Below are 57,263 nucleotides of genomic sequence, written 5' to 3' on the forward strand. Positions count from 1 at the left end.
TTAGCTAAAATAATTTCTTTATTAAATTCCTCGCTTAAAAGCTCTTCTAAATCAGAAACTAAACTGACTAAAGCTAGAGAGTCTAAATTTCCATTTATACCATAAATTTTTGTTTTTAAATTAGGGTTTTTAAAATCATCATTTTCTAACTCGTCGGCTAAATTTTTCAACGAATAAAAAATTATATTTTGAATTTTTTCTTGCATAATTTAATCCTTAATTATTGATTTACACTACTTGGAATATTAACTATTCTTTCACTTAAAAATTTAGCATTAGTCAAGTCGCCACATTGACAATCTTTATAAATTTTTAATTCATTGCTTAAAACCCATATAGGTCTTGTCATTATACCATTTTTATTACTATATTCTAAAAATAAATCTTTATCTTTGGTATTTTCAAACATAATAGCATTAAGCCAAAAATTAGGCTTGGTTCCTGATCTTGCTTTGATAAATTTTATAGGAAAATCATTTTGTTCAAAAAAATTTTCATATGATTTTGAAAGTTCCATTTTTATAGATAAAAATTTCTCCAATTGTTCTATTTGAGCTACAGCTAAAGCTGCATTAATATTAGGTAATCTATAATTATAAGCTATAGAATCATGTTTATACTTATAGATGTGAGGAAGTTTAGCTGTCGTACTTAAATGCTTAAGCTTTTTAGCTAAATTTTCATCATTAGTTAAAATTGCGCCACCACCACCACATGTAATAGTCTTATTTCCATTAAAACTTAAAATTCCACAAACTCCAAAATTGCCTGTGTGGATAAAATCATTGTTATATAAAACATAACTTCCTAAACTCTCAGCAGCATCTTCTATCAAATGAATATTCCATTTTTGACAAAGCTCTTTTATTTCTAGTATTCTTACAGGATGTCCAAAAGTATGCATAGGAACACAGGCTTTTATAACTTTTTTAGTTTTTTTATTAATAGTATAACCATCTTTCATCTGTGCATTTGTATTAAGAAAATTTTCTAGAGCAAATGGTGACATCCCCATACTATCTATATCAACATCAATATAAACTGGTTTTGCCCCAGTATAAGCAATAGCATTGCTTGTAGCTATGAAAGATAAGGGTTGTGTAATAACTTCACAATTTTCATCAACACCTAAAGCATGCAAACTGAGATGCAAAGCACTGGTGCCATTAGTAGTCGCCACAGCATATTTGGCACCACAAAAATTTGCGATATCAAGTTCAAATCTATCTACAAATTTTCCCACACTAGACACAAAACCACTATCTATACATTCATTTAGATATTTTTTTTCATTACCTTGGAATTTTGGCTCATGCAATGGTATATAATCATTTGTTTTATATATTGTTTTTATAAAATTTAAAATACTATCATAATACATATCAAACCTTGATTATATGTTATAAATATCACTTTTGTATTTTTTTAAATTTAAAGGATTACTAAACCACTCTATAGTTTGAACTAAGCCTTTTTCTATATCATATTGTGGTGAAAAGCTAGTAAGGCTTTTAATCTTGCTATTGTCACACCATAGTCTAAATACTTCACTATTTTCAGGTCTGATACGTTCATTTTCTGTGATAAATTCTACATTTGATCTCATAAGTTTTTTAATGAGTTCTAAAGTATCTTTTATGCTTATTTCATAATTTGATCCTATATTTACCACTTCACCTATAGCCTTTTGACATTTAGCTAACTCTAAAAACCCTAAACAAGTATCTTTTACATAATTAAAATCTCTAGTAGGACTTACATCTCCAAGCTTTATCTGTTTAGCTCCATTTGCAATTTGAGTGATGATAGTTGGGATCACCGCCCTTGCACTTTGCCTTGGACCATAGGTATTAAAAGGTCTTGCTATGGTCAGTGGGAGATTGAAAGCATTATAAAAACTCATCGCCATAGCATCAGCACTTATTTTACTTGCTGAATATGGACTTTGTGCTTGTAAAGGATGTCTTTCATCAATAGGCACATACAAAGCCGTACCATAAACCTCACTTGTACTTGTGTGAATAATACGCTTTACATTATTTTCTAATGCACTTTGGCAGATATTTAAAGTACCCTTTATATTAACATCCACATAACTATCTGGAGCAACATAAGAAAAAGGTATGGCTATTAAAGCTGCCAAATGAAAAATAATTTCTACATCTTTAGTGATGTTTTTGCAAAAATGTGGATCTCTAATATCTCCACAAACTACTTCAATATCTTTTAAACACTCTATATCTTCAAGCCAACCCCAATAATTAAAAGAATTATACTGACTTAAAGCTTTAATTTTATAACCATAAAACAAAGAATCCTTGTCTTTACTTTGTGTATAAAGCATTTCAACCAAATGTGAACCTATAAAACCATCTGCACCTGTAACTAATATCTTTTTCATTATTTATTACCTTAAAATAATTTTTTTAATCTACTGTATAATTAGCTATTTTATAATAAAATTTAAGCATATCAATTTGCTCATTTAATGTACATAAATCATCTGTTAAATTATGTAAAAAATTCTTTAATTGCAAATAAAGTCCTGGTTTATATTCTGTATCTAAAGTATAATCAATATCATTATAAAAATCTATGGATATTTCGCCTTTATTTTGTATAAGAAGTTTTTCCAATGGTTTAAAAACTAATCTATAATTATCTGTTAATATTTCAACAACCCACCTTCCAGGACTCTTCCAATTAGATTGATAGGCAAACAAAGCATTATTTTCACTAACTCCGCATCCACAAAAAGAAGAAGCTGAAGGATGCCAATCTAAAGCACAATTTGTATAAGAGGTTAATTTTTTAGGCTTACCACCAAGAAAAAAAGCTAAATCAACAACATGTGTAGAATTACACAAAAACCATTTATTTTTTACCAATGAAGACTTATCTAATTTTTCGATCACATGACTCCATTCAGTAAAATCAAAATTAAAGGATCTTACACCCCCATCTTTTAAAATCAACTCTTTTGCCTTCAAAACAGACGCATAAAATCTTCTATTGTATGCCACATAAATATTAGAATTTATCTTTTTAGCCTCATCATTTAAAAGCAAAAATTCACTATACCTTAAAGATCCTGGCTTTTCTAATAAAATATTTTTTATTCCATACTTAAGAAGCAAAAGACAATTCTCAAATAATGATTCAACATTTGTCGCAACAATTACATGAGAAGGTTTTTTACCGTTTTGCATAAGAATAAACTTTTGCAATCCTCCAACAAAAACCTCTTTGTTAGTTTTTATTTTACATACATTTGCACTACTCTCTCCTCTTCCAATGCATAAAAAATCAACATTAAGAGTCTGTAAAACTTTAATATAATCTTGAGCCATTTGACCACAACCAACAAGCCATACCATTTCAATATCCTTTAAATTTTTTAAGTAATTGGACAATAATCATATTTATTTTTACCAAAACTATTAATATGTGCAATCAAAGGAAGTATAAATTTCAAATGTAATTCCATAGCATCTTTATATTCAGGAAGTTGACAAGAATCATTCAATATATCTTCAAGTAAGATTGCACTTAACTCGCTTTGAAAATAACAAATTTTTTCTTCAAAACATTCAAATCTATCCCAATTATTATTTTCTCCTTGAATATAATAAAGACCTTTATTTTCATCAACAATAATACGCATATCATCTAAGCAAATATCAATAAGAAGAGGGGAACAATTTTCCATCGAAGTTAAAGAAAATAAAGCCCTATTGGTTCTTCCTGTAATAATACCATTTATCTCTAAAAATCCTTTTCTTTTAGAAGAATATAATGCTTTATTTACATTTGATAAATCTAAAGATTCTATCTTACTCTGTGATAAAAATTCTATACAATCCAAAAAATGCAAAGCATTACAAGCCATACCCCAGCTTCCACCAGAAATAGAAAAAGAAAGATATTTGCTATCTTTTAAATTATCTTGAATTCTTCTATAAAAAGGAAACATTCTTCTAGTGTGATTTACCCAACACCGTATATTATTTTCATTAATAAGTTTCAATGCTTTATAATATTCTTCCTCTTTTTGAAATAAAACTTTTTCCAAAATAATTTTTTTAATTCGCTTTTTACTGACCAACTCCTCAAGAATTTTATATCTTACATCAGAAGAAGTTGCTATCACAGCAAAACTAATATCTTCATACACCTCATCAATAGAATCTATAAAAAAATATTTCTTACCTTTCTTATTGACGTCATCACAAAGCATATTATTTAAATTAACTCTTGAAAATTCATTAGGCTCTAATATTTGAACCATAATTTCACGATTCGAATTGAAAAAACCTTGCATATACCTAGATCCTAATTGTCCACAACCTATTAAAAGTATTTTTACCATAAATAATTCCTTAACATTTTTATCCGATTATAAGTTAATATTATAAGAAATCAAATTTTCCCTATCGCATAAAGTTGTATAATACCTACTATTTTTTCATCTTGAGTGACAACTATTTCTTTGATTTTATGTTTTAGCATAAGCTCTTCTGCTTCACTTGCCATAGCGTTTGCTTCTATAGTTTTTGGACTCTCACTCATGATTTCTTTAGCTTTAAAATCAAATCTTGGCTTATCATTTGCTCTTAATGCTCTTCTTAAATCCCCATCTGTGATGATTCCAATTAGTTTTTCATTTTCAAGTACTATACAAAGCCCTAACTTACCGCTAGTCATCACATCAACTAACTCATTAAATTCACTCTCAGGGCTTACTATAGGTAGATTATTTGACACCATCAAATCGCCTACTCTAGTTAAAAGCTTTCTACCCAAGCTTCCCCCTGGATGAAATAAAGCAAAATCATCAGGTCTAAAATTCCTTGCTCTCATCAAAGCTACTGCTATAGCATCACCCATCGCTAAAGTAGCCGTAGTAGAAGAAGTTGGAGCAAGTTGAAGCGGGCAAGCTTCTTTTTTTACTGCTATGTTTATAAAAATATCAGCTTGTTTGGCCAGGGTAGAGTTTTGATTTCCAGCCATGACAATTAAAGGAATTTTTCTTTTTTTAATTACTGGTATAAGCTTTAAAACCTCTTCAGTTTCTCCTGAATTTGAAATAGCTAAAAGCACATCCTCACTTGTGAGCATACCAAGATCTCCGTGCAATGCTTCGCCTGGATGCATAAAAAAGCTCGGGGTACCTGTGCTAGCCAAGGTTGCAGCTATCTTAGCTCCTATATGGCCTGATTTACCCATACCACTTACTACACATCTACCTTTGATAGATAAAATCAGCTCAATGGCTTTATTAAAACCTTCATCTAAATTATCGCATAAATCTAAAATCGTTTTTGATTCTATCTCAAAAACTTCTTTGGCTATTTTAATTGCATCGATTTGACTCATCTAAATTCCTATATATTTAACACTACATTAGTTGCAATAGCTATTTGATATAAAATTTGTGTTAGCATGCTAAAAATTTGTAAATTTTGGCTATCTACTTTTGGTAAAACTAAAATAGAATCTCCTGCTTTGATATCTGCTGAGCTTCTACCGCTGTATTTAGTTGCTTTACCATTAGCATTGATAACTAAAACTCTTGATATATCCGCTCTATCGCTAAAACCACCTGCTAGGTTGATATAATATCTTAATTTTTCTTTATCCATATATACAAATGCACCTGGTATAGAAACTTCACCCTGAACTAAAACAAGATTATTTTTACTAGGTACATTTACTACATCACCTTCTTCTAATACTATAGAATTATACGCTTTAACATTGTCTATAACGATTTGTCCTTTTGGTTGGGCTTGCTTTGCACGCGCAATAAATTCTAAAATCGTCTTAGCTTGAGTAGCTCTAATGCTAGCTTGCTCAGCATTGACTGAAGAACTTGTTAGAGCTAATGTTTCAAGCTCTTTAAGTTGGGCTTCTATAAGTTGTTTTTGAGTAGTCGCTACACTTTTTCTAAAAACCTGCAAGGCATTAATGTTTGATTGATCATTAACTGTAATCATTTTAGCAAGTTCAGCTAAAGTTGTGCCTTTTTTTATCACCACTGAGTGCAAACCACTATGCTCACCTTCTATACTAATGCTAATATTTTGTGCTGTATAATCAGGTCTAAACTCTATCTCATCGCCATTATATAACTTCACACCTAAAAACTGCTTTTTGCTGTAAGCATCCACATGTAATTTATGATCATCTCTATAGCTTTTTACCACAGCATTAGTTACTATAGGTTTAGCTCCTGCAACTTTGGCTATATCTTCTAAATTTAAAATATCATTACTGAGCTCAAATCTAAAAGGTTTTTGCACATCTCCTTCTACAAAAACATACTTTTGTACACTACCCACTAAAATCACATCACCCATTCTAAAAGGGAAAAGATCAAGCTGGCCTTTAAGTAAAAAGTCATATAAATCTATCTTTTTAATAACTTTATTATCTCTTAAAATTTGAATATCTCTAAAACTACCATATTCTAAATTAATTCCACTAGCTTTATCTAAATACTGTATAATAGAATCTGAACTTAGTCCTTGATAAAGACCAGGTTGATTCACATTTCCTGTAACAAATACCGATACATTTTGATAAATATCCATATCCGCATACACATAGACATTGCTTTTATAGATTTTATTAATAGCTTTTGTAATAACTTGAACCAAAGCACTATTTTTCACACCCAAAAGATTAATTGCTCCTACTTTTGGTATAAAAATATTTCCTTGAGAATCTACTGTTAAAGTTTGTATAAACTCTACTGCGCCCCAAATTTTTACATTAATCCTATCGCCTACTGCTAATTTATAATCAGGATTGTAAACATGTTGGGTAAATTTAGTAAAATTACCATTAAATAAGTGAGCACCAAAAACTTTAGTTATCGGAACTTGAGTTTGATTAAAATCACTTTGGTTGTTATCATAATTTATAATTTGTGGCTCTAAAGATGGAGTTAATGGTTGATTTTGAATTTTTGCGATTTGAGAAACATCTACCGCTGAAAATAAAAACAAAGGTAAAAGTAAAAATAAAAATATCTTTTTCATTAGTATCTATGCTCCTCTATAATCATTTTAGTAAATTTAACAATTCCATAAATCAAAGATAAAATCATAAAAGCTGTGAGTATATTATACAAAGCTTCTGGATATTTAGCACTTTGAGGTAAACTTGGACTTTGCACTATAACCACTTGTTTTATCTTTCTTAAAGCTTCTATCCTAGCACTCTCATAAGCTTTTAATGCAGCTGTGTAAGCGCTTTCTGCAAAACCTGCTTCTATGGTTAGATCTTGAAATTTAGCTGCAAGATCATTAAGTTTTTGAGAAGACTTTGGCGATGAAACTTTGGATTTTTCTTTTTGAAGTTGTTTTTTTAAAGCTGTGATTTCACTTTTTATAGTGACAATTTGTGGTGCATTATCATTTATATAACTTTGCATCATCAAAAGTTCAGCTTCTTTGGCTGCTATTTTTGATTCGAGTTCAGCAATGAGTTTTAGAGCACCTTCTGCTTGTTTGAGTGGATCAAATACTCCATATTTATTTTGAAAAGCTAATAGTTCATCTTTAGCTTTTTGATATCTTTTTTTGAACTGCAAAAGCTCTTCTTCAGCAAATTGCATTTGATCTCTTGCAGCTTTGTGTGAAATTTCATTAATAAATTTTTCACTTTCTTTAACTATAGTTGAAGCTATCAAATGTGCACTTTGTGGGTCAAAACCTTCAACTTCTACACGCAAAAGCCCATTGGCTGAATTTTCTTGAATAATCTTAACACGGTTTTGATAATACTTTAAAAACTCTTCCTGATTGGCTGATGAAGAAATACTATAAAAAAAATCAAGTTTTTGTTTTTGATATAACTCACGAATTTGAATTTTTTCTTCTAAAATATTTAGCATATCTAAAGAATGAATATAAGATTTTAAGAAAGTTATATCCTCACTTGAAAAAGAATTATTAGTTAAAAGTGCAGCAATTCCGGTGATAGCTCCGCTATCTCCTGTGGTTGATTTCACACTTAAAACACTTTCACTCACATAACGATTTGCTGCTATAAAAACATAATAAAATACAACAAATGCCGTCAAAATCAACACTATTTTGAAAGAGTTAAGTATCTTTAAATTTTTAAACTTTTTTAATAAATCATTTTGCATTTATTTTTCCTTGATACACCGCTATACCTTCATCTACATCATCATATATAGTAGCTTGTCCATCTTGCATAAATATAATTTTATCACACCATTGTTTAATTTCAGCTACATTATGTGAAACCATGATAACTTTTGACTGACTTAATTTTTCTTTATAGATTTTAGAGCTTTTTTCTCTAAATTTAGGATCTCCCACAGCACCTGCTTCATCAATCAAATAATAATCAAAGTCAAATGCCATACTTAAGCCAAAAGATATCCTAGCACTCATACCTGCTGAGTAAGTATTCATAGGCTCATCAAAAAATTTACCAAGCTCAGCAAAATCTTCAACGAATTTAATCTTTTCCTCTAAAGCCTTTCCTTTATAACCGTATACTCTAGCCACAAAGCGTGCATTATCTCTTGCTGAAAGTCTGTGTTGAAATGCACCTGCCAAGCCTAGAGGCCAAGATAGTTTTTTATTAGTGATAATCTTGCCTCTATCAGGAAGCAAGGAGCCACTTAAAAGTTTCATTAAAGTAGATTTTCCAGCACCATTGCGTCCCATTAAACCTATACTACAATTTTCAGGAAATTCAAAACTTAAGTTTTTAAAAACATAATGTCTTCCACCATTACGTAAGGGAAAAGATTTGGTTAAATTAACTAATTTTATCATCGCACCGCTATCAACTTTTCTCTAGTAAAATAATAAAAAAACAATCCCAAAAACAAAATCACACTCAAACATGCAATAGGGTAATAATAATTATAATCATCAAGCAATGGATAATTTTGAAAAAAATTATATTTTAAAAGTTCCATGATATGCAAAAGCGGATTGTAATATAAAATGTCTAAAATAGGTTTTGGAACTATCCATATAGGAAATACTACCAAAGCCGTCCAATATAAAACTATATTTAAATAATTTAATGCCATTTTTAAAGGCTCTGCAAAATGTCCTGCTATAGCAAAACACATCCCCATAGCAAAACCAAATACCACAAGCAAAAAAAGCGAAAACATCACTTCTAAAAAATGTTTAGGTATAACTTGCATATGCAAAAACCAACCTGCTAAAAACATTACGCAAATAAAAATAGTAAAATAAATACAAAACTCAAGCATAGTCCTAGCAATAAAAACATGTATAGGGCGAATAGGTTTATAAGCAAAAAGAGTTAAATTTGATCCTATACCATTTAAAAGCTGAGTAATAATGCTCCTAAACATAAAAAAAGGTATAATCCCTACTGCTAAAAATAAAAAAATAGAAATACCCTCAGGCATGATTTGATGATGAAATTCTCTAATAGCTGCCACAATAGAAGTGATTACCAAAACCACCATCATAGGCTCTCCAATCACCCAAAAATAGCCCAAATATTTATTAATACCAAATCTTGTCTTTAACTCTCTAAAAAAAAGAGCATGTATGACATTAAACATATTTTTAGCAAACCTTTTTAAATTTTCAAAATTTTTATATTATACTTTTTTATCTTATATAATATTTAACAAGGTTTAAAAATGAAAAGAAATTTCTTTGAAGAATTAGAAAAAATTTTATATCATAAAGATATTTTTAAAAAGATTGAATTATTTAATGAATTTTATGAAAATTTCAAATCTAATTTGTATGATTTTAATCATTCGCATGAAGCGATCATTTGTGAGAACTCACAAGTTAAAATCCTTCATCCTATGAAAATAAGGCGTCCAAAAGAAGCAAATAGCACTTTATCTTTAGCAAAAATATTACATTCAGTTGTGCATATAGAATATAGTGCTATAAATTTGGCTTTAGATGCTAGTTATAGGTTTAAAAACTTGCCATTGAAATTTTATCAAGATTGGCTTGAGGTAGCTGATGAGGAAATTAAGCATTTTTTACTTTTAGAAAAAACTTTAAATGAACTTGGTTTTAAATATGGAGATTTCCATGCGCATGATAATCTTGAAAAAGCCTTATTCTTAACCAAAGATAATCTTGCTCATAGAATGGGCATAGTTCATAGAGGACTTGAAGCAAAAGGACTTGATGCTAATCCTTTTGTCTTAGAAAAATTAAACACAACTAATCATCCTATAAAAAGTTTATTTAGTGAAATTTTTACCATTATATTAAATGATGAGATTAAACATGTAAATAAAGGAGATTTTTGGTGGAATTATACAAAAAAAGAAAATGATAACTATCTTGACCTTTGTGCTAAATATAAAGAATTTAATCTTTTAGGAAAAGTATATAACAAAACAGCTAGAATTCAAGCAGGATTTAATGAAAGCGAACTTCAAGAACTAGATAATTTTTATAATAAAAAATGAAATGGTGGTTAGAGGCAGAATCGAACTGCCGACACGCAGATTTTCAGTCTGCTGCTCTACCGACTGAGCTATCCAACCACTGAATTGAAGTTGTAATTATACAATAGTTTTTTTAAAAAAAGTTGAAATTTGCATAAAAATGCAAATTATTCAGAAAAAGCTCCAAATTTAAAGATTTTTTGCATTCTCAGTGCTGCTAATTCACGTTTATCGTATTGTTCTAATTCTTCTATAGCTTTTAAGACATAATCACTTAAATTTTTAATCGCATTTTCTTTATCTCTATGAGCTCCACTCATTGGCTCTTCGATGACATCATCAATCAAACCTTGAGTTTTTAAATCATCAGCAGTTACTTTCATCGCCTTAGTAGCAGCTTCGCTTTTTGATGGATCATTCCATAAAATAGCAGCACAACCCTCAGGTGAAATCACAGAAAAAACTGAATTTTTCATCATAGCAAGTTTATCAGCTACTCCTATAGCCAAAGCACCACCACTTCCACCTTCACCTATAACTACTGCTATAGTGATTGTTTTAAGGGCACTTAACTCATATAAATTTCTAGCTATAGCCTCACTTTGACCACGCTCTTCAGCACCCACTCCTGGGTAAGCACCCGGAGTATCTACTAAAAATAACACCGGTATGTCAAATTTTTCAGCCATTTTTGCCACTCTTAGAGCTTTTCTATAACCTTCAGGATGAGGCATACCAAAATTTCTATGAAGTTTATCTTTAGTACCTCTACCTTTTTGCTCACCTATAACAATAATTTTTTTACCACCTATATAGCCTGCATAACATACAATAGCAGGATCATCTCTAAAAGCACGATCACCATGAATTTCATAAGCATCGCTTAATATAGCTTGAATATAATCAAGCGCATAAGGACGATCAGGATGTCTTGCAAGCTGTAAGCGTTGATAATCACTTAAATTTTTATAAACTTTTTGAGTTTCTTTTTCAAGGTTTTTTTCTAAAATTTTTACTGCTTCATCATCGCCTTTGATTTTAGCATTTGCTAAATCCTCATCAATTTGCTGAATATTTTTTTCAAAATCTAAATAAGAAGCCATATTAATCTACTTTTTTGAAAATCACACAACCATTTGTTCCACCAAAACCAAAAGAATTGCTCATTACTACATTAACTTCGCTTTTTCTTGCAGTATTTGGTATATAGTCAAGATCACAGTTTTCATCTGCTACGATTTGATTGATAGTTGGCGGTAATACACCTTGATCAAGCGCCATTAAAGAAATAACAGCTTCAATAGCACCAGCAGCACCTAAGCAATGGCCTGTTTGACCTTTTGTAGAACTAACTAAAGGAATTTGATCTTTGAAAAGCTCTTTAATAGCTGCTGTTTCATTTTTATCATTTACCGGGGTAGAAGTTCCGTGCGCATTAATATAATCTACTTTTGGATTTCCTGCCATTTTTAAAGCTTTTTTCATAGCACGCAATGGCCCTTCTAAAGTAGGCGAAGTGATATGATGTGCGTCCGCACTTTCGCCAAAACCTACTAACTCAGCATAAATTTTAGCTCCACGCTTTTTAGCAGCCTCATACTCTTCAAACACTAAAGCACCAGCACCCTCACCCATTACAAAACCATCTCTTTCTTTATCAAATGGTCTTGAAGCCTTAGCTGGATCATCGTTTCTAGTAGAAAGAGCTTTCATAGCAGCAAAGCCACCTATACCCACAGCACAAATGGCTGCTTCAGCACCTACTACAAGCATTTTATCTGCACTACCTAAAGCTATGCTTTTATAAGCTTCGCCTATGGCATGAGTTCCCGCTGCACAAGCAGTTACACATGAGATATTTGGTCCTTGTAATCCATGTTCGATTGAAATAATCCCACCAAGCATATTAACCAAAGCTGAAGGTATAAAAAAAGGAGTAATTTTACGTGGTCCACGCTGTGCGCAAGTAACGGAATTTTTTTCTATATTTGGTAAACCACCTATACCAGCTGCTGAAACTACACCAAATTCTTCTTTGTTTAAAGTTTCATCAAATTTAGCATCTTCCATAGCTTCTCTTGCTGCTTTAATGCCAAGTTGTATAAAACGGTCTATTTTTTTAACCTCTTTAGCATCACAAACACTTAAAGGATCAAAATTTTTTACTTCAGCAGCAATTTGCACTGGAAAATCAGTGGTATCAAAAAGAGTGATTTTATCAACACCACTTTTGCCATCACAAATTGCTTTAAATGAGCTATCTTTGTCTAAGCCAAGGGCATTGATCATTCCTATACCTGTTACTACAACGCGTTTCAAACCACACTCCTTATTAAAAATTAAAATTATTTTTGAAGATTTTCTATATAATTAACAACATCTTCGATTTTTACTAGTTTTTCAGCATCGCTGTCTGGAATTTCTACATCAAATTTTTCTTCTAAAGCCATAACTAATTCAACAACATCTAAAGAATCTGCACCTAAATCTTCAATGATTTTAGATTCCATTTTAACTGCATCTTCATCAACACTAAGTTGCTCAACAACTACTTTTTTTACATCATCAAAAATTGCCATTTTTATCTCCTAGTTTAAAAAATTAAACCACATTTTACAATAAAAAAATAAATTTCTTGTTTAAAAAGTTAAAAATTAAAGATTATTACGAAAAATTTAACTATCTGTGTTTAAATAAAAGCTTAAAAATTTTAGCAAAGGTAATTGATGCTTTTAGATAAACTTATAAAAGAAAATAAAAAAACTTGGGATCGATACATCCATCATGAATTTGTAAAAAAACTTCAAAATGGCACTTTAGAAAAAGATGTGTTTTTATTTTATCTTAAACAAGATTATATCTTTTTAAATAATTATGCAAAATGCTATGCCCTGCTTGCTTTAAATGCGAACAATGCTAAAGAAATTCAATTTGCTATTAAAAATCAAAACTACACTTTAGAAGGAGAGTTAGAGCTTCATAGAAGTATTTTAAAGCTAGGTATTGATGTAGAAAAACTAGACTATAAAGATGAAAGTTTAACCAATATTGCTTATACAAGGTACTTACTAAGCGTGGGACAAAATGGAGATTATTTAGATATGCTGTGTGCTTTAAGTGCTTGTGCTATAGGCTATGCATATATAGGAGAAGAAATTTATAAAGGACTTAATAAACAAAGCTTAGAAAATCATCCTTACAAAGAGTGGATTTTAACCTATGCGGGTAAAGAATTTCAAGATGAAATCAAAGAATTTAAAGACTTTTTTAATTCTTATGCAAATAGCATTAGTGAAGAAAAATTTAAAAAATTAAATGAAATTTTTTATACTACTGTAAGACTTGAAACAGCCTTTTGGCAACACTCTTTAGAGCAAAAAATGGAAATTTAATCATCATAAAGATGATTAAATTATCAATTTAGCAATATTAATCCCCAAAAAAGCGATCAAATACGCACATAAAGATGTAAATATAAAAAGATACCACGCATATTTTTTATTTCCAGCTTCTTTAGCAAAAACTATAGTTGCTGCAAAACAAGGATTATAAATCATAACAAAAAGTATAAAAGCTACTGCTGTGCTAAAAGGGATGTTTTCTTTTATAGCTTCTTGTAAATTTAAACTTGTTTCATCAACCTCATCACCTAAAGAATAAAGCACACCCATAGTAGAAATCATCACTTCTTTAGCAGCTAAACCACTTACCAAAGATACACTAAGTTTCCAATCAAAGCCAAGTGGTGCAAAAATAAGCTCTATTGCTTTACCAAATTGTCCAAGATAACTATTTTCTATTTGAAGCTCTTGAGTTAAAGCATCTTGAGTATTATTTTCTTGTGCAGGAAAATTACTCGCAAACCAAATAAGCAAAGAAGCTATTAAAATAAATGTTCCTGCTTTTTTTAAATACATTTTGGCTTTATTAAACACCATAAACCATACCAAATTCCAATTTGGCATTCTATATTTTGGCATTTCCATTACAAAGGGTTCATCTTGTCCTTTAAAAGCACTCATTCTTAAAATTTTAGCTGCAATCAAACCCAAAAACGCACCCAAAAGATAAATCCCAAAAAGATAATTTCCCGCTACATCAGCAGGAAAAAACACTCCAACAAAAAGCACATATACAGGAAGTCTTGCGCCACAACTCATAAAATTAATAATAAAAAGAGTTAATAATCTATCTTTTTTATTTTTTAAAGTTCTTGTAGCCATAAATGCAGGTACTGAGCAACCAAAACCCGTGATTAAAGGGATGAAACTTTTACCATGTAAGCCAAATTTGTATAAAATTCCATCTAATAAAAATGCAACCCTAGCCATATATCCAGTTGTTTCAAGCAAGGCTATACCAAAAAATAAAATCATAATATTTGGTAAAAAAGTTATAACCGCACCAACCCCACCTAAAACACCATCAGCTAAGGCTGAAGCGATGAATTCATTGCTAATATTATTTTTTACCATATCACCTAAGTTAGTAAAAAACATTTCTATATAATCCATAGGGATTTGACCTAAAGTAAAGGTTAGTTGAAATAAAACCCACATAAAAAACAAAAATATAGGAATTCCTAAAAATTTATTGATTAAAATAGAGTCTATTTCTTTGGTATGATTTTTATACTTAACACCCTTACTTAAAACCTTAGCACATATACCATTTGCAAAAGCAATTAGCTCTTCTTTAAAAATACTTTCCATATCTTTGCTATGATATGCCATATAGATTTTTTCCAAAGCTTCATCAAGTATTTTTCCCAAAGCGTGTGAAATGACTATATTAGCTTCATTTTTAAGCAAAGCTATCGCTAAATCTTTTGTAGAAAAATCTAAATATGTAATTTCATTTTGATTTAAAAATTCACTTATTTTTGCGAGTTCTTCTTCTATAATATCACTATAAACACGCTCTTTAGCTTCAAATTTAGCTTCATGGGTTAAAATGATTAAATCCAAAAGTGTATTTAGATTTTCTTTAGTTTTAGCACACACGCCAAGACAAGGTGTATTTAGAAGTTGGGATAAAATTTTAAAATCTATACTAAAACCTTCATTTTTAGCTTCATCTTGCATATTTAAAGCCATAATCATTTTGGTTTTAGCTTCTATTAAAGATGCACTCAAAATCAAATTACGCTCTAAATTTGTAGAATCAAGCACATTTACTACAAGATCAAATTTACCCTTGTTTAAAAAATCTTTTGTGATTTTTTCTTCTTCGCTATAACCATCTAATGCATAAGTTCCTGGTAAATCTATAAATTTAAACTCATAATTTTTATAAACTAATCTAGCCTCAGCCTTTTCAACCGTAACACCGCTAAAATTGCCAACTTTCATATTAGCTTTGCAAAGTGCGTTAATTAATAAACTTTTACCGACATTTGGCTGACCCACTAAAGCAACGATGATTTCTTTCATTAAAACTCTTTTGAAATTTGTATTATTTTTGCTTCACTTGAGCGTAAAATCACGCAAGTTGTATCAAGTTCTACCATAATAGTAGAATTTGCTATAGAAGAGCGAATTTTTTTAACTTTTTTGTTTTTTGCAAAACCAAAACTAAAAAGTCTTGCTTGGAGTTGTTTATCTGCTTCAAAGCCTACTATAATAGCTTCTTCATTATCTTTTAATGTATCTAAAGTCATGTTTTTCCTTACAAAAACTAAGATAAAACATTATATAAAAAATTAAATTATTTCTTTTTTAAAATAATAAGCAATCTCAAAAAATGAGATTGCTAGAAATCAAAATCATTTAGATTTTCTAAATTTTGAAGCTTTTTGACTAATTCCTCAGCCTTTTCTAAAGAAAGTGCTATGCTAGCATTAGAAAGAAATTTATCTTTTAATTCATCAAAACTTAAAGGATTATCAAAATTTCCTTTATTAATCAGTACATCTTTTTTAATTACTCTTCCATCATTTAAAACAGCTTCTAAATGTCCTGGAAAGTATTTAGGGAAACCACTAGATTTTTTCTTTTCATAGCTAATTTTTTTAGCAAATTCTATTAGTTCAGCTCTATTTAAATTTTCATAAGATTTTAAAGTGATCTTACCATCAAAAAATGCCAAAGCCATTAAAAAAGGCATGGAAAATTTAGCAGCATAAGCACTTTGTGGAGTGTATTTTGCTTCTATTGGATCACAGATAAATGAAATTGGCACCTCATCTACAAAACAATGCAAACTTTTGATATCTTGTGCTTTTAAGCCATCATTTCTTAAACTCATAGCACAATCAATAAGCCCATGTGCAAAATGACAACTTGGATAAGGTTTTAGTGAAACTTGCATTACTTGCCAAATTTCATTCAAGCCCTTACAAAGTTCATTTTTATCACACTCATCTTCTAAGCCAAAAGTTCTAAAAATATTATCCCTTCCTTCAAATATACTCAAAGGACCACTCATATTAGCTTTTGCGAAATTTGCTACTAAAATTCCATTTTTCAAAGCATTAGCTATGTGTAAAACTTTAGAATTAGAACCATTAGATAAAAACTCATTTACCCCACTTGCAAAACTTCCTGCTAAACCTAGAGCATTGATGATTTGTTCTTTGTTTAAATCAAGTAAAACACAACTTGCAGCTACACTACCAAAAATTCCTGCTATAGCTGTAGTATGAAAGCCGCGTTTATGGAAACTTCCTTTGCTTGCTATACCCACTCTAGCAGCAATTTCCCAACCAACTATAAAAGCTTTTAAAACTTTTTTTCCATCTTTACTTACACTAAATCCATAAGTTAAACAAAGTGGAGTTAAAATAGCACTAGCGTGCAAAATAGCTTCAGTATGAGTATCATCAAAATCAAGGGCATGCGCTGCAATAGCATTTACCATCGCAGCATAAATTACATCAAGCTTTTTATCTTCACTCCAAATTTTTTCACTAGGATTTACGCTTAAAGCTTCAAAAGCCTTAGTCGCATTTAAAACACAAGCTTCATTTTTAGCAGCTAGGGCTGTTCCTAGTGCATCAAGCATAAGCTCTTTTGCTCTTTGCTTTACTTCACTAGGGATAGCTTCATAGTCTAAATTTACGATAAATTCGGCTAGTTTTTCACTTAAATACATTTTTTCCTACTTTAGAATTGGTGCATTAGCGATTTTTTCTAAGAACTCATCAACTAATTTTGGTGCATAACCTACATAAGTTGTAGCATCCATTAAAACATCAATATCTTTTTCACTTAAAACCTTACTCACACGCTCATCTTCAAGTAAAACTTCTTTGAAAGTTTTATGATTTTCTATACCTCTCATAGCATTTTCATAAACAATTTCATGTGCATGTTGCTTACCATAATGATCACTCAAAGCAAACATCACGCGTTCTGCTAATACAAAACCATTAAGCGTATCAAGATTTTTTAACATTTTGTCTTTTTTAACTTCTAAATCATCAAAAACAAATTTCATATTTGCCAATACCACTGAAAGCATTAAAAACGCTTCTGGTAAAAGCTTCCATTCCATTTTCCAAACTTGACCATCTCTTTCATGCTCATGTCTTTCTATATCGCTTAAAATTGCAATATTAGCTCTTAGAGCATTACTTACAGTCACTGCATTTTCACTTACTGCTGGATTTCTTTTATGAGGCATAGTAGAGCTTCCTACTTGACCTTTTCCAAAAGGCTCAGCAATTTCATCGATTTCATTATGAGCTAAGATTAAAAGTTGATGTGCGATTTTGTTAAAGGTTGCATTGATATTACCTAAAACATAACCAAGCTCAATAAAACGATCTCTTGCTGGTTGCCATGAGATATCAGGAACTTCTAAACCTAAACTTTCTAAAGTAAGTTTTTCTACTTCATTAGCTTTGTCACTTAAACTTGCTTTAGTTCCCACTGCACCTACAATTAATCCTACATATAATCTTTTTTCAAGTTCAATAATTCTTTCATAGTGGCGATTAAGCTCACTTAGCCAAATTGCAACTTTGTGTCCAAAAGTTATAGGTAAAGCTTGTAAAGCTAAGGTTCTTCCCATCATTGCAGTATTTTTATGCTCTTTTGCGATTTTTGCTAAATTTTTAGCTATATCTTTTAAATCTTGCTTGATTAAAGCCATAGCTTCTTTAAATTGTAAAACTATACCTGTATCAATGATATCTTGTGTTGTTACACCAAAATGCACATATTCACCAAGACCATTTTCGCAAGCTTTTTCTAAACCACGCACAGTAGGTACTAAAGGGTGTTTAGTCTTTTTAAACTCAGCAAAAATAAAATCCATATCCATAAATTTATAATGAGCTTTTTTAGCTATTTCTATAGCTGCTTCATTAGGAATAATGCCAAGTTTTGCTTGAGCTTTTGCTAGGGCAGCTTCTACATCAAGCCATTTTTGAATTCTATTTTCTTCGCTAAAAATAGCTCTCATTGCAGGAGTACTCCAAGAATCTTGAAGCAACCTCATATCAAATACACTCACACCCATGTTTTATCCTTTAAAATTTATTTTTTCAAATGCTTGTTTTAAATCAGCAATCAAATCCTTACTATCTTCAAGACCTATATGAAATCTCACAAAAGGTCCTCTAGCGCTCCAATCTGTTGCTGTTCTTGGCGGAGTAGTAACAGTAGCTAAACTCTCATATCCACCCCAGCTTGCACCGATTGAAAAATACTCTAAATTATCTACAAATTTAATGGCTTGTTCTTTTGAAATACCATCTGCAAATTCAATCGTTACCATACCATTAGCGCCTTTATGATCACGCATAAAAACTTCATGATTTGGATGAGTTTTTAATTTTGGATAAAAGATTGTTTTAACTTCTTTTCTACTTTGTAAAAACTCTACTACCTCATCTGCACTTTTTTCATGTGCTTTCATTCTTACATCTAAAGTTCTCATACCACGAAGCACCAAATAAGCATCATCAGGACTTGTGGTAAATCCTAAAGCTTCTGGTAATTTGTCAAAATTTTTCCATTCTTTTTCATTAATCACTACTATACCCATAGTAACATCTGAATGCCCACTTAAGTACTTAGTCGCTGCAATTACTGAAATATCTACTCCGAGCTCAAGCGGATTTAAAAAATACCCACTTGAATAGGTATTATCAATCGCTACTGGTATGTTATGTTTGTGCGCAATTTCACAAAGTTTTGGCAAGTCTATGATTTCATAAAGTATAGAACCTGGGCTTTCACAAAGGATTAATTTTGTATTTGGTTTGATCTTTTCTTCTACATCAGAGGCATCAGCTTTTAAAAAGTCAATTTCTACGCCCATTTTAGTTAAAAATAAATCACAAATTGTTCTAACAGGTCCATAAATAGCATCAGTAATTAAAAAATGAGCATCTTTACTAGCATAATTTAAAAGCACCATAGCTAATGCTGCAAGCCCTGTTGGGAAAAGTTGTGCCCTATAACCACCCTCAAGCTCACAAATAAGTTTTTCAAGTTCAAAATTTGTAGCTGTTCCTCTAGCACCATAACTTAAAACACGATCTGTTTTTCTTAACTCACGGTATTTTTGCCAAGTTGCGTGATCTTTAAAAAGTATAGTTGATGCACGCATTAGGGTTGGATTAACTGATCTTACTTCAGCGTTTTGATCGCCTCTTCCTAGGTGGATTAATTTAGTTTTATTATTCATTTTAAGTCCTTTTTACAAATAAACATAAGTCATAATCACATTAACAATAGCAGCTACAAGCATAGGAATAGCTGTTCTTTTTACAACTTGTAATGGATTTACTTTAGCCATAGCTGAAATCGCCAAAATAGCAGGCGCAATAGGCGAAACACATCTACCAAAACCTGTCATGATTTGAATAGGTGCTATCATAGCTATGGTTTCAACACCAAAAGATTTTGCTATATTTGGGATAAGTGGTGCAAAAGAGAAAAATGCTGCATTTCCTGAACCCATTAAAAATGCACACACAGCAAGCAAAATAGAAACTGCTATGATGATAGCAAGCACTCCAAAACCTGCATCTTTTGCAAAACCTATTAAAGTATCCACAAAGCCAACTGATAAAAGTCCGCTTGCAAAAACTTGACCACAAACGATCAAAGAAACTGTGATTACAAACAAATGCCCCATACCTTTGAAAAATACCATGATAGAATTTAAAGTATTAATCAAACTTCTATAACGAATGATTTCAAAAATAATTGCTATAAAGGTTGAAATCATCATAGCAACCGGCACATTCATTTTAATAGCAGTAGATGAAGCTGCTTTAACTTCTTCCATAGTAGTAAGCCCCATTAACACCATAATGCTATCTAAAACACTACTAAAACCCAAAATTAACACTAAAGGTATAATAGGTAAAATCGCATAAATTCTAGGTGGCTTTTTAAGCTCTTCACTTTTGCCATCATGCTCTGCTAATTCTTTTTCAACATCATCACGGTTAAATGTGAAATTTTCTTTTTTATCAAAATATTTTGAGCAAAAATAAATCGCAATACCTACTGCTATGATAATAGGCACAGTTGTAGGAAGCTGATAATGCACAAAATATACCGCAGGATCAATTTCAGCTGTTTTTGCAGCTAAAATTACATTACCACTACCTGGGCCATGGTCAATATATTGACAAATAGCGATAATTGAAAGTGCAGAAAGTTTAGAAACACCTGAGCGCACCAAAATAGGATACATTGTAACCATAAGCAAAAGTGCTAAACCTGCATGTGAAGGAATAAAAAGCACTAAAAACTGGATTACAAAATATGAAACTAGCAATAAAATATAAGGTGATTTTACTGCCTTTAAAGGTCTTTCAAATACTTTAAATAAAGCATAGCTTGCACCCACATGATCCATATAAGCAGAAAATCCTGCTATACACATCAAAGTAAGTCCAAGACCTGCTAGAGTACTTGACATTTTAGTATTTACTACTTGGAAAATATCAAAAAGACCTAAATGTAAAGATTGCTTTTCACTAATAATAGGAGAAAGTCCAAAAATTCCTGCTAAAGCTAACAAGAATAAACCACTTAAAAGCAACGCCATATGGGCGTTGATTTTTTTATAGAGCATAAATACAAGTAAAAATACAGAACATCCTGCAAAAAATAAACCCAACATGCTCTATCCTTTATGAGCAATAACCTCTATCTCCACTTTTGCTCCCTTAGGAAGATCTTTTACCGCAAAAGCACTTCTTGCAGGATATGGAGCTGCGAAAAATTCAGAATAAACCTCATTGAAAGCCACAAAATCATCAATATTTGCTAAAAAGCAAGTCGTTTTAACTACATTGTTAAAATAAAGATTATTTTCTTCCAATATAGCCTTAATATTTAACAATGATTGTCTTGTTTGCTCTTTCACATCTTCACTTTCTATATTTCCGCTTTCTGGATTAATAGGAAGTTGTCCTGAAATAAACAACAAACCATTAGCTTCTCTATAAGCTGAATATGGTCCTATAGCCTTTGGATAATTTGCCATGTATACTCCTTGTGTTTAAATGAAATCATAATATAATATTATCATCATAATAATAAATTGTCAATATTTTTTTATCATAATAATAATTTTTTTTATTGTTGTAAATATTAACAACTTTGATGAAAATATTTTGTAAAATAACAAAAAACAACAAAAAGGTCTAGATCATGGATGAGCAACAAAAAGAATTATTTATCAAACTTACTCAGTTTTTAGGACAGGTACTTGGAGATCAATACGAAATCGTTTTTCATGTGATTTCAGATGAGGGTTCATATATAGCAGCCATTGCAAATAACCACATTAGCGGAAGAACCATTAATTCTCCACTAACCTCTTTTGCAAGTGAGCTTGTACAAGAAAAAGAGTATTTAAATAAAGACTTTTTATGTGATTATAAGGCAAAGGTTGGAAAGTCTAAGATTGTTACTGGATCAACTTTTTTTATAAAAAATCAAAATAAAATTGTGGGAATTTTATGTATAAATCATGATACCACAGAGCTTAGAAATGCTATTAGTAAAATCATAGAACTTGAAAAAATCAATGATTTTAGTGATTTATTAGATATTCATAATCAAAACAATGTAAATTTACACAATGTGAGTAATATAGAAACACTTAGTCATTCTATAGAAGATATTTTAGCCGAAAACATAGACTTAAAATATTTAAATTCAGGATACAGCTTAAGCACTGAGCAAAAAGATGAAATTATCAAAAAGCTTCACTCAAAAGGAATTTTTAACATTAAAGGAAGCATACCTATAGTTGCTAAGTCGCTTAATATATCAGAACCTAGCGTCTATAGGTATTTACAAAAACTTAAAAATAGCCTTTTATAACTAAAAAACTATTTGTGATATAAAATAAGCACTTACAACAGCGCCGATAATTAGAGCAAAACCCGGTCTTAAGTAAGAGTGATTGATCACAAATTTACCTATTTTTGTTGTACCTGTTCTATCAAAAGCCACACATGCTATTTGATTAGCTCCTGGGACTATAAAATCTCCACTCACACAAGGATAAAGCACGATAAGAATTTGAGGAGGAATTCCCAAACTCACGCCCAAAGGCATCAAAGCTGCGACTGTTGCAGCTGGAGAAAAAATCACCATAGAAAAGGCAAATAAAGCTACACCAAATAAATACGGATAATCCTCTACAATATGCGATAAAGAATCGCTAAATAAAGGCTTATAAGCTTCAAAAAATGTTCCTGTCATCCAAGCTATACCAAAAACCCCTACAACGCCTATAAGTCCTGATTTAAATACAGAAGCTTCACCAAGTTTATTAGCAGGAACTTTAGCAAAAAGCATAATCAAACAAGCTGTTGCAAGCATAATCATTTGGATTAAATTTGGAGTAGAAAGTCTTTCTATTTTACCATTTGCAAGCTCATAATGAGGCAATAAATTTGTAAAAGTCCCAAAGAAAATAATGGTTAAAATCCCCAAAGCAAATATCAATAAAGCTCTTTTAACTTTAGGATCTGTTTCTTGTTTATCTTCTTGTTTATCTTGAGTTAAAAACTGATATTCCCCTGCTCTTACTCTTCTTTGAAATTCCTCATCTTGCTCAAGCTCTTTTCCTCTTTTAAAAACACTCAAACAAGCACATATAACACCAATTAAAAATGCTGGCATTACCACGGCTAATATTTGAACAAGCCCTACACCACTAACAGCTAAAATAGCCACCATACCTGCAGTGGCTGCACTCATAGGAGAAGCCACCACTGCAATACCTGCTGCTATAACTGAAACCGAAAGTGGTCTTTCAGGGCGAATTTTAGCTTGAGCAGCTACTTCAGCAATCACTGGATAAACAGAAAAAGCTACATAAGTAGTACCACAAAATATTGTAAAAGTGGATGTGATTAATGGACCCATAAAAACAATAGCTTGAGGTTTTTTCTTTAATGCTTTTTCAGCTATTTTTACCAGTAAATCAAGCCCACCTGCACTTTGTAAAACACTCACGCAAGTAATCACAGCAAGTATAATAAACACAACACTTACAGGAAGTGAAGCTGGTTGCATACCAAAGACTAAAACCAAAATACACATACCAAGCCCACCTGCAACCCCAAGTCCTATACCACCATATCTACCACCTATGGCTATCATAGAAAAAATAATAAAAAGTTGAAGTATAAAAATAATATCCATCTAATCTTCGCCCTCCCTTATTGTTTATTTTTTACATTTATCTAACAATTCTTTTGCATGTTCAATTTGCTCTAATACTACTTTTGTTCCTGTACCACCATAAGAAAGTCTTGCGTCTATACAAGTTTCTAAAGCAATCGCTTCATAAATATCTTCTTGGATATTTTCATTAAATTGATGGAATTCTTCCATGCTAAGCTCTTCAAGCATTTTTCCATGTTTAATACAATAATTTACAGCACCACCAACTATACTATGAGCTTCTCTAAATGGTATATTTTTTCTTACTAAATAATCAGCCATATCTGTGGCATTTGAAAATCCTTTTGCGGCTGCTGCTCTTGTATTATTAGCATTTACTTGCATTTTTTCTATCATAGGAGTTATGATTTTCAAACTTGCCATTAAAGTATCCATAGAATCATAAACTTGAGCCTTATCTTCACTCATATCAGTATTATAAGCTAGTGGAATACCTTTCATAATAGTTAGCATTGCCATAACATTGCCATACATTCTACCTGTCTTACCACGCATTTTTTCAGCTACATCAGGATTTTTCTTTTGAGGCATTATACTTGAACCTGTACAAAAATCATCACTTAATTCTATAAATTTAAAATCTTGACTTGAAAAAAGTATAAGCTCTTCACAAAAACGACTAAGGTGCATAAAGCACATTGCAGCAATAGCAGTAAATTCAACCATGTGATCTCTATCGCTAACGCTATCAATGCTATTTTCTGTTGGTTTAGTAAAACCTAGTTCTTTGGCACAAAAATGTCTGTCTATATTAAATGTGGTTCCACCAAGTGCAGCTGCTCCTAAAGGACACTCATTCATTCTTTTATATAAATCCTCAAAACGAGAATAATCCCTACTTAACATCCAAAAATACGCCATGATCCAGTGTGAAAAAAGTACCGGTTGACCGGTTTGTAAATGTGTATAACCTGGCATAATAGCTTTGATATTTTTTTGAGCTTGATGGATAATTTCTTCTTGTAAAGTAGTAATTTGAGTTAATACTTCTTTAATAACAGCTCTCATGTGAATTTTTGAATCAAGCGTAGTTTGGTCATTTCTACTTCTTGCAGTGTGAAGTTTTCCACCTACTGGGCCTACAATTTGTGTCATTCTTTTTTCTACAGCCATATGAATATCCTCATCAGCTATATTAAAAACAAAGGTTCCATTTTGAATTTCTTCTCTAACTTGTTCTAAGCCCTTGATGATAGTCTTTGCTTCATCTTCTTTTATAATACCTTGTTTTGCAAGCATGGTGCAGTGAATTATACTTCCTTGTATATCAAAAGGAGCAAGTCTTGGCTCAACTGGCAGTGAAGCTGTGTATTCTTCAACTAATTTGTTTGTAGGCAAATCAAAACGTCCACCCCATAATTTCTCTACTTTTTGTGACATATTTATCCTTCTATTTACAAATAAAAGGATAATTTTATAATTTTTATTTTTTCAAAGAGTTTAACTTTTCTTTCTTTTAAAAATTTTCAACACAGCAAAAGCTATTTTTTTAAGAAAACTTTTTTTAGAATGCTTTGTTAAAAACTCTACTATATCTCTATGCCCAAACATTAGTGCAAAAGTAAAAGGTGTCATACCAAGACCATTATTTTCATCAATATTTGCTCCATATTCTACCAAAAGCTTACACATAGGTAAATATCCTTTAAAACACACCCCTGCTAATGGAGTTTGTCCTCTATCATTTTTCTCATCTACCCTAGCATTATTTTCTAGTAAAAACTTAGCACATTCATAAGCATTATGATAACTTGCAAGCATTAAAAGACTATCGCCTTTGTGATTTTTTAAATTCACGCTCAAACCTGCTTCTATCATAATCTTTAAATTTTGCAAATCATTTTTTCTTGCGTAATCAAAAGCCATAGCACAAAGTTCTTGAATTCTTTTTTCTTCTTCATTGCTAAACATATTTTTCCTTTTATAATCTTTAGTTTGCCACTTTAAAGTGGCAAGTAAAAATTACATTTTCAAGGCTTTTTTAATACCATTTGCATATTCACTTGAAATTTTTTCAAAATGACTTAATGCTCTTTGTATGATTTTTTCATCAACTCCACTCATAGAAGCAGCGATATTTTTAAATAATTGCTCTTTTTGTTCTTGATTCATTATATTAAATAAAGCTCTTGGTTGAGTATAAAAATCATCATCAAGTGGAGCATATCTTTGCGCGCTACCTTCAAGTGCTAAGTCAGGCTCAAGATAGCTTTTATCTTCTTTTGGGCTATCATCATAACTATTTGGCTCATAATAAGCAAGGCCATTTTTATAAGTGTCAAAATTCATAGCTCCTGCTATATTATAAGTATTTACTTCACTTTTTGCACGATTAACTGGCAATAAATGATAATTTGTCCCTATGCGGTATCTGTGTGCATCAGGATAAGAAAAGATTCTAGCTTGTAACATTTTATCAGGACTAAAACCGATACCAGGAACAATATTGCTTGGGCTAAATGCAGCTTGTTCTACTTCATTAAAGTAATTTTGCACATTTTTATTAAGTACTAATTCGCCTACTTCAATTAAAGGCACAATACTATGTGGCCAAACTTTAGTTAAATCAAAAGGATTAAAACCTAATTTTTCTGCTTCACCTTCTTTTAAAACTTGAATTTGGAAAGTCCATTTTGGAAAATCTCCTTTTTCAATAGCTTCATATAAATCTCTTTGATGACTTTCTCTATCATTTGCTATTAAATTTGCCGCTTCCTCGTTAGTTAAATTTTTAATGCCTTGCTTGGTTTTAAAATGAAATTTCACCCAAAATCTTTCATTTTTATCATTAATCAAACTATAAGTGTGACTTCCAAAACCATGCATATGACGATAACTTGCAGGAATTCCTCTATCGCTCATTAAAATAGTAACTTGGTGTAAGCTTTCAGGACAAAGGCTCCAAAAATCCCATGCAGCATTATTACTTCTTAAATGAGTTCTTGGATCTCTTTTTTGAGTATGGATAAAATCAGGAAATTTATATGCATCTCTTATAAAAAATGTCGGAGTATTATTACCTACTAAATCCCAATTTCCTTCTTTAGTATAAAATTTAATAGCAAAACCCCTTACATCTCTTTCTGCATCAGCAGCACCTGCTTCGCCTGCAACGGTTGAAAATCTTATAAATAAAGGTGTGCTTTCTCCAAGCTGTAAAACTTTTGCTTTAGTGTATTGAGAAATATCTTTAGTAATTTTAAGTTCTCCATAAGCACCACTTCCTTTTGCGTGAACAGTTCTTTCTGGAATTCTTTCTCTATTTTGATGAGCAAGTTTTTCAAGTAAAATATAATCTTGCATTAAAAGCGGACCTTTAGCACCCGCGCTTAATGAATTTTGATTATCGGCTATGATATTTCCAAAATCATTTGTTAGTTTTTTCATTGTGTCTCCTTTTTAAATAATAATTTTTATTATTTGATAAATTATATCCCTATATTATTAAAATAAAATTAAACGATAAAAATTATCATTATTTAAAAAATGATTATAAAATTCTTATTTTTAAAAAAATAATCTTTTTTTAAGCATAATTATTTTTATTTTGTATTAAAATTGTTAAAAAATAAGAATAAGCATTCTTATTTTAAATATTTTTACTACAAAATTAATAAAAAAAAGGAGAGCTTATGGATAAGGAAACAAGAACTTATTATATTAAATTAGTTAAATTTCTCGCAGAAGCCTTGGGTAGAAATTATGAAATAGTCTTGCACGATGTAAGTGAAGATGGAGCTAATATAGCAGAAATTGCTAATAACCATATTAGCAAAAGAACTATAAATTCACCCCTAACTGGTTTTGCTATTGAAATGATTAAAAATAAAATCTATTTAGAGCGTGATTATATAACACATTATAAAACCTCAGCTAAAAGCTCACAAGTAATGTCAGGCTCTACTTTTTTTATCAAAAAAGATGAAAAACTTGAGGGTTTGCTTTGTATTAATCATGATACTTCAGCGTTTAAAAAAATCTCTGATGAAATTTTAAATCTTGGAAATATTTATGATAATTCTTATGAAAGTCCTGAGCAAGAAAACAAAGAATATATAAAACTTGATTTAGAAGAAATTGTTGAAGATATTACGGGTATGGATATTGAAAGTTTTAAAAGTAAAAGCTTAAAACCAAAAGAAAAGCAAAAAATGATAGCTAGTTTATACGAAAAAGGCGTATTTAATGTAAAGGGTGTTATTCCTAAGGTTGCTGAGCTTTTGAGCATTTCAGAACCTAGTGTTTATAGACATTTACAAAAGATTAAATAATCATAATTTAAAAAAATTATAATTTTTGATACAATAACACTTTAAATTTTATAAAAGGAAAAATATGGCTGATGATATGATGGATGAACAAGGCGAATCAAAGAAAAAAGGTGGCAATACTTTAGTAATTATTATCGTTGTATTTTTATTTGTATTTTTGCTTGTAATTGTAGGAGCGATTGCTTATTTAATGTTTAGCGGTGGTTCTGAAGAAAATCCTGCTCCGCAAGCTGAAGAAAGCGCACAAGTTGCACAAGCTCCTAAAAAAACAAATGCTGTAGCAGCTAGAGGGAGTGATTATGCAAATATCGGCGTGATGTATCCTTTAGCACCTTTTACACTAAATTTATTAAGTGATGGTGGATCAAGATATGTAAAATGCACCATTCAACTTGAACAAAATGTTGAAACTCTAACTCCTGAGCTTGATAAAAAAGTTGCTATTATTAGAGATATTATCATTAGAACTTTAACTTCAAAAACCTTTGAAGAAGTAAGCACCACAAAGGGTAAAGAAAGATTAAAAGATGAATTAACCGGTAAAATCAATGAGGTTTTAACCGATGGTTTTATCAAAAATATTTATTTTACTGACTTTGTAGTATCTTAATGATAGGCTGTGACATAGTCGTATGCTCTCGCATAGAAAAAATTTATGAAAGACATAAAACGCTTTTCTTGGATAAATTTTTATCCAAGCAAGAGCAAAGTTATATAAAAAATACCAACACTCTAGCAGGATTTTGGGCTATTAAAGAAGCTGCTTCTAAGGCTTTAGGGGTTGGAATTTCTAAAGAATGTTCTTTTTTTGACATCATCATCTCTAAGGATGATAAAAATGCTCCACATATTAGTTTTTCCCAAAAAGTCATACAAGAATTTAAAATCAAATCAGCAAGTGTAAGCGTAGCACATGATGGGGGTTTTGCTATAGCAGTAGTAGCTATAGAAGCTAAGCAAGGTTAAAACCTTGCTTACATATAAAGCCCACCGTTGACTTTTAAAATTTCCCCTGTGATATAAGAAGAATGATCGCTTAATAAAAACGCCACAGCTTGAGCTACCTCGCTTGCATCTGCAAAGCGTTTTAAAGGGATATTATTAATATAATTTTGTTTTATTTCATCACTTAAAACTTCAGTCATATCACTTTTTATGAAACCTGGGGTAATGCAGTTATATCTTATATTTCTTGCAGCACCTTCTTTAGCAAAAGATTTTGTTAATGCTATCATACCACCTTTGCTAGCACTATAATTAGTTTGACCTGCATTTCCCATTTCTCCAACTATAGAAGCGATATTAACAACCGCACCAAAACGCTTTTTACTCATAGTTTTTAATGCCTCTCTACAACCTAAAAAGCTTGAATTTAAATTAGCATTAATCACTGAAGAAAAATCATCCATGCTCATTCTCAGCGCTAATTTATCATTAGTAATACCCGCATTATTAACTAAATAACTAAGCTCACCATCACTTTCTACTATAGTTGCAATAGCGCTTGTAAATTCTTCTTCAATGCTTGCATCAAATTTAATCACAGCTGCAGTACCGCCACTTTTTTCTATCTCTTCTTTTAGCGCATCAGCAAGCTCAGGCTTGCTTCTATAATTAATCCAAACTTTTAAACCATAACTTGCTAATTCTTTGGCTATTGCTGCACCTATACCTTTACTTGCACCTGTTATTAAAACATTTTTTCCACTAAATTTCATTGTTCTCCTTTAAATTAAAATAAAGCCTCATCCATTTCTTTTGGAATAGGTAAGTTTAAAATTTTAAGCACGCTTGGCGCTATATTACTAAGCCCCATGCCCTCTTTGAGTTTATCTACTCTTTTAGCTTCTACAAAAACAAAAACATCAAAGGTTGTGTGGTTAGTAAGCATATTTTCATTTTCATCCCTCATCGCTTCACAGTTTCCATGATCTGAAGTAATAATAAAAGCATAATCATGCTCTCTTGCTTTAGCAATAACCCTACCTAAACACTCATCCACACATTCAACCGCACTAATTGCAGCATTAAAATCACCCGTATGTCCTACCATATCACCATTTGCAAAATTTACTACGATAAAATCTATGCCATTTTCTATACCCTTAAGCACCTCATCTGTGACTTCTTTAGCACTCATTTGAGGTTTTTCATCATATGTTTTTACCTTAGGACTTGGGATTAAAACTCTTGTTTCATTACACTCTAATTCTTCTTTTCCTCCATTAAAGAAAAAGGTTACATGAGCATATTTTTCTGTCTCAGCTGTGTGAAGTTGGCTTAAATTTGCATTAGCTATCACAGAAGCTAAGGTATTATTTAATTCTTCTTTTTCAAACATCACAGGCAGTTTAAAACTCTCATCATACAAACTCATAGTAATGGCATTTTTTACAAGTGCTTCTTTTGAAAATTCATTAAAGCTTTCTTGAGTTAAAGAAGCAACTAATTGACGCATTCTATCATTTCTAAAATTGATAAAAATCACACCATCTTCAGCCTTAATTCCATCAAAGTGTTGACTAACAACTGGGCTTAAAAACTCATCTGTGATATTTTCATCATAGCTTTTTTGTATAAATTGCACAAAATCATCACACTTTGGCGCCTTAGCAAATAAAGCATCATAATAAGACTTAACCCTATCATAGCGCTTATCTCTATCCATAGCATAAAATCTTCCCGATAAAGAAGCAAAATTAACCCTTTCTTTTTCGCAAAATTCCTGTAAAGATTTTATAAATTCTAAACCTGAATTTGGAGGACAATCCCTGCCATCGCTAATTGCATGTGCAAAAACTTCTTTATTTTCTTGCTTACAAATTTTTAAAAGTGCATTAAAATGTGTATGCATAGAATGCACCCCGCCATCACTATAAAGCCCTATAATATGTACTCTTTTGCATTTTTGTAATAAATCTTTTAAAGCCTTATTGTCTTTTAAAGTGTCATTTTCTATGGCTTTATTTATCTTGACTAAATTTTGATAGATTATGCGCCCACTACCTATACACATATGCCCTACTTCGCTATTACCCATTTGACCTTCAGGCAAACCAACTGCCAAACCGCTTGTTTTTATTAAAACATTAGGAGTATTTTCAAAAAGCTTATCATAAGTTGGCTTTTTAGCATGAAAAAAAGCATTATAGTTTGAATTTGTATTATGTCCTATACCATCTGTAATTATCAAAATACATTTTTGACTCATTTTTTACTCTTTTTTATAATTTATTTATGTGATTTTACTAAAATTATGCTTTTAAAAAACAAATATAAGGTTAAAATTTTGCTTTATCTTACAGAATATACAAATTATATGTTTTTTTCTTATATTAGCGTGCGTGCTGGTTTTGCATTTTTTATCGCTTTGTTTTTGAGTTTGTATTTAATGCCAAAATTTATCAAATGGGCTCAAAATAAAAAAGCAAATCAACCTATTTATGAATACGCTCCACAATCACACCAAGCTAAATCTCATACCCCTACTATGGGTGGGCTTGTTTTTATCTTTGCTACTATCATAGCAAGTGTTTTAAGCGCTGATTTAAATAATAGTTTTGTAATTGTTGGATTATTATGTTTGGTATTATTTTGCACTATAGGCTTAGTGGATGATTTGGGTAAAATTTTAAAAAAAGACAATCATGCAGGGCTAAGCCCAAAAATGAAGCTTCTAGGACAATTTAGCGCTGCTTTTATCTGTGTTGGATTATTATATTTATTTGATATAAATACTGAATTTTATTTACCTTTTTACAAACATGCTATATTTGATGGTGGTATGTTTATGTTGTTTTTATGGATTTTAGTCATTGTATCAAGCTCTAATGCTGTGAATTTAACTGATGGGCTTGATGGTCTTGCAACCGTGCCTTCTATATTTTCTCTTTTAAGCCTTGGTGCTTTTTTATATTTAAGTGGAAATGCTATTTATAGTTCTTATTTATTTTTACCTAAAATTCAAGGTCTAGGAGAACTTGTGGTACTAAGCTCAGCTTTAGTTGGCGCGCTTATGGGATTTTTGTGGTATAACTGCTATCCTGCACAAGTTTTTATGGGAGATAGCGGGAGTTTAAGTATAGGGGCGTTTTTAGGCTATCTTGGCATAGTAAGTAAAAATGAAATTTTACTTTTACTGATAGGTTTTGTATTTGTTTTAGAAACTATTTCAGTGATTTTACAAGTAGGAAGTTTTAAAATCTTTAACAAAAGAGTATTTAAAATGGCACCTATTCATCATCATTTTGAAAAAATAGGTTGGGTGGAAAATAAAATCATCGTGCGTTTTTGGATGATAGCCTTACTTGCAAATATCATTGCATTAATTAGTATAAAGTTAAGATAATGAAAATTTCACTTTTTGGATACGGAAAAACAACTAAAGCTTTTGCACAGCGTTTTGGAAATTGCGATATTTATGATGATCATTTTACAAATATAAGTAAGGATGAATTTAACAATACACTTTTACCGCCTTGTGAATTTGATCCTTTAAAAAGTGACTTAGAAATTCCAAGCCCTGGTTTTCCAAGTGATCATCTTCTCATACAGCAAGCAAGAAATTTAAGTAGTGAGTATGATTTTTTTTATGATGGTATGCCAAAAAGTGTTTGGATAAGCGGAACAAATGGCAAAACCACCACCACTCAAATGACACATCATCTCTTAAAACACATTAACGCACAAATGGGAGCAAATATAGGAACTCCTTTAGCACAAATGGACGCTAATGCTAAATTATGGATTTTAGAAAGCTCATCTTTTTCACTTTTTTACACCAAAGTAGCTAAACCTGAAATTTATGCGCTTTTACCTATCACACCTGATCATCTTTCTTGGCATAAAAGCTTTGAAAATTACGAGCGAGCAAAGCTTAGCGTGCTTGATAGAATGAATGAAAATGATGTGGTGATTTTGCCTAAAAAATATGAGGCTTATCTGACTCATGCTTATGTTATAAGCTATGAAGATGAGCAAGATTTAGCTAAAAAAATGCAAATTGACTTAGAAAAAATTCATTTTAAAACTCCATTTTTACTTGATGCACTTATTGCCTTAAGTATAGAAAAAATCATACTAGATCGTTGCTCTTACGAGCTTTTAAATGAGTTTAAAATAGAAAAAAATAAACTTGAAGAAATATTTGATCATAAAAATAGACTTTGGGTAAATGATACTAAAGCAACTAATTTGGATGCTAGTTTAGCTGCTCTTAAACGCTATAAGGATAAAAAAATTCATCTTATCATAGGTGGGGATGATAAGGGAGTGGATTTAAGTGCTTTATTTGCTTTTATGAAAGAGCTTGATATAGAGCTTTATGCCATAGGAAAAAGCACTAATAAAATGCTTGAATATGCTAAAAATGCTAATTTAAAAGCACATTTTTGTGAGTTTTTACCTAAAGCAGTAGAAAAAATCAATCAAAACTTAACTAATGATGAAGTAGCCCTGCTAAGCCCTGCTTGTGCGAGCTTAGATCAGTTTAAGTCTTATGAAGAAAGAGGGGAGCTTTTTAAAAAATGTATTCAAGAATTAAGCTAAATCTTTTTGAACGCAAAGTTTTAAAAACTCACATAAATTTATAAATTTCTTGCTTGGTTCTTTATTTTTATGATAAATCAAGCAAAGCTCTCTTGAAATTTTAAAATTTTTTAATCTCACTTCAAATAAGCTTTTAGTTTCAAGTTCTTCTTTAACGCTAAATTTGGGTAAAACTGCTAAAAATTTACCTTTTTTAACCAACTCTTTTATCATAGCAGTTGAGTTTAGCTCATAAGCTAAATTAAGCTTTATATCTTTAGGCAAAGCATTTAAAAACACTTCTTTTGCACCTGAACCTTGCTCACGACTTAACCATTTAAAATCCTTTAACTCATCTATGAAAAATTCTTTTTTGAAGTCATTTTTACTCACCACAATAAGCTCATCATCACAAATTTTAATCTTTTTTATATCCTTATCTTTGCAAATTCCTTCAATCAAACCTATATCTATTTCTTTATCTAAAATATCTTTGATAATATTTTGACTATTATCCAAAGACAAATTTAACTTGATATTTTCTGCCTTTTGATCTAAAAAAGATCCTAGTAAATAAGTGCCTACATTTTGGCTAACTTTCATACTTATTTCATAGCTTTGATCATCTTGCATTGCTTTTTCTATGCGCTCAAATTCTAAAATCAAAGGAGTGATTTGTTTTAAAAAAACCTTTCCTTTTTCATTTAAGCTTAAAAATTTAGCATTTCTATCAAAAAGCTTGGTGTTTAAACTTTTTTCAAGTTCAAATATAGCTAAAGACAAAGCAGATTGAGTTATACTTAATTCTTTAGCACAAGCTCTTAAATTTAAATTTCTACACAAAGCTTGAAAATATTTTATTTGTTTAAAAGTCATAAGTACTCTTTTGATAAATATTTTTAATCATTATATCAAATAAAATTAATTTTACTTATCATAAAAAAATCATTAAGATTACAAAAAAACAAAAAAAAGGAAAAATTCATGCATAAAAATATATATAAAAATAGAAAATTTGAAGCTTTTTTACTGCTTTTTACTCTTGCTTTTTGTGCTTTTGCTATTTCTGAGCTTAATTTTTTTAAAAATCTTGGAATTTCAGCTTTAATCATAGCTGTAATTTTGGGAGCTTTAATAGGAAATTTAGCTCATCAAAATGCAAATTTACTCAAAAAATCAGGAGTTTTAAACATAGCAACAAAAGAAATTTTAAGACTTGGGATTATACTTTATGGCTTTAGAATTACTTTTAATGATTTAGAAAAAGTTGGATTAAATGGAATTTTACTAGCATTTTTAGTAGTGTTTTCTACCTTTTTTATAGGGCTTTTATTAGGAAAATTATTTAAACTTGATCTTAAAGAAAGCATACTTATAAGTAGCGGCTCAAGCATTTGTGGAGCAGCTGCTGTGATGGCAAGTGAGAGCGTTGTTAAAGGTGGCTCTGCTAAAGTTGGCGTGGCAGTTTGCACTGTGGTTGTGTTTGGAACTTTGGGGATGTTTTTATATCCTTTGGCTTGGAATTTAGGCTGGTTTGATTTTTTTAGTTTAAAGCAAATGGGGTATTTCATGGGAGCAAGCTTGCATGAAGTTGCACATGCCGTTGCAGCAGGTGAAGCTGTGCAAGCAGGAGATGGTGCTGTCATAGAAAAAATGATGCGTGTTTTAATGCTAGTGCCTTTTTTAATTTTTCTAAGTCTTTTTTCATTGAAATTTCTAAACAAAAATAATGAAAAAATTTCCATTAAATCAAATATTCCTTATTTTGCCTTATGGTTTTTATTTGCATGTGGTATTAGCTCACTTGAAATATTAAATACCAATTTTGCACTTAACTATATAAAATCAAGCATACAAACCATAGACACACTTTTACTTTCTATGGCTATGGTAGCTTTGGGAGTTAATATCCATAAAAATGTTTTAAAAAATGCAGGTTTTAAACCATTTTTGATGGCATTTTTGCTTTTTATATGGTTAATCTTTATATCAATTAACTTAATTTTCCTATTAAATTTATAATATGTTTCATTATGAAACATATTATAGTATTTTATATTTTTTATTAATTTAATATTTATTTTTTACTACTTTATATTTAAATAGTATTATAATTGAGATGAAATAAATACCAAAAAAAGGAGCTAACATGTTTACGCCTAAAACAAAATGTGAATTAGTTGCTCTTGTTAGAGAAGAGCTTATTGCCTTAGATGAAATCGATGTAAGCTTAATCACGGATATGTCTTATTTATTCTACTATTCTACTAGGACTAATTTTAATGGTATAGAAAAATGGGATGTATCAAATGTTAAAGATATGTCTTATATGTTTTATTGCTGCAAAAGCTTTAATCATGATATTTCTAAATGGAATGTTAGAAATGTTGAAAACATGGAAGGAATGTTTTTTGATTGTGAATCTTTTGATCAAGACTTATCTTCTTGGAATATGTCAAATGTTAAAGATACCAAGTATATGTTTTGTAATTGTCTTAAATTTAATCATAAAGTAGAAAATTGGGATGTGCATAATGCCATTACAATGGCACATATGTTTGAAAACTGCAAACAATTTGATCAAGATTTATCAAGATGGGATGTACACAATGCTAAAACAATGGCGTTTTTATTGCACAATTGTACTAATTTTCATCATGATGTTAAAAAATTAGATATTGACAAAAACTGCAATGTTCAAAAAATACTAGGACATGAAGAAATACAAAATAAATATGCTATAAAACATTAATCACAAGGTAAGCTATTGCTTACCTGCTTGGTTAATCCAAAGCCCCATAGCAATCACAACAATAACCTGCCCTAAAAATCCTTGAAATACACTAAATAATCTTAACAAAGAACTAACAGGTGTTACATCGCCAAAGCCTATCGTTAGCATAGTAACTCCACTAAAATAATAACAATCAACCAAACCTTTTATTCTATTTTGAATTTGAGGTTTTAAGTCATCATCTAAAGACCAAAAATTATGAATTCCTCTTATAGGGGTTTGAAACTGCACCTCTATAACTTTTTCTTGCAAATCCACAATATCTAAATTTTCATTTTTTTGAGTAGCTATTAACATTCTATTATAATTATCTACATCACAAGAAAAATAATACAAATTCCCATACGCAAACCATATCAAAACATAAGCATATAAAATAATAAAAAATTTTTCTTTAATATTAATCTTACTACTAAAAGCAGCCCAAATACTAATAAGCAAAAACATCATCAATGCTATAGCCACCATAATAGGAATAATATTTAAAATTAAAAATAAAATTTCAGAAGTAATTTTACCTGTTGCATAAATAGCAAGCTCATCAAATAAAAAACTACAAAACAAAGGCACCACAGCAAGCAAAGTCCAAACAAAAAGAAATTGTTTGGTGCTTTTATGATAAATGCTAATATAGTGATTTAAAAGTCTATGGTGCAACATTAGCGAATCAGCAACAAAGGTTTTTTAGCCTTAGTTAAAATATCATTTGTCAAACTACCAAATAAAATACTTTTTAACCAATGATGTGAATAAGCCCCCATAATCAATAAATCTATATCATTTTGCTCACCAAAATCAAATAAAGCTTGAATAATCTCTCCACTTAAATGCTGAGTTTGTACATTTAAATTTGCTTCTTTAAAAATTTGACTTACTTGAGCTAATAACTCACAAGAAGCTTTTTCATCTTTAGATACATTTACCACATAACGCTTTGCTTCTTTAAAAATAGGTCTTTTAATGGCTTGCTCTATAGCCTTTTTAGCTAAATTACTCCCATCATAAGCCATCATCACACTTTTAATCTCTTTAAAAGCAGAATTTACAAGCAAAATAGGCACATTTAAAGCTCTTACTAATTCTTCTGTGTGAATGCCTATTTTATTTTTCTTACCTCCGCCTTTTAAACCTGCTATGGCTAATCTTATTTGATCATTGTATTCTTTTAAAACCTCTTCTAAATCTCCATCTCTTTGCACACTAAAGCATTCTTTTACGCCTTGTTCTTTTGCGTAAGCACAAAATTCTTCTAAAATTCTTTGCCCTTTTTTGCAAAGATTTTCATTTTTTTGACTTTGCTCTTCTACCAAATCTTCAATCACACACCCACTAGCACCTATGCCAAAACTACAAGCTAATTCAGCATTAGTAAAATTTGGTTCTATAGTGTATAAAAACATTAAAGGTAAATCTAGCTTTTTAGCTAAATACACCCCATAATGTAAACTTTCCCTACAAGGCTCTAAAACATCCACACAAACTAGAATTTTTTCCATTTAATATCCTTTTGTAGTATTAATCTTGTGCTTTTTGTGCTATTAAAACACCTTCTATGATTTTTTTAATATCCCCATCTAAGATATTATCAACCTGCGAAAAAGCTTCATTTGAGCGTGTATCTTTAACTTGTTGATAAGGAAAAAGCACATAAGAGCGGATTTGATGCCCCCAACCTATCTCACTTTTTTCACTTAAATTTGCTTCATCTTGTTGTTTCATAAGCTCAAGCTCATAAAGGCGTGATTTTAGCATTTTAAAAGCTGTGGCTTTGTTTTTATGTTGGCTTCTATCATTTTGACATTGCACTACTATACCACTTGGCATATGAGTTATACGCACTGCTGATTCAGTTTTATTAACATGTTGTCCACCTGCCCCGCTTGCTCTATAATAATCAATCCTTATATCTTTTTCTTCAATTTCTATTTCTATATCATCATCAAGTTCAGGAGAAACCATCACACTAGAAAAACTCGTATGGCGGCGTCCTGCACTATCAAATGGAGAAGTTCTTACTAAACGATGAATGCCATTTTCAGCTTTTAAATACCCATAAGCATTTTCACCTTTTACTAAAAAGCTAACATCTTTAAGTCCTGCTTCTTCGCCTTCTTGAAAGTCGAGTGTTTCTACTTTAAAACCTTCTCTTTCACAAAATCTCAAATACATCCTATAAAGCATACTAGCCCAGTCATTACTCTCCGTTCCGCCCGCTCCTGGATGAATGGAAACTATAGCGTTTTTACCATCATTTTCCCCACTTAAAAGCATAGAAATTTCAAGATTTACAATAAGATCTTCTAGCTTGTTTGCATCTTCAAATAAAGCTTCTATAGTATCTAAGTCATTTTCACTATTAGCAAGATCAAAAAGCTCACTTGCATCATTTAAAGCATTATTTGCATTTTCATAATTTTTAAGTAAATTTGAAATTTTAGTTTTTTCTTTACCTATCACTCCTGCTTGTTTTACATCACTCCAAAAAGAAGGAGAATTTTCTAAATTTTCTATTTCTTTTAATCTTGCTTTTATCTCTTCAGGCTTGATGATAGAAGCGATATTTCCAACTTTATTTTTTAATTTTTTTAAAAGTTCGCCGTATTCGTAATTATCCATAAAAATTTTCTTTCTAATTTTGATATAATTTAATCTTATAATTTTAGCAAAAAAATAAAACATTTAAAGTGAGAAATATGCCAAAACTTTTTTTAATGTCTTTAGGTTGTAATAAAAATTTAGTTGATAGTGAAATCATGCTTGGAAGATTGAATGATTATGAAATTTGTGATGAGCCAAGCATAGCTGATGTTTTGATTGTAAATACCTGTGGCTTTATAGATAGTGCTAAAAAAGAAAGCATAAATGCGATTTTAGACTTACACGAGCAAAGAAAAAAGGACTCGTTGCTGGTTGTAACAGGTTGTTTAATGCAACGCTACCGCGAGGAATTAATGAAAGAACTACCTGAAGTTGATCTTTTTACCGGTGTGGGAGATTATGAAAAAATTGATGAAATGATACTTAAAAAAACTAATCTATTTTCAAATTCTACTTACTTGCAAGATAAAAATACCAATCGTGTGATCACAGGATCAAATTATCATGCTTTTATTAAAATAGCTGAAGGGTGCAATCAAAAATGTTCATTTTGCGCCATACCAAGTTTTAAAGGTAAGCTTAAATCAAGAAGTTTAGAAAGTATTGTAAATGAAGTAAAAGAGCTTGTTAAAAAAGGCTATAAAGACTTTTCTTTTATCGCTCAAGATACAAGTTCGTATTTATTTGATCAAGGTCAAAAAGATGGACTTTTAAAGCTTATTGAGGCTATAGAAAATATCCAAGGTGTAAAGGCTGCTAGAATTTTATATCTATATCCAACAAGCATTAGCAAAGAAGTGATAAAAAAAATCATTCAATCAAAAGTTTTTGTAAATTATTTTGATATGCCTTTGCAACACATCAGTGATAATATGCTTAAAATCATGAAACGCGGAGCTAATAAAGCTAAATTAATCGAGCTTTTAAATTTAATGAAACAAGCTCCAAATTCATTTTTACGCACAGGTTTTATAGTAGGGCACCCTGGAGAGAGTGATGAGGACTTTGAAGAATTATGCGCTTTTATAAAAGAATTTGGTTTTGATAGAATTAGTGTTTTTGCTTATTCTAAAGAAGAAGATACCGCAGCTTTTGACATGGAACAAATTCCTAGTAAAATCATCAATGCAAGATTAAAAGTGATAGAAAAAATCGTCGATGAATGCATAGAAAAAAGCTTTAATCAACAAGTTGGCAAAAAAACTTTAGCATTTTGTGAAGGTCAAAGCTCTGAAGGAGAATTTTTCATCGGCGCAAAAGATTTGCGTTGGGATAGAGATATAGATGGAGAAATTCTCATCAATGAAAGTGATTGCGGAGATTTAGAAATGGGTGAGCTTTATGAGTGTGAAATCACGCAGAGCTTAGATAAAAAACTCATTGCAAAAGCCTTAAGAAAGCTTGATGATTGATAGTAAATATTTAAATCATTTAAAGCAAGGGAAAAATCTTTTAGCGTTTTCTCATGGGAGTGATTCTAGTGCTTTATTTTTCATGCTTTTAGAAAAAAATATAGATTTTGACCTTGCTTTTATAAACTACAAAACTCGCAAAAATAGTGATAAAGAAGAACAAAGTGCTAAAGAATTAGCCAAGCATTTTCATAAAAAAATTTACATCAAAACCGCACCCAAGATAACAAAAAATTTCGAAGCTTGCGCAAGAGCTTTGCGTTATGAGTTTTTTGAAGAGCTTTGCAAAAATCACTCTTATGATAATCTTTTACTAGCTCATCATTTAAATGATAAACTAGAATGGTTTTTAATGCAATTTTCCAAAGGTGCAGGACTTAGAGAATTACTTGGTTTTAAAGATATTGAAAAAAGAAAATATTTTACCATCATAAGACCCTTGCTTGAAATTCCAAAAGAAGAAATTTCAAACTACCTAAAAGATAACAATATCGCTTATTTTCATGATGAGAGTAATGATGATGAAAAATATTTTAGAAATTTCATACGCAAAAATTTTGCCAATGAGTTTTTAAAGCTTTATCCAAATGGAGTAAAAAAGAGCTTTAAATACCTAGAAAAAGACTTAAAAGAAGAAAATATTTGTGAATTTAAAAATATTTACATTACTCATAAAGATGAAAGTTTAATCGCAAAATGTTTTAAAAAACTTGGAGTACTTTTAAGTGCTAAACAAAGACAAGAAACTTTAAAAGGCGATGGAGTAATTTCGCATAAAATAGGCATTGTTTACATACAAGAAAAAGTTTTGATTTTTCCTTTTGTAAGTTATGAGAAAATGCCAAAAGAATTTAAAGAAATTTATAGAAAAGCAAAAATCCCTAAACTCTTAAGAGCATATTTATACACAAAAAATATTGATGTAAAAGAACTTATGCAAGCTCTTTTATGATTTCTTCAAAAAGTTCTTTTACTCTTGTTTCTAAAAAGTCTTTAAATTCAGCACTTGTAGCTTCAGCACGCATGATAAGATATGGACTTGTATTAGAAGCACGCAAAAGCGCCCAGCCTTCTTTAAAGGTAATTCTAACTCCGTCAATTTCATTACAATCAAGCACATTTTCAAAAGCATTTGCTTTTACTTTTTCTTTAAATTTTTCTATGATTTGAAATTTATTTTCTTCACTAACCTTAAGCTTAATCTCTTCACTTGCATAAAGTTTTGGTAATTCTTTAACTAATTTTTCTATATCAAAACCATTTACTAAAAGCTCTAAAGTTCTTAAAAATGCATAAATTCCATCATCATAACCAAAATATCTATCTTTAAAGAAAATATGCCCACTAAGCTCTGCTGCTATGTCGATATTTTGCTCTTTCATCATTTTTTTAATATTAGAATGTCCAGTCTTACCCATCATGATAAAACCAAATTTAGCTACCTCATCAAAAAGATTTTTAGAGCATTTTACTTCACCTAAAACTCTAGGATTTTTTATATTTTTAGCAAATAAATAGCAAAGTTCATCGCCCTTAAATACATAGTCTTTACTTGCTACTACTAAACGATCTCCATCTCCATCAAAAGCAAAGCCCATTTTTGCATTTTCATTTTCTTTTAACGCAACTTGCAATGCGTGTAAATTTTCAAGCTCTGTTGGATCGGGCGCGTGATTTGGGAAATTTCCATCAGGATTTTCAAATAAAATTTGTGCATTAAGATTTAATTTTTCCACCAAAGGCTTTATAATCACTCCAGTAGCTCCATTTGCACAATCAATAATGATTTTTTCTTTATAGCCCTTAAGATGTGAAAAATGCTTAGCTAAAAAGTCTATATATAAGCTTTTAACATCATAATTTTCATATCTTAAATCATCATTGATTTCAAGTTCTAAATACTCTTGCACTTTTAAAGAAAGCTTTTTCAAATCAGCACCAAAAAAACTTTCTTTGTTAATCGTGATTTTAAAGCCATTGTATTCTTTTGGATTATGCGAACCTGTTATCATGATGTTTGCATCAAAAATATCATCGAAAAATAAGCTAAAATATCCCATAGGAGTTGGTGCTAAGCCTATACTGAAAACTTGCATATTAGCTTTATTTAAACCGCTAATTAAATAGTTAAAAAGTTCATTTGCACTATATCTTGCATCATAGCCTACGCTTACTTTCTCACAACCCCTTGCTTTCATTTCTAAACCCAAAGCATAGCCTATGGCTTTTACACTTTTTTCATTTAACTCACTTGGGTAAAGCCCTCTTATATCATACTCTCTAAAAATCAAATCTAACATTTTAATCCTTTTGTCTTCTAAGTTCTAATTTTGCTTGTTTTAAACTTTCTTCTATGTTTTCATTTTTGCTTGATAAACAAAGTTTAATTTCTAATTTTGCATTTTGATCTTTCAATTCAAAACTATATTTTTGCATAAAATTTTCAAGCATTTGAAGCTTACTTTGAACAAAAGCTATATTTTCATTTTCAAATACAATGATAAAATAATCCTTATCATCTTTAAAAACCCTAGCGTGTAAAGCTTTTTTTAAAATCCTAGCAAACTCATACATTACAAACTCGCCTATTTTTGAGCCTTTTTGATGATAAATTTCATTGATATTTTTTATTTCAATCAAGGCTAAATGAAAATTTTCAAGCCCTTGGGCATATCTTCTTAAGGCTTTTAAATTTGGCAAATTGGTTAAAGTGTCAAAAAAGGCTATTTTATAAGCTTTATATGCTAAAAATCCTATCAACACTAAAGAAGCAAATTCGTAATAACCCAAATCAACACTATTGTAAAATAAAAACTGCACACTCAAGCCCATATAAGCTAGTAAAAAATGAAAATCATTGTTTTTAAAATACGAAAATAATAAAAATATCATTCCTGCCCAAAACACACAAAAACTTAACTCACTAATAGGCTTAAAAAATTGTGTTGAAAGACCAAAAATTTCACTTGTGATGCTTGCATTAAAATTAGTACTTGTGCTAAGTATTAACGCTACAAAACCCATAAAGGCTAAATACGTAAATTTAATGAGATTAATTCTTTCAAAAACAAGCTTGCTATCTTGTAAAAACACAAAAAGCACAAAAGAAAAAGGCAAAAATACCGAGATAAACAAATGCGCTTGATATTCACTTGCTACTAAAGATAAAGCTCTAGCACATAAAATCAACAAAAGTAAGAAAAAAATCTTATTTTGCTTAAAAAAATAAGCTAAAAATAAAGCTAAGATATTAAAAACCAAAGTCATACTAGGCAATGTTTTTAACAATAAATACGAAAAATCCAAAATAATAAACCTTTTTTTGTTAAAATTATAGCAAAAATATTTTAAGGATATTAATGGTAGAAGTAAAAAATCTCACTATGCGTTTTGCAAATCAACTTTTATTTGAAGATGTAAATTTAAAATTAAACCGTGGTGAAAGATATGGACTTATAGGCGCGAATGGCGCAGGAAAATCAACCTTTTTAAAAATTCTCTCAGGCGAAATAGAATCAAGCAGTGGAGAAATTTGTATAGATCCAAATTTAAAAATCGCTGTATTAGGACAAGATCAATTTGCTTTTGAAAACTACACTATCAAAGATGCGGTAATGTGTGCAAATAAAAGATTATATGATGCACTAAAAGAAAAAGAAAAACTTTATATGAGTGAAGAATTTACCGATGAAATCAATGATAGATTAAGCGAGCTTGAAATCATAACAGCAGAAGAAGATCCAAACTATGATTGCGAGCTTAGATGTGAAAAAATTCTTAGTTCTTTAAATATAAAAGATTTTAATGCTCTCATGAGCACTTTGCAAAGTGCGGATAAATTTAAAGTTTTATTAGCACAAGTATTGTTTTTAGGTGCTGATGTGTTGTTTTTAGATGAGCCTACAAACAACCTTGACTTAGAAGCTATTTCTTGGCTTGAAAATGAGCTTTTAAGACATGAGGGAACTTTAGTAGTAATTAGCCATGATAGACATTTTCTAAATAAAGTTTGTACAAGAATTTTAGATGTGGATTTTAAACAAATACGCGATTTTGCTGGAAATTATGATGATTGGTATATGGCTTCAACCTTGCTTGCTAAACAAGCTGAACTCAAACGCGATAAAACTTTAAAAGAAAGAGAAGAATTAGAAAATTTCATACGTCGTTTTAGTGCTAATGCTTCAAAAGCCAAACAAGCTACAAGCAGAGCTAAAGCTTTAGAAAAACTTGAGCTTGAAGAGATTAAAACTTCAAGCAGGCGTGACCCTAGTATAGTTTTTAGAACAAATAGAGAAATAGGAAATGAAGTTTTAGAATTAAAAGGTATTAGCAAGGCTTATGATAAAACTTTATTTGAAAATTTAGAATTAAAATTAGAAAAAGGTGATAAAATAGCCCTAATCGGTGCAAATGGTGTTGGAAAAAGCACTTTAGCTAAAATCATCGCATCAAAATTAGAACCCGATAGTGGCCACATCCACCTTGGTGCTACCATAGAAATGGGATATTTTTCACAAGATACAACGAATTTAATTAATGAAGATTTGAAACTTTATGAATGGCTAATGAGTGAAAAATTCAAAGATTTGGATGAAATTCGCAAATGTCTTGGTAGAATGCTTTTTAGTGGAAGTGATCAAGAAAAAATGGCTTCTAGCTTAAGCGGGGGTGAAAAACACCGCTTAATGCTTTCAAAATTAATGTTAGAGCGTGGAAATTTCTTGCTTTTGGATGAACCGGATAATCATTTAGATCTTGAAAGTATCATTGCATTAGGTGAAGCCTTGTATAATTTCAAAGGTTGTGTGATATGCATAAGCCACGATAGAGAGCTAATTAGCGCTTTTGCTAATCGTATATGGTTTTTAGAAGATGGGAAATTAACAGACTTTAAAGGAAGTTATGACGAATTTTTAGGAGGTTTAGAATGAATTCGTTTAAGATAAAATATGCAGCTGGTTTTGGACATTTTACTCAAAATCACAGAGGTTTTGGCCCAACTATTTATGTAGAAGAAAGTATTGATTTTCAAAGTGAAAAAGATTATTTTGACTATGTTGAATTTTATGAAAAATTCAGCAAAGAAGATGATACTTATTTTCACATTTCATTTTTAGAAGATCGCCCTTTAACTTCTCAAGAATTAGAAAGTAGAAATGCCTATAGAAAACTAAGGGATGAGCGCTGTAATAAAGCTAGAGAAGAGTTTATTAAAAACAATGAAATAGAAGCTGAATACTACCCAACTCATGGTGATTAAGGAATGATTTTTGCTTGTTTTTTCCTTGTAATATTTTGAAAGGAGAAAACATGCAAGTTAACCATGATAATTTATCGGTTAAAGAGTATGGATATGGTCAAAGTAGTGCCTATAAAAGCACTCAAGGAGCTAATGAAGACTTTATGTCTTTACTTAGTCAAAACAATAGTGAAAATTTAAACGAGCAAAGTATAAAACTTGATGAGCTTTTTTCAAAAGCTATGAGTCAAGATCAATTTAGCACAGGAATTTTTAGCTCAAATATGTCAAATATTTATAATTATCGTTTTAGAGGACAAAACGAAACTCCTATGCAAGCTAATATAGAAGACAAACAAGAACCACAAAAAGATATGGTAAAAGATCTTTTAAGTTCTTTATAAAAATGAAGTAAGCAAACGCTTACTTCCAAATAAGTCCGCTAAATTCAAACTCTTTTGCAAATTTTTTAAATTCCTCTTCTTCTTTTGCATTAACACTTAAAATCAGTTCAACATTTTCTTGAAATTTTTTTTCATATGAAATGTTATTTTTATTTAAAAAATGCTCAAATCTTGCATAAAGATGAAAAGGAATGTTTAAATTTAAAATATTTTTAGCTTCAAATTCTAAAAGCGTTGCATTTAAAATAGCTTCATTTGTAGCTTCACTATAAGCTCTTACAAGACCACCTGTACCAAGTTTAACCCCTCCAAAATAACGCACCACAATCACCGCGCAATTAACAAGCAAAGCCCCTCTTAAGACATTCAAACAAGGCATGGCAGAAGTTCCTTTTGGCTCACCATCATCGCTTTTATCTTCTATGATTTGATCAAATTCATTCAAATACCTATAAGCATATACAAAATGCACAGCTTTTAAATGCTCGTTTCTTAGCTTTTGCATTAAAGTTTGAAAATCTTCAAAAGGACATAAAAAAGACAAAAAAGTTGATTTTTTGATTTCTATTTTTGCTTGATAAATTTGATCAATGGTTTTCATATTTTCCTTAATTTAGCTATAATATTTAAATAAAATTATAATCAAAACAACTTATAAAAATTTAAGGATAAACTATGCTTCAAACTTGTATTTTTCCTGCAGCAGGTTATGGTACTAGATTTTTACCTGCTACAAAAACCCTACCTAAAGAAATGCTACCTATACTAACTAAACCTTTAATTCACTATGGTGTAGATGAAGCTTTAGAAGCTGGTATGGAAACCATGGGATTTGTTACAGGGCGTGGAAAAAGAGCTTTGGAGGATTATTTTGATATTTCTTATGAACTTGAACATCAAATCGCAGGCACTAAAAAAGAATATCTTTTAAGTGAAATAAGAACACTCATAGATCGCTGCACTTTTACTTTTACAAGACAAAATGAAATGAGAGGCTTAGGAGATGCGGTTTTAAAGGCAAAGCCTTTAGTGCAAGATGAAGCTTTTGGAGTGATTTTAGCAGATGATTTATGTGTAAATGAAGATGGGGTAAATGTCCTAGCTCAAATGGTAAAAATTTATGAAAAATACCGCTGCTCTGTTATAGCTGTGATGGAAGTTGAAGCTGATCAAGTTTCAAACTATGGGGTTATAGCAGGAAATGCTGTGGAAGAGGATTTGATCATGGTAAATTCTATGGTAGAAAAACCTGATCCAAAAGATGCTCCAAGCAACTTAGCTATCATAGGAAGATACATTCTAACGCCTGATATTTTTGGCATTTTAGAAAATACTAAAGCAGGTAAAAACGGGGAAATTCAACTAACCGATGCCTTACTTTCACAAGCAACTAATAATATGGTTTTAGCTTATAAATTCAAAGGAAAAAGGTTTGATTGTGGAAACGTAGAAGGCTTTGTGGAAGCGACAAATTATTTTTATGAGAAAAGTAAAAATGCTAAATAATACTTTATTTTTTAAAACCCAAGATTTTAAAAAAATCACCGCTTATGCAAATAGAATGAATGATGAGTTAGAAAGTGGCGATATAGGGTATTATCACTTAGTAGATACAAGCTTTGATTTAATTAAAGAAAGCAAAGAATTTATCGCCACTAAAACTCATATAGAAAATATTGTTTTAGTAGGTATGGGTGGATCAAGTTGTGGAGTTAAAGCTTTAAAAGAGCTTTTATTTGATCAAGTAGAAGAAAAAAAACTTTTTATTATTGATAATACCTCCTCACATACTTTTACCCAAACTATGCAAAAAACAAATCCCCAAAAAACACTTTTCATCATAGCAAGCAAATCAGGTACAACTATAGAGGTGATTTCTTTATTTAAACTCATCATTGCTCATTTTGATTTTAAAAATGAAAATTTGCATGAAAACTTTGTGTTTATTACTGATTTTGAATCAAAACTTCACAAACTAGGTGAAGAATTAAACATAAAATGCTTTTTTATACCAAAAAATGTTGGAGGTAGATTCAGTGTTTTATCTGCTATTGGTATTGTTCCTTTGAACTTTTGCGGGTATGATACCAAAGCCTTATTAGAAGGTGCAAAAGCTTGTTATGTGGATTTTTTTGAGAAAAAATGTGATCAAATTTTGCAAAAGGCTTATCATTATTGCACGCATAAAAGTGCGCATATTAATGTGCTTTTTTCTTATGGAGATGCTTTTAAGGGCTTTAATGAATGGTATATTCAACTAATTGCCGAAAGTCTAGGTAAAAAACAAGGCTTTAAACGCATAGGTTTAACTCCTATTGCTTTAATTGGTGCTAGAGATCAGCATAGCTTTTTACAACTTATCATGGATGGACCTAAAGATAAAACTGTTACTTTTTTAAAAATCAAAGATAGTCAAAAATCTCCTAGTATCCCAAATATAAGCTTTAATCATTTACAAAATTGTGATTTTACCAATGAAGTTAATTTACATGATCTTTTAAACGCACAATGTGATGCAACCATGCATGCATTAATTGCTGAAAATTTAAGTGTTGATGTAATAGAACTTGAAAAATTAGATGCTTATCATTGTGGGTATTTGATGTATTATTATGAGTTATTTACTTCTGCATGTGGCATTATGCTTGGAATTAATACTTATGATCAACCTGGTGTAGAGGTAGGAAAATTAATACTCAAAAATATGTTAAGTAAATAAATTTGCTTTATTGTAAAAAAAGAGTATAATGAAAATATAATAATTATTAACATTAAAATTTATTAGATAATAATTATTATTATTTAAGAATTTTATGTTATAATTTTAAAAATAAAAAAGGAGATAACATGTCAGTAACAAAACAATTATTACAATTACAAGCGGATGCTCATAGTTTATGGATTAAATTTCATAATTATCACTGGAATGTAAAAGGTTTACAGTTTTTCTCAATTCATGAATACACAGAAAAAGCTTACGAAGAAATGGCAGAGCTTTTTGATGATTGTGCTGAAAGAGCTTTACAACTAGGAGAAAAAGCTATCGTTTGCCCAAACACTTTATTAGAAAATGCAAAAGCACCTAAGGTTCAAAAAGACTGCTTTACTCCAGCAGAAGTTTTAGAGCTTATTAGAGAAGATTATAAATATCTTTTGGATGAATTTAAAAAGCTAAATGAAGAAGCTGAAAAAGCAAGCGATACTACAACAGCAGCATTTGCTCAAGAAAATATTGCAAAATATGAAAAAGTTCTTTGGATGCTTAATTCAACTATCCAAAATACTTGCTCTATGTAAGAATTTATAATGTTTTTTGACTTGCAAAGCTTTATTGCTTTAAGTCAAAAAACAAATTTAACCTCTCAAGAAAAACTACTCTTATTAAAACTCTACGCTCATTTTGAAAAAAATATCGATTTATTGCAAAAATTATATGATTATAGTTTGGTAGCTTATTGTGCTAATGTATATTTAAATCAAAGCTTACAAAAAGAAGGTTTGCAAAAATACAAAGCCATTATAAAAGCTTTAACTAATCCTTCTTATAAAAAAGAAAAAATCCCCGTAGGTGGTTTAAATAATGCATTTTTAGCTTTAAAATTTGTAAAAAATTATGAAATACTTGAACACATCAACGAAACACACCCTCAATCTAAAATGGGTTTTAGAGCTAGTTTTATTTATGATAAAAAAAGAAAAAACTATATTTTAGCCTTTGCAGGAAGTGATTTAAATCCTTTGTGTTTTGATTTTAAAGATCTTTATAGTGATTTTTTGATTTTACTTAACAAAACTCCAAAAGGCCAAATTCAATCCATGCAGTATTTTTACAATCAACTCAAGCAAAAATACACCATTGATAAAAAGCTCATCATCATAGGGCATTCTTTAGGAGGATATCTAGCTCAAACTTTTGCAAGAACCTTTCCTAGCGTGGTAAAAGAAGTCTATGCCTTTCAAGCACCTGGTTTAAAACAAAATTTCAAAAACCATTCTTATATAAATTTTCATATAAATACCACCCATAATTTAAATTTCAAAACTTACAAGTGGTGGAATTTTAATTTTGTACAAAAGCTCTATAAAAAAGATAGTAAAGAGATTTTACTACATATAGGAAGTATTAAACATCATCCTAGCGTGTGTATTTATAAGCTACATGAATTATTAAAATTCTTAACCCATAAGGGCTAAGAACTAATGTAAATCTTCATTAAGTTTTACAGCCTTTTTATTAAAAGCTGCTATCATCACTCCACTTTGAGAATCTTGTCTAAAATGCAAGCCATTTAATCCTGCTAATTCTAAACCTTTGTATATATCTTTATCAAATTTAAAATCAGGATTGATTTTTTGAAGTTCTTCTTTATTTTTTAAAGCAAATTTAGTCCCTTCTAAAACAGCAATGCCTGCATCAACGATACAATTATCCCCTAAAGGAATTCCAGTAACTGAATTTGCACCCAAAAGACAAGCTTTACCAATGCTAATAGCATTACCACTTGTACCACTTAAAACACCAAGTATAGAAGCACCACCTCCTACATCGCTACCTTCGCCCACAACAGCTGATGAACTAATACGCCCTTCTACCATACAAGCTCCAGTTGTACCTGCATTAAAATTCACATAAGCAGCCCCTGGCATTATAGTAGTACCTGCAGCTAAAACCGCACCCATTCTTACTTTAGAACTTTCTAAAATTCTAGTATTATCCTCAGGAATGATATGGGCTAAAAATCTTGGAAATTTATCTACATAATCAATCCTTGGATATCTTCCACTCATTTTTAAATCAATCTCATTTTCTCTTAAAAAGTCTAAATCAATAGGCTTATTATCACTCCATGCAACATTTGGTAAAATCCCAAAAGCACCTGTTAAATTTAAGCTTCTTAAAGGCACTTTTTTATTGGAAAGCAAGTAAAGTTTTAAATACACACTTTCTAAACTTTTTGGTGCTTCATCTTCAAAAATACAAACAAAAGAAAAAGCATTTTCTCTAAAATTTTCCTTTGCTGCTTTGATTGCTTCTATATTTTTATGGCCTTGCTCTTGTAAAAATGGCGCAAAGCATTCAAGCGCAAAATCCAAATCTTCTTTAATCAAAGTAGCCACAAACTCACTTTCATTAAAATCAACATCAACCCCTCTTCTAAAAAAAGCTTCAAACATAACAGCTGCAGCAGCATAATTTTGCTCAAAATTAATCACACCAAAATTAGCTTGAAGTTTTTTACTAGGATCAACTTGACTTAGATCAAGTCTTGCTATAGCAAAAGCTTTAGGCTTTTTATAATTAATCCTTTGTTCGATTTGCTTGATTAAATTTAAAAATTCTTCTTTACTTTCTATTGGCATATTTTCCTCCTTATTGCGAGCACGCACTTTTGCCATTCATTATAGGTTGAATAGCTGAATTATCTACTTTACCTTCTTGATTAACCTTTTCTATAAATTCCCAAATTTTTTCAGCAGCTTGCAAATATCTTTTTGAACTTACACTCTCAGGCATATAAAAACTCACAGGCTTACCGCTATCTCCACCTTCTCTTACACTCATTTCGATAGGAATTTGAGCTAAAACTTCACATTTATAAGCTTTTGCCATTTCTTCTGTAGTGCCTTTACCAAAGATATCATATTCTTTACCATTATCAGGGCATAAAAAGCCACTCATATTTTCTATAATACCCGCAACAGGAATGTGTAATTTTTCAAACATATCTAGCGCCCTTTTGCTATCATCCAAAGATACTACTTGAGGAGTACTTACACACACACCCGCACTCACTGGCACGCTTTGAGCTAAGGTAATTTGTGCATCACCTGTTCCTGGAGGCATATCAAGTAATAATACATCAAGTTCAGGCCAAAGCACATCAGCTAAAAGTTGCTCAATCGCTTTCATAATCATAGAACCACGCCACATCAAACCTTTACCCTCTTCTATTAGCACACCCATACTCATCATATAAACCCCATGAGATAAAATAGGACGAATTTTTTGACCTACAATTTCGGGTTTGCTTTTACTCTCACCTAGCATTCTTGGTATATTTGGCCCATAAATATCTGCGTCTAAAAGCCCTACTCTTTTACCCATTTTAGCCAAAGAAATCGCTAAATTTAAAGTTGTAGTACTTTTACCTACTCCACCTTTACCACTTGAAATCATAAGGAAATTTTTAATTTGTGGAGCGATATTTTTACCACTTCTTGAATTGCTTTTTTCTTCAGGAATTTTTGGTTGAATGATTTCTAAATTAAGCTCTAAATTTAAATCTTTTAAAGCATTTGCGATATTTAGTCTAAGCTCTTGTGCGATTTGAGCATTAGCTGAAACGATTTCAACTACAATATGAGCTTGATTTTCGTTTGATTCAATTTTTTTTACAAAACCAAAACTAACTATATCTTTTTTAAAACCTGGATATATAACTTGTTTTAGTCTTTCTTCAATTTTTTCCTTCAATTTTTCTCCTTATTATTTAAAATGATTAATTCTACTAACATAAATATAAATTTTGGCTTTTATTGTGTATAATATCGTAACATTAATAAGAAATTAAGGTGTAACAAATGTTAGATATTTCCTTGATAATGCTATCTGCAGGAGAATCATCAAGATTTAATGCTCCGGTAAAAAAGCAGTTTTTACGACTAGGCGAACAACCTTTATGGCTTTATGCTACTAAAAATTTAAGTTCTTTTTATCCTTTTAAACAAATAGTTGTTACTTCTGGTAATATTTCTTATATGAAAAAATTTGCCCCTGAATATAAATTTGTTCAAGGTGGTGCAACTAGAGCACAATCTTTACTCAATGCTTTAAGCATGGTTGAGAGTGAATATGTTTTAGTTAGTGATGTTGCAAGGGTTTTAATTTCTAAAAACCTTTTTAATAATATCATAGAAAATCATGACAAAGCTGATTGTATTACACCTGTTTTAAAAGTAAGCGATACTACAATTTATGCTCAAGAAGCTATCGATAGAGATAAAATCAAACTCATACAAACCCCTCAACTTTCGCGCACAAGTATATTAAAAAAAGCTTTAGAACAAAACTCAAACTTCACTGATGATAGCACAGCTATACAGGCTATTGGTGGTAAAATTTGGTATGTGCAAGGTGATGAGTTAGCTAAAAAAATTACCTTTAAAGAAGATTTAAAAAGCTTAAATTTACCAAAACCATCTTGGGATATTTTTAATGGAAATGGCTTTGATGTGCATGAATTTGGAGAGCAAAGAGCCTTGCTTTTGGGTGGAGTAAAAATACATGAAAGCATGGGTTTAAAAGCTCATTCTGATGGAGATGTGTTAGCTCATGCACTAATTGATGCGCTTTTGGGTGCAGCAGGGCTTGGAGATATTGGCGAACTTTTCCCAGATAATGATATGCAGTATAAAAATGCTGATTCTATGCTTTTATTGCAAAATGCTTATACTTTGGTGCAAAATTATGGTTTTGAACTTGCAAATGCTGATATTACTATCATAGCTCAAACACCTAAAATGAAAGATTTTAAAGAAGCTATTGCTTTTAATATCGCTAAAACATTAAAAACTACGCCTAACAAAATCAATATCAAAGCCACCACCACAGAACATCTAGGATTTGTAGGAAGAAAAGAAGGTATTGCGGTTTTAGCAAGTGTAAATTTAAAATATTTTGATTGGATGAAATTATGAAAGTTTTAATAGTAGAAAATGAATTTTATTTAGCTCAAAGTATAGGTTCAAAGCTTAATTCTATAGGTTATGATTGTGATATTATCGCAAATGTTAATGAACTTGCTCATCATGATTATGAAATCATTTTACTTTCTACTAGTATGGCTAATTTTGAACATACTATAGAAATTTTTAAGCATAAAATCATTATTTTACTTATATCTTACATAAGCTCAGATACTGTTTTAGCACCATTAAAAGCTGGGGCGAGTGATTATATACAAAAGCCTTTCATGATAGAAGAATTAATGCGTAAAATAAAGCATTTTCAACAATTTAAAAAAATAAGTATTTTAAATCATACTTATCAATCTTACTTAAAACATAAATTTGAAACAGCAAAATTACCAAGTTTTGATTATAAGAAATTTAAATTGCCTTTGATTTTAAAAGCTAACAATCAAATTTTTGCTGATCATTTTGTGTTTAATTATACTAATGAACATAATATCGCAAATATCTATATAGATCTTTCACACCAACAAAATTTAGATAAGATTTTTAAGGATAATTCTTTATATTATTTAGTCAATTTTCAAACCTTAAAACCTTTAGAAAAAGAGAAAGTGTTAAATCTTGCTTTAAAAAAAGCTGTTATTATACATACAAGTGCGAATATCGAGCATAGTGATTTCCAAATTTTAGAACTAAATGAAGATGAAAAAAGCTTTGAAAGCAATGGGATTTTAACTATTGATGATTATGTTAAACACATTATCATTAGTTATCAAAACGTCTTTCCTGATACGGATTTATCTAAAAAGTTAGGAATTTCAAGAAAGTCTTTATGGGAAAAAAGGAAAAAATATGGCATTACAAAGAAAAAATAGCATTATAATCTCAGAGGAAGAATACGAGGTTTTATGCTTTATCAAAGAAGGAATTTTTGGTTCTTTTACTAAATTGATGAACCAAAAAGAAAGAGATGAAGTTCTAGCTACTGGAATGATCCATAATCAAAAGATTCCTTACACTCTAACCTTTGCACCCGCTAGCACAAAAGAAAATAATACAATTTTAGAAAATGCAAAAGTTGGCGATAAAATAGATTTTATCTGCAATGATAAAACCATAGGACATATCATCTTAGAAAGTAAATTTGAAAATGATAAAAACAGCAATGATATTTTTAGACCCAATGCTTGTTTAATTGATGATTTTGGAAAAACTTGCATTAGTGGGGAATTTGAAATTTATCATAATCATATCAAAGCTATTAAAGAAGATTTTGAAAAAATCAAAAAAAGATTAAATCCTTCTAATATTACCGCCATTGTTTCAAGTTTTGATCCTTTTCATAGGGCACATGAGAGAATTTTAAGATGGGCTATAGAGCAATCTGATCTAGTGATTATTTTCCTTATAGAATCTTATGAAAATAACGGTTTGAGCTTAAAACTTAAAAAGCGTTGTTTTGATGTTTTTGCGCAAAATTACTTACCATCTTCTAGGGTTTTACTCATACCTTTACATAATATCAAAATTTTTGCCTCGCATTTAAATCCTGTTCTTGAGTGTGCTTTGGCTAAAAGTTTTGACTGTAATAAACTTTTTGTAGGACAAAATCACGCAGGACTTGGAATGTATTTTAATCAAAACAGAGCCTTTACCGTGCTTGATGATTTTGCAAAAGATTATAATATAGAAGTAACTATACTTCCTGAATTTGTATTTTGCGATGAGTGCAAAATGATAGTAAGCACCAAATCATGCCCGCATGGAGCTCATCATCATATGAAATACCATGGCGATTCTTTAAAAAATTTACTCAGACTTGGTATCATTCCACCAGCAGTTTTTATAAGAAGAGAAATTTCAGCTTTGATTTTATCTGAGCTTTTTCCAAATCGCTTTCATAATAAACAAAATATCTATAGCAATCTTTTCCCTACGCATGGTATTTTAGAATATCGAAGCGACAAAGAATTTTATGAGCAACTTATAAAACTTCATCAAATGTCATATATGGTGTAATCATGCAAAAATTATTTTTAACTTTTTTTTATTCAGGTAGTGTTAATAAAGCTCCAGGAACTTTTGGCACGATAGCAGCGCTAATCCCTGCTTTTTTTATTTTAAGGTATTTGGGTATAGAAACTTTGATTTTAGTAGCGATTTTACTTTTTTTAATCTCTATTAAAGTCATCGACCAATACGAAAAACAAACAGGCAAACACGATGATAAACACATCGTTATAGATGAAGTTGTTGGGGTGTTTTTAGCTTTGGCAATTTGCGGACAGAGTGTTTTTACTTTTTTACTTTCTTTTGTTTTGTTTAGATTTTTTGATATCACAAAACCATCTATCATAGGTAAAATCGACAAAAAAACCAAAGGTGGTTTAGGTGTAATGCTAGATGATGTTTTAGCAGGAATTTTCGCAGGTTTATTTAGCGCTGTGATTTATGGAATTTTACTTAAATTTGATCTTTTATGGTTTGATATAAGCATTATGGAGATATTTTAACTCCATAATTTTTTTGATTTAACTTCATTTATGATAAACTTCACAAACTAAAATGAAAAGGATAAAAATGATTAAAAAAACAATGTTTGGTGCTTTAGCATTAATTTCTTTTATAGCATGTGCTAATGGAGTAGATTATAAATATGATTCAAGTAGGGGTTCTAAAGGTGGTTATGATTTATTCATTAAAACTTTAAAAAAAGATTATGGCTCTAATGTTGTGATAAAAAGCCTTAAAGATGTTGATTTAAATGCCTTAAAAGAAAAACACCCTGAAGTAGCTGAAGATTTTGAAGAGATAAAACCGACTCAAGATGAATTAGCTAAAGAAGTTGCAAGAGGCGAAATAGAATATGGAGATGTTGTTTATATCAACTATAAAAATGGCGATTTGAATAAACATGAAATAGTTTATGGCATGTGTGATACAATAAAATGGAATAAAGAAAGATGTCAAAATAGTGGAGCAATTGTTGATATGACTGAATAAGATCAACCTATCAAATGCGATATAATTTTTCTAAGACAAGATTTGCTTAATCTATCTTAGAAAAACCTCAACCACAATTTTCTTATTTTTTATTACAATAAAATAATTTTAATTTTTAAAAAAAAGTTAGTATAAAGGGTGCAACGCCAAAGGGGTGCAACCCTTTAGCGTTAATTTATAAATCCACTAGCAAGA

Annotated in this window: 60 protein-coding genes and 1 tRNA gene (1 of these 61 running past the window's edge); 24 read left to right on the forward strand and 37 right to left on the reverse strand. The window is 30.5% G+C overall.

Annotated features, from left to right (window positions below; all coding sequences use genetic code 11):
* The 10 genes from CAMP18497_RS00705 to kpsM form a co-directional block, all read right to left on the reverse strand.
* Positions 1-206 (reverse strand): hypothetical protein (locus CAMP18497_RS00705; protein WP_337212122.1); only part of this gene is annotated, 206 nt, incomplete at its 3' end.
* A 14-nt stretch (positions 207-220) separates the two neighbouring features.
* Positions 221-1,381: a LegC family aminotransferase gene (locus CAMP18497_RS00710; RefSeq protein WP_337212123.1), complete on the reverse strand. Its 1,161-nt coding sequence runs from the start codon at positions 1,379-1,381 to the stop codon at positions 221-223.
* 12 nt (positions 1,382-1,393) lie between these two features.
* Positions 1,394-2,401, reverse strand: a complete 1,008-nt coding sequence (locus CAMP18497_RS00715; RefSeq protein ID WP_337212124.1) for an NAD-dependent 4,6-dehydratase LegB — start codon at positions 2,399-2,401, stop codon at positions 1,394-1,396.
* Positions 2,402-2,426: 25 nt separating this feature from the next.
* On the reverse strand, positions 2,427-3,377 hold the full coding sequence (locus tag CAMP18497_RS00720) for a gfo/Idh/MocA family oxidoreductase (RefSeq protein ID WP_337212125.1): 951 nt from the start codon (positions 3,375-3,377) through the stop codon (positions 2,427-2,429).
* A 20-nt stretch (positions 3,378-3,397) separates the two neighbouring features.
* Entirely contained in the window at positions 3,398-4,369 is a 972-nt protein-coding gene (locus tag CAMP18497_RS00725; protein ID WP_337212126.1) for a Gfo/Idh/MocA family oxidoreductase, read from the reverse strand.
* A gap of 50 nt (positions 4,370-4,419) precedes the next feature.
* Positions 4,420-5,376, reverse strand: coding sequence for a KpsF/GutQ family sugar-phosphate isomerase (locus CAMP18497_RS00730; protein WP_442867756.1), 957 nt, complete (start codon positions 5,374-5,376; stop codon positions 4,420-4,422).
* A gap of 8 nt (positions 5,377-5,384) precedes the next feature.
* Positions 5,385-7,043 (reverse strand): polysaccharide biosynthesis/export family protein, encoded by a 1,659-nt coding sequence (locus tag CAMP18497_RS00735; protein WP_337212127.1) that lies wholly within the window; start codon positions 7,041-7,043, stop codon positions 5,385-5,387.
* Positions 7,043-8,158, reverse strand: coding sequence for a capsule biosynthesis protein (locus CAMP18497_RS00740; protein ID WP_337212128.1), 1,116 nt, complete (start codon positions 8,156-8,158; stop codon positions 7,043-7,045). The genes CAMP18497_RS00735 and CAMP18497_RS00740 overlap by 1 nt, the downstream gene beginning before the upstream one ends.
* Positions 8,148-8,819 carry a capsular polysaccharide export system, ATP-binding protein gene (locus CAMP18497_RS00745; RefSeq protein ID WP_039617525.1) on the reverse strand — a complete coding sequence of 224 codons (672 nt, stop codon included), beginning with the start codon at positions 8,817-8,819 and terminating at the stop codon, positions 8,148-8,150. Before CAMP18497_RS00745 ends, CAMP18497_RS00740 begins: the two co-directional genes overlap by 11 nt.
* Positions 8,816-9,592 carry a capsule polysaccharide transporter KpsM gene (gene kpsM / locus CAMP18497_RS00750; RefSeq protein WP_337212129.1) on the reverse strand — a complete coding sequence of 259 codons (777 nt, stop codon included), beginning with the start codon at positions 9,590-9,592 and terminating at the stop codon, positions 8,816-8,818. The genes CAMP18497_RS00745 and kpsM overlap by 4 nt, the downstream gene beginning before the upstream one ends.
* An 81-nt stretch (positions 9,593-9,673) precedes the next feature.
* Here kpsM and CAMP18497_RS00755 point away from each other — a divergent pair, with 81 nt between their 5' ends.
* Positions 9,674-10,471, forward strand: coding sequence for a ferritin-like domain-containing protein (locus CAMP18497_RS00755; RefSeq protein WP_337212131.1), 798 nt, complete (start codon positions 9,674-9,676; stop codon positions 10,469-10,471).
* Positions 10,472-10,473: 2 nt separating this feature from the next.
* Here the strand turns inward: CAMP18497_RS00755 and CAMP18497_RS00760 are convergent.
* The 4 genes from CAMP18497_RS00760 to acpP form a co-directional block, all read right to left on the reverse strand.
* Positions 10,474-10,549, reverse strand: a tRNA-Phe gene (locus CAMP18497_RS00760).
* Positions 10,550-10,617: 68 nt separating this feature from the next.
* Positions 10,618-11,553, reverse strand: coding sequence for an acetyl-CoA carboxylase carboxyltransferase subunit alpha (locus CAMP18497_RS00765; RefSeq protein WP_087700711.1), 936 nt, complete (start codon positions 11,551-11,553; stop codon positions 10,618-10,620).
* 1 nt (position 11,554) lies between these two features.
* On the reverse strand, positions 11,555-12,769 hold the full coding sequence (locus CAMP18497_RS00770; RefSeq protein ID WP_263663638.1) for a beta-ketoacyl-ACP synthase II: 1,215 nt from the start codon (positions 12,767-12,769) through the stop codon (positions 11,555-11,557).
* A gap of 26 nt (positions 12,770-12,795) precedes the next feature.
* Positions 12,796-13,029 carry an acyl carrier protein gene (gene acpP / locus CAMP18497_RS00775; RefSeq protein ID WP_039617517.1) on the reverse strand — a complete coding sequence of 78 codons (234 nt, stop codon included), beginning with the start codon at positions 13,027-13,029 and terminating at the stop codon, positions 12,796-12,798.
* 147 nt (positions 13,030-13,176) lie between these two features.
* On the opposite strand from acpP, the gene tenA reads away from it, so the two are divergent.
* Positions 13,177-13,842 (forward strand): thiaminase II, encoded by a 666-nt coding sequence (gene tenA / locus CAMP18497_RS00780; RefSeq protein WP_337212132.1) that lies wholly within the window; start codon positions 13,177-13,179, stop codon positions 13,840-13,842.
* Between the two features lie 15 nt (positions 13,843-13,857).
* Here tenA and feoB read toward each other — a convergent pair whose 3' ends face one another.
* The 7 genes from feoB to CAMP18497_RS00815 form a co-directional block, all read right to left on the reverse strand.
* Positions 13,858-15,882 (reverse strand): ferrous iron transport protein B, encoded by a 2,025-nt coding sequence (gene feoB / locus CAMP18497_RS00785; protein WP_337212134.1) that lies wholly within the window; start codon positions 15,880-15,882, stop codon positions 13,858-13,860.
* A complete protein-coding gene (locus CAMP18497_RS00790; RefSeq protein ID WP_039625344.1) occupies positions 15,882-16,109 on the reverse strand; it encodes a FeoA family protein in 228 nt (75 codons plus the stop codon). The genes feoB and CAMP18497_RS00790 overlap by 1 nt, the downstream gene beginning before the upstream one ends.
* Before the next feature lie 92 nt (positions 16,110-16,201).
* Positions 16,202-17,542, reverse strand: a complete 1,341-nt coding sequence (locus CAMP18497_RS00795; RefSeq protein WP_337212135.1) for an MmgE/PrpD family protein — start codon at positions 17,540-17,542, stop codon at positions 16,202-16,204.
* A 6-nt stretch (positions 17,543-17,548) separates the two neighbouring features.
* Entirely contained in the window at positions 17,549-18,913 is a 1,365-nt protein-coding gene (gene purB / locus CAMP18497_RS00800) for an adenylosuccinate lyase (protein ID WP_263678466.1), read from the reverse strand.
* 3 nt (positions 18,914-18,916) lie between these two features.
* Positions 18,917-20,086 carry a cystathionine beta-lyase gene (gene metC, locus CAMP18497_RS00805; protein WP_337198136.1) on the reverse strand — a complete coding sequence of 390 codons (1,170 nt, stop codon included), beginning with the start codon at positions 20,084-20,086 and terminating at the stop codon, positions 18,917-18,919.
* Positions 20,087-20,098: 12 nt separating this feature from the next.
* Entirely contained in the window at positions 20,099-21,538 is a 1,440-nt protein-coding gene (gene dcuC / locus CAMP18497_RS00810) for a C4-dicarboxylate transporter DcuC (protein ID WP_337212136.1), read from the reverse strand.
* Positions 21,539-21,541: 3 nt separating this feature from the next.
* Positions 21,542-21,904: a Rid family detoxifying hydrolase gene (locus tag CAMP18497_RS00815; protein WP_012661024.1), complete on the reverse strand. Its 363-nt coding sequence runs from the start codon at positions 21,902-21,904 to the stop codon at positions 21,542-21,544.
* Positions 21,905-22,071: 167 nt separating this feature from the next.
* Between CAMP18497_RS00815 and CAMP18497_RS00820 the strand changes: the two genes are divergently transcribed.
* Positions 22,072-22,749 (forward strand): helix-turn-helix transcriptional regulator, encoded by a 678-nt coding sequence (locus CAMP18497_RS00820; RefSeq protein ID WP_337212137.1) that lies wholly within the window; start codon positions 22,072-22,074, stop codon positions 22,747-22,749.
* On the opposite strand, the gene CAMP18497_RS00825 is transcribed toward CAMP18497_RS00820, so the two are convergent.
* Genes CAMP18497_RS00825 through CAMP18497_RS00840 form a run of 4 tightly spaced genes read right to left on the reverse strand, consistent with a single transcriptional unit; the run spans position 22,750 to position 27,510 of the window.
* Positions 22,750-24,081, reverse strand: coding sequence for an anaerobic C4-dicarboxylate transporter family protein (locus CAMP18497_RS00825; protein WP_263677428.1), 1,332 nt, complete (start codon positions 24,079-24,081; stop codon positions 22,750-22,752).
* A gap of 24 nt (positions 24,082-24,105) precedes the next feature.
* Positions 24,106-25,503 (reverse strand): argininosuccinate lyase, encoded by a 1,398-nt coding sequence (argH, locus tag CAMP18497_RS00830; RefSeq protein ID WP_337212138.1) that lies wholly within the window; start codon positions 25,501-25,503, stop codon positions 24,106-24,108.
* A 60-nt stretch (positions 25,504-25,563) separates the two neighbouring features.
* Positions 25,564-26,034 carry an ankyrin repeat domain-containing protein gene (locus tag CAMP18497_RS00835; protein ID WP_337212139.1) on the reverse strand — a complete coding sequence of 157 codons (471 nt, stop codon included), beginning with the start codon at positions 26,032-26,034 and terminating at the stop codon, positions 25,564-25,566.
* 51 nt (positions 26,035-26,085) lie between these two features.
* Positions 26,086-27,510, reverse strand: coding sequence for a catalase (locus CAMP18497_RS00840; RefSeq protein ID WP_337212140.1), 1,425 nt, complete (start codon positions 27,508-27,510; stop codon positions 26,086-26,088).
* A gap of 245 nt (positions 27,511-27,755) precedes the next feature.
* Between CAMP18497_RS00840 and CAMP18497_RS00845 the strand changes: the two genes are divergently transcribed.
* From CAMP18497_RS00845 to acpS, 3 genes are all read left to right on the forward strand, one after another.
* The gene (locus CAMP18497_RS00845; RefSeq protein ID WP_214125995.1) at positions 27,756-28,394 is read left to right on the forward strand and encodes a helix-turn-helix transcriptional regulator; all 639 of its coding nucleotides are present in this window, start codon (positions 27,756-27,758) and stop codon (positions 28,392-28,394) included.
* Positions 28,395-28,458: 64 nt separating this feature from the next.
* Positions 28,459-29,004: a flagellar basal body-associated protein FliL gene (gene fliL, locus CAMP18497_RS00850; RefSeq protein WP_404842191.1), complete on the forward strand. Its 546-nt coding sequence runs from the start codon at positions 28,459-28,461 to the stop codon at positions 29,002-29,004.
* Positions 29,004-29,360 carry a holo-ACP synthase gene (acpS, locus tag CAMP18497_RS00855; RefSeq protein ID WP_337212141.1) on the forward strand — a complete coding sequence of 119 codons (357 nt, stop codon included), beginning with the start codon at positions 29,004-29,006 and terminating at the stop codon, positions 29,358-29,360. The genes fliL and acpS overlap by 1 nt, the downstream gene beginning before the upstream one ends.
* Positions 29,361-29,368: 8 nt before the next feature.
* Here the strand turns inward: acpS and fabG are convergent, their stop codons facing one another.
* Together fabG and gpmI are read right to left on the reverse strand one after the other, a co-directional pair.
* On the reverse strand, positions 29,369-30,112 hold the full coding sequence (gene fabG / locus CAMP18497_RS00860; protein WP_337212142.1) for a 3-oxoacyl-ACP reductase FabG: 744 nt from the start codon (positions 30,110-30,112) through the stop codon (positions 29,369-29,371).
* Between the two features lie 14 nt (positions 30,113-30,126).
* Positions 30,127-31,605: a 2,3-bisphosphoglycerate-independent phosphoglycerate mutase gene (gene gpmI, locus CAMP18497_RS00865; protein WP_337212143.1), complete on the reverse strand. Its 1,479-nt coding sequence runs from the start codon at positions 31,603-31,605 to the stop codon at positions 30,127-30,129.
* A gap of 78 nt (positions 31,606-31,683) precedes the next feature.
* On the opposite strand from gpmI, the gene mraY reads away from it, so the two are divergent.
* Complete coding sequence (gene mraY / locus CAMP18497_RS00870) at positions 31,684-32,742, forward strand: phospho-N-acetylmuramoyl-pentapeptide-transferase (RefSeq protein ID WP_214125069.1); 1,059 nt, start codon at positions 31,684-31,686, stop codon at positions 32,740-32,742.
* Positions 32,742-33,941, forward strand: coding sequence for a UDP-N-acetylmuramoyl-L-alanine--D-glutamate ligase (gene murD / locus CAMP18497_RS00875; protein WP_337212144.1), 1,200 nt, complete (start codon positions 32,742-32,744; stop codon positions 33,939-33,941). The genes mraY and murD overlap by 1 nt, the downstream gene beginning before the upstream one ends.
* Here the strand turns inward: murD and CAMP18497_RS00880 are convergent.
* Entirely contained in the window at positions 33,933-34,796 is an 864-nt protein-coding gene (locus CAMP18497_RS00880; protein ID WP_263677418.1) for a LysR family transcriptional regulator, read from the reverse strand. The two genes, murD and CAMP18497_RS00880, sit on opposite strands and share 9 nt — an antisense overlap.
* A 108-nt stretch (positions 34,797-34,904) precedes the next feature.
* Between CAMP18497_RS00880 and CAMP18497_RS00885 the strand changes: the two genes are divergently transcribed.
* Complete coding sequence (locus tag CAMP18497_RS00885; protein ID WP_337212145.1) at positions 34,905-35,942, forward strand: YeiH family protein; 1,038 nt, start codon at positions 34,905-34,907, stop codon at positions 35,940-35,942.
* Between the two features lie 127 nt (positions 35,943-36,069).
* Positions 36,070-36,672 carry a BspA family leucine-rich repeat surface protein gene (locus tag CAMP18497_RS00890; RefSeq protein ID WP_337212146.1) on the forward strand — a complete coding sequence of 201 codons (603 nt, stop codon included), beginning with the start codon at positions 36,070-36,072 and terminating at the stop codon, positions 36,670-36,672.
* A gap of 12 nt (positions 36,673-36,684) precedes the next feature.
* Here the strand turns inward: CAMP18497_RS00890 and CAMP18497_RS00895 are convergent, their stop codons facing one another.
* The 3 genes from CAMP18497_RS00895 to prfB are packed head-to-tail and all read right to left on the reverse strand — an operon-like array spanning position 36,685 to position 39,330.
* Positions 36,685-37,374 carry a potassium channel family protein gene (locus CAMP18497_RS00895; protein WP_337212147.1) on the reverse strand — a complete coding sequence of 230 codons (690 nt, stop codon included), beginning with the start codon at positions 37,372-37,374 and terminating at the stop codon, positions 36,685-36,687.
* Entirely contained in the window at positions 37,374-38,210 is an 837-nt protein-coding gene (locus CAMP18497_RS00900; protein WP_337212148.1) for a universal stress protein, read from the reverse strand. Before CAMP18497_RS00900 ends, CAMP18497_RS00895 begins: the two co-directional genes overlap by 1 nt.
* A 19-nt stretch (positions 38,211-38,229) precedes the next feature.
* Complete coding sequence (prfB, locus tag CAMP18497_RS00905) at positions 38,230-39,330, reverse strand: peptide chain release factor 2 (protein ID WP_337212149.1); 1,101 nt, start codon at positions 39,328-39,330, stop codon at positions 38,230-38,232.
* A gap of 77 nt (positions 39,331-39,407) precedes the next feature.
* Between prfB and rimO the strand changes: the two genes are divergently transcribed.
* Entirely contained in the window at positions 39,408-40,724 is a 1,317-nt protein-coding gene (gene rimO, locus CAMP18497_RS00910; RefSeq protein WP_337212150.1) for a 30S ribosomal protein S12 methylthiotransferase RimO, read from the forward strand.
* Positions 40,714-41,676 carry a tRNA lysidine(34) synthetase TilS gene (gene tilS, locus CAMP18497_RS00915; protein WP_337212151.1) on the forward strand — a complete coding sequence of 321 codons (963 nt, stop codon included), beginning with the start codon at positions 40,714-40,716 and terminating at the stop codon, positions 41,674-41,676. Before rimO ends, tilS begins: the two co-directional genes overlap by 11 nt.
* Here the strand turns inward: tilS and CAMP18497_RS00920 are convergent.
* A complete protein-coding gene (locus CAMP18497_RS00920; protein WP_337212152.1) occupies positions 41,657-43,024 on the reverse strand; it encodes a phosphomannomutase/phosphoglucomutase in 1,368 nt (455 codons plus the stop codon). The two genes, tilS and CAMP18497_RS00920, sit on opposite strands and share 20 nt — an antisense overlap.
* Position 43,025: 1 nt before the next feature.
* Complete coding sequence (locus CAMP18497_RS00925; protein WP_337212153.1) at positions 43,026-44,030, reverse strand: diguanylate cyclase domain-containing protein; 1,005 nt, start codon at positions 44,028-44,030, stop codon at positions 43,026-43,028.
* Between the two features lie 53 nt (positions 44,031-44,083).
* Here CAMP18497_RS00925 and CAMP18497_RS00930 point away from each other — a divergent pair, with 53 nt between their 5' ends.
* Genes CAMP18497_RS00930 through CAMP18497_RS00940 form a run of 3 tightly spaced genes read left to right on the forward strand, consistent with a single transcriptional unit; the run spans position 44,084 to position 46,370 of the window.
* Complete coding sequence (locus CAMP18497_RS00930; protein WP_047207957.1) at positions 44,084-45,658, forward strand: ABC-F family ATP-binding cassette domain-containing protein; 1,575 nt, start codon at positions 44,084-44,086, stop codon at positions 45,656-45,658.
* Positions 45,655-45,987, forward strand: coding sequence for a hypothetical protein (locus CAMP18497_RS00935; RefSeq protein ID WP_039617462.1), 333 nt, complete (start codon positions 45,655-45,657; stop codon positions 45,985-45,987). The genes CAMP18497_RS00930 and CAMP18497_RS00935 overlap by 4 nt, the downstream gene beginning before the upstream one ends.
* Positions 45,988-46,037: 50 nt before the next feature.
* Positions 46,038-46,370, forward strand: coding sequence for a hypothetical protein (locus CAMP18497_RS00940; RefSeq protein ID WP_214099013.1), 333 nt, complete (start codon positions 46,038-46,040; stop codon positions 46,368-46,370).
* A 19-nt stretch (positions 46,371-46,389) separates the two neighbouring features.
* Here CAMP18497_RS00940 and CAMP18497_RS00945 read toward each other — a convergent pair whose 3' ends face one another.
* Complete coding sequence (locus CAMP18497_RS00945; RefSeq protein WP_337212154.1) at positions 46,390-46,971, reverse strand: IMPACT family protein; 582 nt, start codon at positions 46,969-46,971, stop codon at positions 46,390-46,392.
* A 74-nt stretch (positions 46,972-47,045) separates the two neighbouring features.
* Here CAMP18497_RS00945 and galU point away from each other — a divergent pair, with 74 nt between their 5' ends.
* From galU to CAMP18497_RS00965, 4 genes are all read left to right on the forward strand, one after another.
* The gene (gene galU / locus CAMP18497_RS00950; protein ID WP_337212155.1) at positions 47,046-47,876 is read left to right on the forward strand and encodes a UTP--glucose-1-phosphate uridylyltransferase GalU; all 831 of its coding nucleotides are present in this window, start codon (positions 47,046-47,048) and stop codon (positions 47,874-47,876) included.
* Positions 47,866-49,089, forward strand: a complete 1,224-nt coding sequence (locus tag CAMP18497_RS00955) for a glucose-6-phosphate isomerase (protein ID WP_337212212.1) — start codon at positions 47,866-47,868, stop codon at positions 49,087-49,089. Before galU ends, CAMP18497_RS00955 begins: the two co-directional genes overlap by 11 nt.
* 128 nt (positions 49,090-49,217) lie before the next feature.
* Entirely contained in the window at positions 49,218-49,667 is a 450-nt protein-coding gene (locus CAMP18497_RS00960) for a Dps family protein (protein ID WP_337212156.1), read from the forward strand.
* Positions 49,668-49,676: 9 nt separating this feature from the next.
* Positions 49,677-50,564, forward strand: coding sequence for an alpha/beta fold hydrolase (locus CAMP18497_RS00965; protein ID WP_337212157.1), 888 nt, complete (start codon positions 49,677-49,679; stop codon positions 50,562-50,564).
* A 3-nt stretch (positions 50,565-50,567) separates the two neighbouring features.
* Here the strand turns inward: CAMP18497_RS00965 and CAMP18497_RS00970 are convergent, their stop codons facing one another.
* Both CAMP18497_RS00970 and CAMP18497_RS00975 read right to left on the reverse strand, forming a co-directional pair.
* Positions 50,568-51,731 carry a tetrahydrodipicolinate N-succinyltransferase N-terminal domain-containing protein gene (locus tag CAMP18497_RS00970; protein ID WP_337212158.1) on the reverse strand — a complete coding sequence of 388 codons (1,164 nt, stop codon included), beginning with the start codon at positions 51,729-51,731 and terminating at the stop codon, positions 50,568-50,570.
* 10 nt (positions 51,732-51,741) lie between these two features.
* On the reverse strand, positions 51,742-52,845 hold the full coding sequence (locus tag CAMP18497_RS00975; protein WP_087700675.1) for an Mrp/NBP35 family ATP-binding protein: 1,104 nt from the start codon (positions 52,843-52,845) through the stop codon (positions 51,742-51,744).
* A gap of 107 nt (positions 52,846-52,952) precedes the next feature.
* Between CAMP18497_RS00975 and CAMP18497_RS00980 the strand changes: the two genes are divergently transcribed.
* The 5 genes from CAMP18497_RS00980 to CAMP18497_RS01000 all read left to right on the forward strand — a co-directional run bounded on the left by CAMP18497_RS00980 (position 52,953) and on the right by CAMP18497_RS01000 (position 57,068).
* The gene (locus tag CAMP18497_RS00980; protein WP_337212159.1) at positions 52,953-54,068 is read left to right on the forward strand and encodes a bifunctional 2-C-methyl-D-erythritol 4-phosphate cytidylyltransferase/2-C-methyl-D-erythritol 2,4-cyclodiphosphate synthase; all 1,116 of its coding nucleotides are present in this window, start codon (positions 52,953-52,955) and stop codon (positions 54,066-54,068) included.
* Entirely contained in the window at positions 54,065-54,940 is an 876-nt protein-coding gene (locus tag CAMP18497_RS00985; protein WP_337212160.1) for a hypothetical protein, read from the forward strand. Before CAMP18497_RS00980 ends, CAMP18497_RS00985 begins: the two co-directional genes overlap by 4 nt.
* Positions 54,918-56,084: a sulfate adenylyltransferase gene (locus CAMP18497_RS00990; protein WP_337212161.1), complete on the forward strand. Its 1,167-nt coding sequence runs from the start codon at positions 54,918-54,920 to the stop codon at positions 56,082-56,084. Before CAMP18497_RS00985 ends, CAMP18497_RS00990 begins: the two co-directional genes overlap by 23 nt.
* A 2-nt stretch (positions 56,085-56,086) precedes the next feature.
* The gene (locus tag CAMP18497_RS00995) at positions 56,087-56,578 is read left to right on the forward strand and encodes a phosphatidylglycerophosphatase A family protein (protein ID WP_114640020.1); all 492 of its coding nucleotides are present in this window, start codon (positions 56,087-56,089) and stop codon (positions 56,576-56,578) included.
* A 67-nt stretch (positions 56,579-56,645) separates the two neighbouring features.
* Entirely contained in the window at positions 56,646-57,068 is a 423-nt protein-coding gene (locus CAMP18497_RS01000; protein WP_337212162.1) for a hypothetical protein, read from the forward strand.
* 170 nt (positions 57,069-57,238) lie between these two features.
* On the opposite strand, the gene mnmA is transcribed toward CAMP18497_RS01000, so the two are convergent.
* Positions 57,239-57,263, reverse strand: partial view of a tRNA 2-thiouridine(34) synthase MnmA gene (mnmA, locus tag CAMP18497_RS01005; protein WP_337212163.1) — the 3' end only. The gene runs 992 nt beyond the window's last position; 25 of the gene's 1,017 nt are visible here — the last part of the coding sequence; its start codon lies off the right edge, out of view; it ends in the stop codon at positions 57,239-57,241.

The organism is Campylobacter sp. W0066.1, from assembly GCF_024723635.1.
Classification (GTDB): domain Bacteria; phylum Campylobacterota; class Campylobacteria; order Campylobacterales; family Campylobacteraceae; genus Campylobacter_D; species Campylobacter_D lari_C.

Excerpts from the sequence above, each read along its gene's own strand:
- CAMP18497_RS00710 (WP_337212123.1), bottom strand. The coding sequence starts at position 1,381 with ATGTATTATGATAGTATTTTAAATTTTATAAAAACAATATATAAAACA.
- CAMP18497_RS00715 (WP_337212124.1), bottom strand. The coding sequence starts at position 2,401 with ATGAAAAAGATATTAGTTACAGGTGCAGATGGTTTTATAGGTTCACAT.
- CAMP18497_RS00720 (WP_337212125.1), bottom strand. The coding sequence starts at position 3,377 with ATGGTATGGCTTGTTGGTTGTGGTCAAATGGCTCAAGATTATATTAAA.
- CAMP18497_RS00725 (WP_337212126.1), bottom strand. The coding sequence starts at position 4,369 with ATGGTAAAAATACTTTTAATAGGTTGTGGACAATTAGGATCTAGGTAT.
- CAMP18497_RS00730 (WP_442867756.1), bottom strand. The coding sequence starts at position 5,376 with ATGAGTCAAATCGATGCAATTAAAATAGCCAAAGAAGTTTTTGAGATA.
- CAMP18497_RS00735 (WP_337212127.1), bottom strand. The coding sequence starts at position 7,043 with ATGAAAAAGATATTTTTATTTTTACTTTTACCTTTGTTTTTATTTTCA.
- CAMP18497_RS00740 (WP_337212128.1), bottom strand. The coding sequence starts at position 8,158 with ATGCAAAATGATTTATTAAAAAAGTTTAAAAATTTAAAGATACTTAAC.
- CAMP18497_RS00745 (WP_039617525.1), bottom strand. The coding sequence starts at position 8,819 with ATGATAAAATTAGTTAATTTAACCAAATCTTTTCCCTTACGTAATGGT.
- kpsM (WP_337212129.1), bottom strand. The coding sequence starts at position 9,592 with ATGTTTAATGTCATACATGCTCTTTTTTTTAGAGAGTTAAAGACAAGA.
- CAMP18497_RS00755 (WP_337212131.1), top strand. The coding sequence starts at position 9,674 with ATGAAAAGAAATTTCTTTGAAGAATTAGAAAAAATTTTATATCATAAA.
- CAMP18497_RS00765 (WP_087700711.1), bottom strand. The coding sequence starts at position 11,553 with ATGGCTTCTTATTTAGATTTTGAAAAAAATATTCAGCAAATTGATGAG.
- acpP (WP_039617517.1), bottom strand. The coding sequence starts at position 13,029 with ATGGCAATTTTTGATGATGTAAAAAAAGTAGTTGTTGAGCAACTTAGT.
- tenA (WP_337212132.1), top strand. The coding sequence starts at position 13,177 with ATGCTTTTAGATAAACTTATAAAAGAAAATAAAAAAACTTGGGATCGA.
- feoB (WP_337212134.1), bottom strand. The coding sequence starts at position 15,882 with ATGAAAGAAATCATCGTTGCTTTAGTGGGTCAGCCAAATGTCGGTAAA.
- CAMP18497_RS00790 (WP_039625344.1), bottom strand. The coding sequence starts at position 16,109 with ATGACTTTAGATACATTAAAAGATAATGAAGAAGCTATTATAGTAGGC.
- CAMP18497_RS00795 (WP_337212135.1), bottom strand. The coding sequence starts at position 17,542 with ATGTATTTAAGTGAAAAACTAGCCGAATTTATCGTAAATTTAGACTAT.
- purB (WP_263678466.1), bottom strand. The coding sequence starts at position 18,913 with ATGGGTGTGAGTGTATTTGATATGAGGTTGCTTCAAGATTCTTGGAGT.
- metC (WP_337198136.1), bottom strand. The coding sequence starts at position 20,086 with ATGAATAATAAAACTAAATTAATCCACCTAGGAAGAGGCGATCAAAAC.
- dcuC (WP_337212136.1), bottom strand. The coding sequence starts at position 21,538 with ATGTTGGGTTTATTTTTTGCAGGATGTTCTGTATTTTTACTTGTATTT.
- CAMP18497_RS00815 (WP_012661024.1), bottom strand. The coding sequence starts at position 21,904 with ATGGCAAATTATCCAAAGGCTATAGGACCATATTCAGCTTATAGAGAA.
- CAMP18497_RS00820 (WP_337212137.1), top strand. The coding sequence starts at position 22,072 with ATGGATGAGCAACAAAAAGAATTATTTATCAAACTTACTCAGTTTTTA.
- CAMP18497_RS00825 (WP_263677428.1), bottom strand. The coding sequence starts at position 24,081 with ATGGATATTATTTTTATACTTCAACTTTTTATTATTTTTTCTATGATA.
- argH (WP_337212138.1), bottom strand. The coding sequence starts at position 25,503 with ATGTCACAAAAAGTAGAGAAATTATGGGGTGGACGTTTTGATTTGCCT.
- CAMP18497_RS00835 (WP_337212139.1), bottom strand. The coding sequence starts at position 26,034 with ATGTTTAGCAATGAAGAAGAAAAAAGAATTCAAGAACTTTGTGCTATG.
- CAMP18497_RS00840 (WP_337212140.1), bottom strand. The coding sequence starts at position 27,510 with ATGAAAAAACTAACAAATGATTTTGGAAATATCATAGCCGATAATCAA.
- CAMP18497_RS00845 (WP_214125995.1), top strand. The coding sequence starts at position 27,756 with ATGGATAAGGAAACAAGAACTTATTATATTAAATTAGTTAAATTTCTC.
- fliL (WP_404842191.1), top strand. The coding sequence starts at position 28,459 with ATGGCTGATGATATGATGGATGAACAAGGCGAATCAAAGAAAAAAGGT.
- acpS (WP_337212141.1), top strand. The coding sequence starts at position 29,004 with ATGATAGGCTGTGACATAGTCGTATGCTCTCGCATAGAAAAAATTTAT.
- fabG (WP_337212142.1), bottom strand. The coding sequence starts at position 30,112 with ATGAAATTTAGTGGAAAAAATGTTTTAATAACAGGTGCAAGTAAAGGT.
- gpmI (WP_337212143.1), bottom strand. The coding sequence starts at position 31,605 with ATGAGTCAAAAATGTATTTTGATAATTACAGATGGTATAGGACATAAT.
- murD (WP_337212144.1), top strand. The coding sequence starts at position 32,742 with ATGAAAATTTCACTTTTTGGATACGGAAAAACAACTAAAGCTTTTGCA.
- CAMP18497_RS00880 (WP_263677418.1), bottom strand. The coding sequence starts at position 34,796 with ATGACTTTTAAACAAATAAAATATTTTCAAGCTTTGTGTAGAAATTTA.
- CAMP18497_RS00885 (WP_337212145.1), top strand. The coding sequence starts at position 34,905 with ATGCATAAAAATATATATAAAAATAGAAAATTTGAAGCTTTTTTACTG.
- CAMP18497_RS00890 (WP_337212146.1), top strand. The coding sequence starts at position 36,070 with ATGTTTACGCCTAAAACAAAATGTGAATTAGTTGCTCTTGTTAGAGAA.
- CAMP18497_RS00895 (WP_337212147.1), bottom strand. The coding sequence starts at position 37,374 with ATGTTGCACCATAGACTTTTAAATCACTATATTAGCATTTATCATAAA.
- CAMP18497_RS00900 (WP_337212148.1), bottom strand. The coding sequence starts at position 38,210 with ATGGAAAAAATTCTAGTTTGTGTGGATGTTTTAGAGCCTTGTAGGGAA.
- prfB (WP_337212149.1), bottom strand. The coding sequence starts at position 39,330 with ATGGATAATTACGAATACGGCGAACTTTTAAAAAAATTAAAAAATAAA.
- rimO (WP_337212150.1), top strand. The coding sequence starts at position 39,408 with ATGCCAAAACTTTTTTTAATGTCTTTAGGTTGTAATAAAAATTTAGTT.
- CAMP18497_RS00920 (WP_337212152.1), bottom strand. The coding sequence starts at position 43,024 with ATGTTAGATTTGATTTTTAGAGAGTATGATATAAGAGGGCTTTACCCA.
- CAMP18497_RS00930 (WP_047207957.1), top strand. The coding sequence starts at position 44,084 with ATGGTAGAAGTAAAAAATCTCACTATGCGTTTTGCAAATCAACTTTTA.
- CAMP18497_RS00935 (WP_039617462.1), top strand. The coding sequence starts at position 45,655 with ATGAATTCGTTTAAGATAAAATATGCAGCTGGTTTTGGACATTTTACT.
- CAMP18497_RS00940 (WP_214099013.1), top strand. The coding sequence starts at position 46,038 with ATGCAAGTTAACCATGATAATTTATCGGTTAAAGAGTATGGATATGGT.
- CAMP18497_RS00945 (WP_337212154.1), bottom strand. The coding sequence starts at position 46,971 with ATGAAAACCATTGATCAAATTTATCAAGCAAAAATAGAAATCAAAAAA.
- galU (WP_337212155.1), top strand. The coding sequence starts at position 47,046 with ATGCTTCAAACTTGTATTTTTCCTGCAGCAGGTTATGGTACTAGATTT.
- CAMP18497_RS00955 (WP_337212212.1), top strand. The coding sequence starts at position 47,866 with ATGCTAAATAATACTTTATTTTTTAAAACCCAAGATTTTAAAAAAATC.
- CAMP18497_RS00960 (WP_337212156.1), top strand. The coding sequence starts at position 49,218 with ATGTCAGTAACAAAACAATTATTACAATTACAAGCGGATGCTCATAGT.
- CAMP18497_RS00965 (WP_337212157.1), top strand. The coding sequence starts at position 49,677 with ATGTTTTTTGACTTGCAAAGCTTTATTGCTTTAAGTCAAAAAACAAAT.
- CAMP18497_RS00970 (WP_337212158.1), bottom strand. The coding sequence starts at position 51,731 with ATGCCAATAGAAAGTAAAGAAGAATTTTTAAATTTAATCAAGCAAATC.
- CAMP18497_RS00980 (WP_337212159.1), top strand. The coding sequence starts at position 52,953 with ATGTTAGATATTTCCTTGATAATGCTATCTGCAGGAGAATCATCAAGA.
- CAMP18497_RS00985 (WP_337212160.1), top strand. The coding sequence starts at position 54,065 with ATGAAAGTTTTAATAGTAGAAAATGAATTTTATTTAGCTCAAAGTATA.
- CAMP18497_RS00990 (WP_337212161.1), top strand. The coding sequence starts at position 54,918 with ATGGCATTACAAAGAAAAAATAGCATTATAATCTCAGAGGAAGAATAC.
- CAMP18497_RS00995 (WP_114640020.1), top strand. The coding sequence starts at position 56,087 with ATGCAAAAATTATTTTTAACTTTTTTTTATTCAGGTAGTGTTAATAAA.
- CAMP18497_RS01000 (WP_337212162.1), top strand. The coding sequence starts at position 56,646 with ATGATTAAAAAAACAATGTTTGGTGCTTTAGCATTAATTTCTTTTATA.